Source organism: Arsenicicoccus cauae (assembly GCF_009707125.1).
GTDB classification, from domain to species: domain Bacteria; phylum Actinomycetota; class Actinomycetes; order Actinomycetales; family Dermatophilaceae; genus Arsenicicoccus; species Arsenicicoccus cauae.
The window spans coordinates 57,458-115,128 of record NZ_WLVL01000023.1 but is presented as its reverse complement, the minus strand read 5'-3'; the positions used below and the strand labels follow the sequence as shown (position 1 = coordinate 115,128).

The 57,671-nt window shown below is 71.8% G+C and carries 48 protein-coding genes and 2 pseudogenes (2 of these 50 running past the window's edge); 19 read left to right on the top strand and 31 right to left on the bottom strand.

Going from position 1 to position 57,671, the window contains the following annotated elements; all coding sequences use genetic code 11:
* The 3 genes in view from hrpA to GGG17_RS06870 are tightly spaced (at most 38 nt apart) and all read right to left on the bottom strand, a layout consistent with a single transcriptional unit that may run on beyond the window.
* Positions 1–3,863 carry the 5' portion of an ATP-dependent RNA helicase HrpA gene (gene hrpA, locus GGG17_RS06880; protein ID WP_311966484.1) on the bottom strand. It extends 130 nt beyond the left edge of the window, so 3,863 of the gene's 3,993 nt are visible here — the first part of the coding sequence; it begins with the start codon at positions 3,861–3,863; its stop codon lies beyond the left edge, outside the window.
* A gap of 38 nt (positions 3,864–3,901) precedes the next feature.
* A complete protein-coding gene (locus GGG17_RS06875) occupies positions 3,902–5,917 on the bottom strand; it encodes a DUF6541 family protein (RefSeq protein WP_154593015.1) in 2,016 nt (671 codons plus the stop codon).
* Positions 5,918–5,922: 5 nt separating this feature from the next.
* Entirely contained in the window at positions 5,923–6,618 is a 696-nt protein-coding gene (locus tag GGG17_RS06870) for a hemerythrin domain-containing protein (protein WP_154593014.1), read from the bottom strand.
* A gap of 111 nt (positions 6,619–6,729) precedes the next feature.
* Between GGG17_RS06870 and GGG17_RS06865 the strand changes: the two genes are divergently transcribed.
* The 4 genes from GGG17_RS06865 to GGG17_RS06850 all read left to right on the top strand — a co-directional run bounded on the left by GGG17_RS06865 (position 6,730) and on the right by GGG17_RS06850 (position 12,171).
* Positions 6,730–7,419 (top strand): helix-turn-helix transcriptional regulator, encoded by a 690-nt coding sequence (locus GGG17_RS06865; RefSeq protein ID WP_230082784.1) that lies wholly within the window; start codon positions 6,730–6,732, stop codon positions 7,417–7,419.
* A 67-nt stretch (positions 7,420–7,486) separates the two neighbouring features.
* On the top strand, positions 7,487–8,353 hold the full coding sequence (locus GGG17_RS06860; protein WP_154593012.1) for an alpha/beta fold hydrolase: 867 nt from the start codon (positions 7,487–7,489) through the stop codon (positions 8,351–8,353).
* A 52-nt stretch (positions 8,354–8,405) separates the two neighbouring features.
* Entirely contained in the window at positions 8,406–10,283 is a 1,878-nt protein-coding gene (locus GGG17_RS06855; protein WP_154593011.1) for an AMP-dependent synthetase/ligase, read from the top strand.
* Positions 10,284–10,377: 94 nt separating this feature from the next.
* Positions 10,378–12,171, top strand: coding sequence for an AMP-dependent synthetase/ligase (locus GGG17_RS06850; RefSeq protein ID WP_154593010.1), 1,794 nt, complete (start codon positions 10,378–10,380; stop codon positions 12,169–12,171).
* Here GGG17_RS06850 and GGG17_RS06845 read toward each other — a convergent pair.
* The 10 genes from GGG17_RS06845 to GGG17_RS06800 form a co-directional block, all read right to left on the bottom strand.
* Positions 12,157–12,948, bottom strand: a complete 792-nt coding sequence (locus tag GGG17_RS06845; protein WP_230082766.1) for an aminoacyl-tRNA hydrolase — start codon at positions 12,946–12,948, stop codon at positions 12,157–12,159. The two genes, GGG17_RS06850 and GGG17_RS06845, sit on opposite strands and share 15 nt — an antisense overlap.
* A 31-nt stretch (positions 12,949–12,979) precedes the next feature.
* Positions 12,980–13,762: a hypothetical protein gene (locus GGG17_RS06840; RefSeq protein WP_154593009.1), complete on the bottom strand. Its 783-nt coding sequence runs from the start codon at positions 13,760–13,762 to the stop codon at positions 12,980–12,982.
* 261 nt (positions 13,763–14,023) lie between these two features.
* Positions 14,024–14,500 (bottom strand): hypothetical protein, encoded by a 477-nt coding sequence (locus GGG17_RS06835; RefSeq protein ID WP_154593008.1) that lies wholly within the window; start codon positions 14,498–14,500, stop codon positions 14,024–14,026.
* A gap of 413 nt (positions 14,501–14,913) precedes the next feature.
* Entirely contained in the window at positions 14,914–15,756 is an 843-nt protein-coding gene (locus tag GGG17_RS17125; RefSeq protein WP_154593007.1) for an ATP-binding cassette domain-containing protein, read from the bottom strand.
* The gene (locus GGG17_RS17120) at positions 15,753–16,757 is read right to left on the bottom strand and encodes an ABC transporter ATP-binding protein (protein WP_154593006.1); all 1,005 of its coding nucleotides are present in this window, start codon (positions 16,755–16,757) and stop codon (positions 15,753–15,755) included. The genes GGG17_RS17125 and GGG17_RS17120 overlap by 4 nt, the downstream gene beginning before the upstream one ends.
* On the bottom strand, positions 16,754–17,590 hold the full coding sequence (locus GGG17_RS06820) for an ABC transporter permease (RefSeq protein WP_154593005.1): 837 nt from the start codon (positions 17,588–17,590) through the stop codon (positions 16,754–16,756). The genes GGG17_RS17120 and GGG17_RS06820 overlap by 4 nt, the downstream gene beginning before the upstream one ends.
* Positions 17,587–18,537, bottom strand: coding sequence for an ABC transporter permease (locus GGG17_RS06815; RefSeq protein WP_154593004.1), 951 nt, complete (start codon positions 18,535–18,537; stop codon positions 17,587–17,589). The genes GGG17_RS06820 and GGG17_RS06815 overlap by 4 nt, the downstream gene beginning before the upstream one ends.
* A gap of 25 nt (positions 18,538–18,562) precedes the next feature.
* The gene (locus GGG17_RS06810; protein ID WP_154593003.1) at positions 18,563–20,098 is read right to left on the bottom strand and encodes an ABC transporter substrate-binding protein; all 1,536 of its coding nucleotides are present in this window, start codon (positions 20,096–20,098) and stop codon (positions 18,563–18,565) included.
* Between the two features lie 97 nt (positions 20,099–20,195).
* On the bottom strand, positions 20,196–21,392 hold the full coding sequence (gene serA, locus GGG17_RS06805) for a phosphoglycerate dehydrogenase (RefSeq protein WP_154593002.1): 1,197 nt from the start codon (positions 21,390–21,392) through the stop codon (positions 20,196–20,198).
* Positions 21,393–21,484: 92 nt separating this feature from the next.
* Positions 21,485–22,618, bottom strand: coding sequence for an ROK family transcriptional regulator (locus GGG17_RS06800; protein ID WP_154593001.1), 1,134 nt, complete (start codon positions 22,616–22,618; stop codon positions 21,485–21,487).
* A 122-nt stretch (positions 22,619–22,740) separates the two neighbouring features.
* Here GGG17_RS06800 and GGG17_RS06795 point away from each other — a divergent pair, with 122 nt between their 5' ends.
* Entirely contained in the window at positions 22,741–24,024 is a 1,284-nt protein-coding gene (locus GGG17_RS06795) for a DUF1479 domain-containing protein (RefSeq protein ID WP_154593000.1), read from the top strand.
* Positions 24,025–24,034: 10 nt separating this feature from the next.
* Here GGG17_RS06795 and GGG17_RS06790 read toward each other — a convergent pair whose 3' ends face one another.
* Positions 24,035–25,138 (bottom strand): GNAT family N-acetyltransferase, encoded by a 1,104-nt coding sequence (locus GGG17_RS06790; RefSeq protein WP_154592999.1) that lies wholly within the window; start codon positions 25,136–25,138, stop codon positions 24,035–24,037.
* Between the two features lie 325 nt (positions 25,139–25,463).
* Between GGG17_RS06790 and GGG17_RS17330 the strand changes: the two genes are divergently transcribed.
* From GGG17_RS17330 to GGG17_RS06775, 3 genes are read left to right on the top strand one after another with little or no spacing between them, the layout of a single operon-like run.
* A complete protein-coding gene (locus GGG17_RS17330; protein ID WP_154592998.1) occupies positions 25,464–25,811 on the top strand; it encodes a cytochrome P450 in 348 nt (115 codons plus the stop codon).
* A gap of 5 nt (positions 25,812–25,816) precedes the next feature.
* On the top strand, positions 25,817–27,388 hold the full coding sequence (locus GGG17_RS06780; protein ID WP_154592997.1) for a GMC oxidoreductase: 1,572 nt from the start codon (positions 25,817–25,819) through the stop codon (positions 27,386–27,388).
* Positions 27,385–28,299, top strand: a complete 915-nt coding sequence (locus tag GGG17_RS06775; RefSeq protein ID WP_154592996.1) for an SDR family NAD(P)-dependent oxidoreductase — start codon at positions 27,385–27,387, stop codon at positions 28,297–28,299. Before GGG17_RS06780 ends, GGG17_RS06775 begins: the two co-directional genes overlap by 4 nt.
* Before the next feature lie 1,388 nt (positions 28,300–29,687).
* Here the strand turns inward: GGG17_RS06775 and GGG17_RS06770 are convergent.
* Positions 29,688–30,335 (bottom strand): hypothetical protein, encoded by a 648-nt coding sequence (locus GGG17_RS06770; RefSeq protein ID WP_154592995.1) that lies wholly within the window; start codon positions 30,333–30,335, stop codon positions 29,688–29,690.
* A gap of 248 nt (positions 30,336–30,583) precedes the next feature.
* On the bottom strand, positions 30,584–31,537 hold the full coding sequence (locus GGG17_RS06765; RefSeq protein WP_154592994.1) for an oxygenase MpaB family protein: 954 nt from the start codon (positions 31,535–31,537) through the stop codon (positions 30,584–30,586).
* Here GGG17_RS06765 and GGG17_RS15965 point away from each other — a divergent pair.
* A complete protein-coding gene (locus GGG17_RS15965; protein WP_195849148.1) occupies positions 31,536–31,745 on the top strand; it encodes a hypothetical protein in 210 nt (69 codons plus the stop codon). The genes GGG17_RS06765 and GGG17_RS15965 overlap by 2 nt on opposite strands.
* Before the next feature lie 7 nt (positions 31,746–31,752).
* On the opposite strand, the gene metA is transcribed toward GGG17_RS15965, so the two are convergent.
* Together metA and GGG17_RS06755 are read right to left on the bottom strand one after the other, a co-directional pair.
* Positions 31,753–32,703, bottom strand: coding sequence for a homoserine O-acetyltransferase MetA (gene metA / locus GGG17_RS06760; protein ID WP_154592993.1), 951 nt, complete (start codon positions 32,701–32,703; stop codon positions 31,753–31,755).
* Positions 32,704–32,861: 158 nt separating this feature from the next.
* Complete coding sequence (locus tag GGG17_RS06755) at positions 32,862–34,556, bottom strand: GMC oxidoreductase (RefSeq protein WP_195849154.1); 1,695 nt, start codon at positions 34,554–34,556, stop codon at positions 32,862–32,864.
* Positions 34,557–34,824: 268 nt separating this feature from the next.
* On the opposite strand from GGG17_RS06755, the gene GGG17_RS06750 reads away from it, so the two are divergent.
* Positions 34,825–36,093, top strand: coding sequence for a glycoside hydrolase family 32 protein (locus GGG17_RS06750; protein ID WP_154592991.1), 1,269 nt, complete (start codon positions 34,825–34,827; stop codon positions 36,091–36,093).
* Positions 36,094–36,186: 93 nt separating this feature from the next.
* Here the strand turns inward: GGG17_RS06750 and GGG17_RS06745 are convergent, their stop codons facing one another.
* The 6 genes from GGG17_RS06745 to GGG17_RS06720 all read right to left on the bottom strand — a co-directional run bounded on the left by GGG17_RS06745 (position 36,187) and on the right by GGG17_RS06720 (position 42,791).
* Entirely contained in the window at positions 36,187–37,455 is a 1,269-nt protein-coding gene (locus GGG17_RS06745) for an alcohol dehydrogenase catalytic domain-containing protein (protein ID WP_154592990.1), read from the bottom strand.
* 303 nt (positions 37,456–37,758) lie between these two features.
* Positions 37,759–38,892 (bottom strand): ROK family transcriptional regulator, encoded by a 1,134-nt coding sequence (locus tag GGG17_RS06740; protein WP_195849147.1) that lies wholly within the window; start codon positions 38,890–38,892, stop codon positions 37,759–37,761.
* A 114-nt stretch (positions 38,893–39,006) separates the two neighbouring features.
* On the bottom strand, positions 39,007–39,810 hold the full coding sequence (locus tag GGG17_RS06735) for an iron ABC transporter ATP-binding protein (RefSeq protein ID WP_154592988.1): 804 nt from the start codon (positions 39,808–39,810) through the stop codon (positions 39,007–39,009).
* Positions 39,807–40,826 (bottom strand): iron chelate uptake ABC transporter family permease subunit, encoded by a 1,020-nt coding sequence (locus GGG17_RS06730; RefSeq protein WP_288799460.1) that lies wholly within the window; start codon positions 40,824–40,826, stop codon positions 39,807–39,809. The genes GGG17_RS06735 and GGG17_RS06730 overlap by 4 nt, the downstream gene beginning before the upstream one ends.
* Positions 40,816–41,823 carry an ABC transporter permease gene (locus GGG17_RS06725; RefSeq protein ID WP_311966483.1) on the bottom strand — a complete coding sequence of 336 codons (1,008 nt, stop codon included), beginning with the start codon at positions 41,821–41,823 and terminating at the stop codon, positions 40,816–40,818. Before GGG17_RS06725 ends, GGG17_RS06730 begins: the two co-directional genes overlap by 11 nt.
* Entirely contained in the window at positions 41,820–42,791 is a 972-nt protein-coding gene (locus tag GGG17_RS06720; RefSeq protein WP_154592987.1) for a siderophore ABC transporter substrate-binding protein, read from the bottom strand. The genes GGG17_RS06725 and GGG17_RS06720 overlap by 4 nt, the downstream gene beginning before the upstream one ends.
* A 518-nt stretch (positions 42,792–43,309) precedes the next feature.
* On the opposite strand from GGG17_RS06720, the gene GGG17_RS06715 reads away from it, so the two are divergent.
* The 4 genes and pseudogenes from GGG17_RS06715 to GGG17_RS06700 all read left to right on the top strand — a co-directional run bounded on the left by GGG17_RS06715 (position 43,310) and on the right by GGG17_RS06700 (position 45,721).
* The gene (locus tag GGG17_RS06715; protein WP_195849146.1) at positions 43,310–43,921 is read left to right on the top strand and encodes a DUF4352 domain-containing protein; all 612 of its coding nucleotides are present in this window, start codon (positions 43,310–43,312) and stop codon (positions 43,919–43,921) included.
* Positions 43,922–44,079: 158 nt separating this feature from the next.
* A pseudogene (locus GGG17_RS06710) lies at positions 44,080–44,729 on the top strand (transposase).
* A 253-nt stretch (positions 44,730–44,982) separates the two neighbouring features.
* Positions 44,983–45,237 carry a hypothetical protein gene (locus GGG17_RS06705; RefSeq protein ID WP_154592984.1) on the top strand — a complete coding sequence of 85 codons (255 nt, stop codon included), beginning with the start codon at positions 44,983–44,985 and terminating at the stop codon, positions 45,235–45,237.
* Positions 45,238–45,241: 4 nt separating this feature from the next.
* Complete coding sequence (locus GGG17_RS06700) at positions 45,242–45,721, top strand: hypothetical protein (RefSeq protein ID WP_154592983.1); 480 nt, start codon at positions 45,242–45,244, stop codon at positions 45,719–45,721.
* Between the two features lie 86 nt (positions 45,722–45,807).
* On the opposite strand, the gene GGG17_RS16870 is transcribed toward GGG17_RS06700, so the two are convergent.
* The 4 genes and pseudogenes from GGG17_RS16870 to GGG17_RS06685 all read right to left on the bottom strand — a co-directional run bounded on the left by GGG17_RS16870 (position 45,808) and on the right by GGG17_RS06685 (position 49,808).
* Entirely contained in the window at positions 45,808–45,942 is a 135-nt protein-coding gene (locus GGG17_RS16870; protein WP_283809770.1) for a hypothetical protein, read from the bottom strand.
* A 376-nt stretch (positions 45,943–46,318) separates the two neighbouring features.
* Complete coding sequence (locus GGG17_RS06695; protein WP_230082779.1) at positions 46,319–47,968, bottom strand: NERD domain-containing protein; 1,650 nt, start codon at positions 47,966–47,968, stop codon at positions 46,319–46,321.
* A 257-nt stretch (positions 47,969–48,225) separates the two neighbouring features.
* Positions 48,226–48,808: pseudogene (locus GGG17_RS06690) on the bottom strand (transketolase family protein); the annotation flags it as partial.
* 151 nt (positions 48,809–48,959) lie between these two features.
* On the bottom strand, positions 48,960–49,808 hold the full coding sequence (locus tag GGG17_RS06685) for a siderophore-interacting protein (RefSeq protein ID WP_195849145.1): 849 nt from the start codon (positions 49,806–49,808) through the stop codon (positions 48,960–48,962).
* A 112-nt stretch (positions 49,809–49,920) separates the two neighbouring features.
* Here GGG17_RS06685 and GGG17_RS06680 point away from each other — a divergent pair, with 112 nt between their 5' ends.
* Complete coding sequence (locus GGG17_RS06680) at positions 49,921–50,274, top strand: hypothetical protein (protein ID WP_154592980.1); 354 nt, start codon at positions 49,921–49,923, stop codon at positions 50,272–50,274.
* A gap of 443 nt (positions 50,275–50,717) precedes the next feature.
* Here GGG17_RS06680 and GGG17_RS06675 read toward each other — a convergent pair whose 3' ends face one another.
* Positions 50,718–53,654 (bottom strand): vitamin B12-dependent ribonucleotide reductase, encoded by a 2,937-nt coding sequence (locus GGG17_RS06675; protein ID WP_154592979.1) that lies wholly within the window; start codon positions 53,652–53,654, stop codon positions 50,718–50,720.
* Positions 53,655–53,811: 157 nt separating this feature from the next.
* Entirely contained in the window at positions 53,812–54,315 is a 504-nt protein-coding gene (nrdR, locus tag GGG17_RS06670; RefSeq protein WP_288799863.1) for a transcriptional regulator NrdR, read from the bottom strand.
* Positions 54,316–54,634: 319 nt separating this feature from the next.
* Between nrdR and GGG17_RS06665 the strand changes: the two genes are divergently transcribed.
* The 4 genes from GGG17_RS06665 to GGG17_RS06650 all read left to right on the top strand — a co-directional run bounded on the left by GGG17_RS06665 (position 54,635) and on the right by GGG17_RS06650 (position 57,158).
* The gene (locus tag GGG17_RS06665; protein ID WP_154592977.1) at positions 54,635–54,793 is read left to right on the top strand and encodes a hypothetical protein; all 159 of its coding nucleotides are present in this window, start codon (positions 54,635–54,637) and stop codon (positions 54,791–54,793) included.
* Positions 54,794–54,862: 69 nt separating this feature from the next.
* A complete protein-coding gene (locus tag GGG17_RS06660) occupies positions 54,863–55,504 on the top strand; it encodes a DUF6318 family protein (RefSeq protein ID WP_154592976.1) in 642 nt (213 codons plus the stop codon).
* A 320-nt stretch (positions 55,505–55,824) separates the two neighbouring features.
* The gene (locus GGG17_RS06655) at positions 55,825–56,388 is read left to right on the top strand and encodes a hypothetical protein (protein WP_154592975.1); all 564 of its coding nucleotides are present in this window, start codon (positions 55,825–55,827) and stop codon (positions 56,386–56,388) included.
* A gap of 98 nt (positions 56,389–56,486) precedes the next feature.
* Positions 56,487–57,158: a TetR/AcrR family transcriptional regulator gene (locus tag GGG17_RS06650; RefSeq protein WP_154592974.1), complete on the top strand. Its 672-nt coding sequence runs from the start codon at positions 56,487–56,489 to the stop codon at positions 57,156–57,158.
* 280 nt (positions 57,159–57,438) lie between these two features.
* Here GGG17_RS06650 and GGG17_RS06645 read toward each other — a convergent pair whose 3' ends face one another.
* A protein-coding gene (locus tag GGG17_RS06645) for a LysM peptidoglycan-binding domain-containing protein (RefSeq protein WP_195849144.1) crosses the window boundary here: on the bottom strand, positions 57,439–57,671 show its 3' portion. The gene runs 163 nt beyond the window's last position; only the last 233 of its 396 coding nucleotides appear in the window; its start codon lies beyond the right edge, outside the window; the stop codon is at positions 57,439–57,441.

The window sequence follows — 57,671 nt, the reverse complement described above, 5'->3', positions numbered from 1 at the left end:
GGGGCGTCGACGCGCGCAGGCTTGAGGCTCTTGAGGAAGTCTGCGTGCTCCCGCTCCACGGTCGCCACCACGGCCTGCCGCTCGTCGTCCCGGCGCAGGTCGTCCGGCCCCTTCTGCGCCCGTATGACGATCGCGCGGACGTAGCGCTGCAGGTGCCGCAGGCGCGCCCGACCCGTCTCGGCGACGAACCCAGGATGGATCAGCGCCTCGAGCTGGCGGGTCATGTCGTCCTTCATGGCGCGCGCGGCCGGCGACAGGCGGTCCAGCGCCAGCCGGGCCTCACGGGCCGCCGCCAGGATCGGCTCAACCTGCTCGATGATCTCGATGACGCGGGCGGAGACGAGCTGGCGGACCCGGCGCAGCACCTCGGCGTACTGCTCCTGGTCCCGCACGATCCCCGCGGCACCGGTGGTGAGCGAGGGTGTCTCCGCGACGATCGAGTCGACGGTCGCGGCGAGGCAGTCGTCGAGCAGTGCGGGCACGGACCCGTGGGGGTTGTGGCCGAGGGCGATCTTCTGCTGGTTGGTGAGGACGGCGAGGACGCGCTTCCACGGCGGGGTGATGTCGAGCAGCAGCAGGCGCCGCAGGCCGAGCCGGGACGCCACCTCCGCCTCGTGCTCGGTGGCGAGCACCTGCACCGACACGGAGGTGCCGCGGTCGACGAGGGCGGGATAGCCGTGCAGGGTGCGGCCATTCTTGACGCGCTGCTCGAAGGTGGACGGCAGCTCGCCGAAGTCCCACGTGGTCAGGCCGGTTCGCTCGATCGAGGAAGCGGCGGACGCCATGGTCTGCCGGACCCTCGGGGCGAGCTGGCGCCGCAGCGACTCCAGCTCCTTGGACTCCCCGAGTGACCTGCCCCGGACGTCCTCCACGCGGAAGGTCATGCGCAGGTGGTCCGGCACCTTGGTCCAGTCCCACTCGTCGCCTCGTACGCCGAACCCGGTGCGGCTGCGCAGGGCCGCGGCGAGCTCCTCGACCAGGTCCCGCCCCGACGCCGGATCCGCCTGCGCCAGAGCGGCTCTCGCGTGGTCCGGCGCGGGCACGAAGTTCTTGCGAGTGGCCTTGGGCAAAGACTTGATCAGCGCGGTCGCGAGCTCCTCGCGCATCCCTGGCACGAGCCAGTCGAAGCCCTCGTCGCGCACCTGGTTGAGCACCTCGACGGGGATGTGGCAGGTGACCCCGTCCGCGTCGGCGCCCGGCTCGAACTGGTAGGTCAGGCGCAGCTCCAGCTCGCCCTGCCGCCAGGTCTGGGGGTAGTCAGCGCTCACGGAGGTGTCGGCGCCCTCCGCGACGACGACGTCCTCGGTGAAGGTCAGCAGGTCCGGGGTCTCGTGCCGCGCCGCCTTCCACCACGCGTCGAAGTGCCGCCCGGACACGACTGACTCGGGGATGCGGGCGTCGTAGAAGTCGAACAGCTCGTCGTCGTCGACCAGGATGTCGCGGCGGCGGGCCCGCTCCTCGAGCTCGGCGACCTCCTTGAGCAGGCGCCGGTTGTCGTGGAAGAAGTGGTGCCGCGTGTCCCAGTCGCCCTCGACGAGGGCATGCCGGATGAACAGCTCGCGCGCGAGCACGGGGTCGACGCGGCCGAGGCTGGCCTTGCGGCCCGCGACGAGGGGTATGCCGTAGAGGGTGACCCGCTCGAGGGCGACCGCGCCGGATCGCTTGCGCTCCCAGTGGGGTTCGGCATACGTCCGCTTGACCAGATGGGATCCGAGGCGCTCCGCCCAGGCCGGGTCGATGCGCGCGTTGGTGCGTGCCCACAGGCGTGTCGTCTCCACGAGCTCGGCGGCCATCACCCAGTCGGGCTGCTGGCGATGCAGCACGGAGCCGGGCTGGATGGCGAAGCGCGCACCGCGGGCCCCGGTGTACTCCCGGCGCTCCGGGTCGCGAAGCCCGATGTGTGACAACAGCCCTGACAGCATCGCCTGGTGGATCGCGTCCGGCGTGCCGGGGCTCTTGTTGGGCTCGAGGTGCAGCGCCTTGCAGGCCTGCCGGAGCTGCAGGTGCAGGTCCTGCCACTCGCGGATCCGCAGGTAGTGCAGGTACTCCTGCTTGCACATGCGCCGAAAGGCGCTGCCGCTCAGGGCCTTCTGCTGGTCGCGGAGGTAGCCCCACAGGTTGAGCCAGGTGATGAAGTCGCTGTGCTCGTCCTTGAACCTCGCGTGCTGCTGGTCCGCCTGGGCCTGCTTGTCGACCGGACGCTCGCGCGGGTCCTGGATCGACAGCGCGGCCGTGATGACGAGCACCTCTGCAAGACAGCCGTTCTCGTTGGCCTCGAGGATCATGCGTGCGAGGCGGGGGTCGACGGGCAGGGCGGCGATGGACCGGCCGTATGCCGTCAGCCCCCTGCCTCGCCCGGCGTCGCGCCCCGCCGAGTCGGCGTCGATCGCACCGATCTCGAGGAGCAGGTTGAGACCGTCCGTCACCTGGCGCGAGTCCGGCGGGTCGACGAATGGGAACCGCGCGACGTCGCCGAGCCCCAGGGAGATCATCTGCAGGATGACCGATGCGAGGTTGGTGCGCTGGATCTCGGGATCGGTGAACTCCGGTCTGGCGTCGAAGTCCTCCTCGGAGTAGAGCCGGATGCAGACGCCGTCGGCGACGCGGCCGCACCGGCCGGCACGCTGCGCGGCCGAGGCCTGCGAGACGGGCTCGATGGGCAGCCGCTGCACCTTGGTGCGCTGGCTGTAGCGCGAGATGCGGGCGACGCCGGTGTCGACGACGTAGCGGATGCCGGGGACGGTCAGGGACGTCTCGGCGACGTTGGTCGCCAGGACGACCCGACGACCGGCGTGACGCGAGAACACCCGGTGCTGCTCGGCGCTCGACAACCGGGCGTACAGCGGCAGGATCTCCGTCCCCGGCAGCCTCAGCCCCTCGAGCGCGTCTGCGGCGTCCCGGATCTCACGCTCGCCGGAGCAAAAGACGAGGACGTCCTGGTCGGACCCGTCACCGGACCCGGCCTCGGTCCACAGCTCCTCGACGGCGTCGACGATCCCGGTGACCTGGTCGACGGTCTCGAGCAGATCCCCTGCGGGAGTGAGGCGTTCGAGGGGGCGATAGCGCACCTCGACCGGGTAGGTGCGTCCGGACACCTCGATGATCGGGGCGGGTTCGCCTGCGGCGGAGGCGAAGTGCTCCGCGAACCGCTCCGGGTCGATCGTGGCCGAGGTGATGATGACCTTGAGGTCAGGTCGTCGTGGCAGCAGCTGCTTGAGGTAGCCGAGGATGAAGTCGATGTTGAGCGACCGCTCGTGCGCCTCGTCGATGATGATCGTGTCGTAGCGCCGCAGGTCCCGGTCGCGCTGGAGCTCGGCAAGCAGGATCCCGTCGGTCATGACCTTGACGAGCGTGTCCCGGGTCGAGTGGTCGCCGAAGCGGACCTGGTAGCCGACGGGTCGCTCCTCGTCCGCCGCCCGCTCCCCCGTGATGGGGTGACCCAGCTCCTCGGCGATGCGCTCGGCCACCGAGCGGGCGGCGATGCGGCGGGGCTGCGTGTGGCCGATCAGGCCATGGATCCCGCGACCCAGCTCGAGGCAGATCTTGGGGATCTGGGTGGTCTTGCCGGATCCCGTCTCACCCGCGACGACGACCACCTGGTGGTCTCGGATGGCCGCCGCGATGTCGTCCTTGCGGGCGACGACGGGCAGCTGTTCGGGATAGGTGATCTCGGGGACCAGCGCCCGACGCCGGGCCTCGCGCCCCAGCCGCCGCGCCGTGGCGGCCTCGCGCTCCTCGGCGGTGCGGGCCGGGCGCCGCCCGGAGCCCTGGCGTCCGGACCGCCGGTGCCCGGACCCCTGACGTCCGGGGCCGCGACGTCCGCGAGCGGGCTGCTCGCTGGGGTGGGGGGACTCGTCAGGCACGCTCTCCAGGATAGGCGCCCGCGCAAACCCGCCCCCCTTCAGGAGGGGGAGGGGGCAGGTGGGGCGCAGCCCGTGACCTGGTAGACCGTCACCGACCCGCCACGCCCGATCGGCTGCAGCCCGGGGACCCCCGCGAGGCCGCGGAGCCCGGCATACAGCGGATAGCGAGGGTCGTTGTCCCACACCTTGTCGGTGTCCTCCACGACATAGCCCACGTGCAGGTCACGCACCGCCCGGCACACCTGCGGCGTCATCTCGCGCAGGTGCCGGCGCAGCAGGTCGTGGTCGCCGACGAGCACCCCGCCGAAGTGCGTGAAGACGCTGGGGTGCCCGCTGAGCACCCCCGCCCACTGCCCTCCGCCGAAGGGGTCGCCCGCCACCGACAGCCCGTCCGGCCGCGCCCCCAGCACCCTCCCGTAGAGCGCCGCCTCACGCTGCGACACCACGGTCCGCCACCACGGCTGGTCCCCGTAGTTGTGGCTCACCAAGCGCTCGGACGAGGCCGCCCCCGAGGGGATCCCGGCGGCGATCGCCACCGCGACGACGACGGCCACCACCCCGCGCGCCACGGCGGGGCGGGAGGGGGCCAGGCGCGCGCCCAGCCCCACGAGCGCAGAGACCCCGGTCCCGGCGAGCACGAGGGCCGGCACGGCGAGCGGCGCCACCACGCGGTAGGGCTCGCGGTCCCACAGCGCCGTGAGCAGCGTGCCCCACCCCGACGAGATCGACGCGGCGCAGACGTACAGGCAGGCCGTCAGCACCAGCCCCACCACCAGCCAGCCACGGCGGGTGCGGCTCGCCTGCCCGGCCCCCACCGCGACGAGCAGGGCCAGCACCAGCCAGCCGGGGGTCAGGTGGGTGCCGAGGGTGAGCACCTCGCGCACGGCGTCGCCGGTATCGGTGACGGTGCGGGTCCGGCTCGTCAGCAGCGACCGGACCGTCGGCGTGCGGGCGACGAGCACCACGCCGACCCCGGCGACGAGCAGCGCCAGCCCGGTGGCCCAGGTCACGACCCGTCGGGCGTTCGGGTGGTGCCGGGCGACGTCCTGCAGCTGGCGCCACGCGGCCGGCACCAGCAGCGGCACCCCCAGGACCAGGACGCTGAGCACCGCCGACGGGTGGACCAGGGCCAGCCCGAGGCCGGCACCGGTCGCGACGACGGACCAGCCCGCCCGCCGGGTGAGCCTCACGTCGCGCCGGCAGATCACCACCAGCAGCGCCAGCAGTCCTGGGGCCAGTGCCAGGCCGGCGGCGTTGGACCACAGCACCCCGAAGTGCAGCAGGAGGGTCGGGAACACCAGCGTCACGGGCAGCATGGCCGCGACCGCCCACCGCGCCACGGGGTCGGGCCCGAGGATCTCCCGCACGAGCAGCAGCATCCCCACCGGCCACACCACGGCGGCGAGCACGAGCATGACGACGTTGAGCACCACCACGGGGTGCACGCCGGTGAGCTGGGCGACCAGCGCGGCGTGCGCGTGCAGCCCGGGGGGATAGAAGGTCGTGCTCGACGCGGGCGCCGAGGTCGCGCCGACGGAGTACCACCCGGCGTCACCGACGGCCAGGACCCGCGCCAGGGCGTTGACGTGGAAGCCCGCGTCGTGCGACTGCTGGAGGGCCGCCGGCGACGCGATCCCGCGCACGAGGACCCACCACGACCCGGCCACGGCGACGAGGACCGGGCCCACCGTCGCCAGGGCCGGGGTCCCGGCGGACCAAGGCGTCGAGAGCGGCCCGAGCCGCCCGCCCGCCGACGCCGCCTCCGGTCCTCGTGGCTCCCGACCGCCGAGACGGCGCACCACCAGGAGCGTCAGCCCGCCCAGCACCACGGTGGTGAGCAGCAGCGGTATGGCGCCCCACCGCACCCCCGTCCACGTGGTCCACGCGACGGCGGCCCCCACGACACCGGCCGATACCACCGGGGCCGCGCCGAGGATCATCCGCGGTGCGGCGCGGGCAGCGAGCAGCACGAGGGCGCCGGGGAGGACGTGGAGGACCAGGGAGACCGCTGCCACGGGCAGGGCGGCCCACCACGTCGTCCCCGCCGGCAGCACGACCCTCAGTCGACCCGGGTGACGGTGACGGCGGCCCGGTCGGCGGCCCGCTCCTCGTCGGTGCGCGCGTCGTCCGCAGCGCCGCAGCCGCCGCCGCTGCCGCACCCACCGCAGCCGCCGCCGCTGCCGCACCCGCCCGTGGGCTGGGCGTGCGATGCCTCCACGTCGGCGGCGACGTTCGCGGCGTACTGCTGGGCGAGGGCGTCGGCGGCGCGGCGGGTCTCGGCATACGCCTCGGCGGCGCCGTCCTGGGCCTCGAGCAGGCCCGCGAGCAGCTGGTCCTCCTTGGCGAGGTGCGCGCGGAGCAGGACGCGCAGGGCCTGCGCGTCGCCCGCGAGCTGGGCGGCGTCCTGGGCCGCGTTGACGGCGTCGACCAGGCCCGCGATGACGCGGTGGTCCGCCACGAGCCCCTGCACGAGCAGGGACGCCTCGGCGACCTGGGCGGCGCGGGGGTAGAGCACCTGCTCCTTGGCCACGGCGGAGGGCACGAGCTCGAACTGGCACCAGGTGGCGAGGTCGGCGTGCGCCTGCCCGAACGCGGTGGCGTCGGCTGCCCCGATCGCCCCGATCAGGGCCTCGACCGTCTGCTCGACGATCTGCGCGAGGGCGAGGTTGTCCGCCCGCAGTCCCTGCTCAGCGGTGCCTGAGCCCCCGCTGGTCGTGGTCGGTGCCGTGTCGGCGACGTCGGCGACGCTCGTCATCGCGTCAGCTCCTCACCGGGCCTTGCGGCCCGTCGTGGCCAGGGCGCCGGCTGCGGTCGCCCCGGGGGTCTTGGTGGTTCGGTCGGGGTCCCTAGACTAGTCGGCGTGTCCATGACATCTCCGCAGCGGCCGGCTCCCGGCCCGCTGCCCGGCCCCGAGGGCACCGAGCCCCAGGTGCTGACGTCGGCACGCCAGGCGGTCCTGCGGGTCCTGCGCGAGCACGCCGCCCCCATGACGGTCGACGAGGCCTCGCACGCGTGCGGCCTGCACAACAACACCGTCCGGGCACACCTGGACGCCCTGGTGGAGGCCGGGTTCGCGCGGCGCTTCCGGGCCCCGATCACGGGCCGCGGACGACCGGCCTGGCGCTACGAGGCGACGCTGGCCGGCTCCGAGGCCGGGGCGGAGTATGCCGCGCTCGCGGTCGCCCTGGCCGACCAGGTCGCCGAGCTGCCGGACGCCCGTGCCGTCGCGCACGCCGCGGGTGTCGCGTGGGGCGGCTCCCTCGCCCGCGACCGGCCCGCCCCCGCGCAGGCGTCGCCGCGCGAGCAGCTGCGGGAGGACTTCGACCGCATGGGCTTCGCGCCCGACGAGGCGTCCGCCGGGCACCAGGACCTGATCCTGCGGCAGTGCCCCATGCTCGACGCCGCCCGACGCGTCCCGCACGTCGTGTGCACCGTCCACGAGGGGCTCGCCGCCGCCCTCGTCGAGGCGGCCGGCGCAGACCCCGGCTCCGTGCGGGTGGAACCCTTCTCGGTCCCGGGAGGGTGCCTGGTGCGGATCGAGGGCGCCGGGTCCTGACACCGGGGGCCCCGAGCGCCGAGACCTGGTCGGCCGACCACCCGGTCCAGCGGTATCGTTCGACCACGTGAACGACGCCTACCGCTCCCCCGCCGCACGGGACACCGTGCGCGAGTGGTGCACCGCAGCGCTCGCCGGCTGGAGCGTGGCGCACGAGTCCCGGACCCTGAAGGTGCCGGTCCACGACACACAGGTCCACACGCACGTCGTGGCGGTGGGCGAGGGGCTGCCCCGTCTGGTGTGGCTCCCAGGGACGGCGATGAGCGCGTCGTCCAGCCTCGACCAGGTCCGCGCACTGGCGGAGCACGGGACCGTCTGGGCGCTGGACCTCCCGGGCCAGCCCGGGCTCTCCGACCCCGCTCGCCCACGACGTGACACCACCGCCTGGTACTCCGCCTGGCTCGAGGCGGCCCTGCACCTGATCACCGCCGAGTGGTCCGACGCCCGCGAGCTGACCCTGGTGGGCAGCGGGCTCGGCGCGGCCGTCTGCCTGAGCGCCGACTCTCCCGTGGTGACCGGACGATTCCTCGTCGGCCCGGGAGGGCTCCTCCCCCCGCGCACCTCCGCGGGCCAGGTCCGCGACCGGACGCGCTGGTCCCTGCGCTCGACGCCGGCGACCGCCCGGGCCGTGCTGGGCCACCTGGTCGAGCCCGGCGGCGCCATCCCGGAGGACCTCGTCGAGTGGCTGACGCTCGTGGGCCGCACCTGCAAGACCATCAACCACCCCCGTCCTGTGCCCCAGCACTACCTCGACCGGATCGACGGCGCGCCCCTGACGGTGGTGGTCGGCGAGGAGGACACCCTCGTCCCGCCGCCCGCGCTGTCGGCCATCGTCGCCCGCCGCACGAGCGCCACCGTGGTGGTCGTCGACGGCTGCGGACACCTGCTCCCCCCGGAGCGCTGGGAGCAGGTCCTGCGAGTGCTCCCCGCGTGACGCCACCGGCCCCTACGCTGGTGCCGATGCGTCCAGGACGAGGGAGCCCGCCGTGACCGAGCACCTCGCTGCCCTGGTCCTCGCCCGCGCGGACGCCCACCCCGACGCCGTGGCCCTGCGGGGACGGACCGACGAGGGGTGGGCGCAGCTGACCTACGCCGACCTCGCCGCCCAGGTGCGCCACGTCTCCCACGGCCTCATCGCCACCGGCCTGCACCCGGGCGACGCAGTGGCGATCATCGCCGACAACCGCCCGGAGTGGCTGGTGACCGAGCTCGCGGTCGTCGCGGCGGCCGGCGTCGTGGTGCGCCTCGGCCCCGCGACGCCGGTCGAGGAGCTCGCCGTGGTCCTGCGCGAGACGGAGGCGCGGGCCGCGTTCGTGGCTGGCGACGTCCTCGTGGACAGCATGCGGCGGCTGTCCGGGCGGCTGCCGTCGCTGCGCGTCGTCGTGTGCTTCGACGAGAACCCTTCCGTGGTCCCCCTCCTCGACGACTTCGTGGGCCTGTCCTTCGGCAACGCCGTGGACGACCTCGGTGCCGAGGTGGGCACCCACGGCACCTTCTCCTTCGACCGTGTGCTGGCGGCGCCGTTCGACATCGCCACGGCCGCCGAGGCCGCTCGCCGCCGCGACGCCTGGTCCCCCGACGACATCGCGTTCATCGACTACACCGTGGGGGGCGCGGGCGAGCTGCGCGGCGTCGTGCACACCCACCGCTCGGCGCTGACCACGGTCAAGGCGATCGCCGAGGCCTTGCAGGTGACCGAGCCCCTCCACGAGGTGACCACCTTGCCCCTGCACCACTCCGTGCAGCACGGCAGCAGCCTGATCGCCCTGCTGTCCGGCGGCTCGGTGTCCTGCGTGGGCGACCCCGACGACGTGCGCGACGCCATCCGTGAGCTGCGGCCGACGATGCTCATGACCTCGTTCCCGGTGCTGCGTCGGCTCGTCGACGAGGCGCTCGAGCGGGCGGGCGACGAGCTGCCCCTCGGAGCCACGCTCGTGCCCTGGTGCCGTCGCGTGTCGGTCGCCGACTCGGCGCGTCGGGCGGAGCAACGGGGGGCCGGGTCGGTGCTGGACGAGCTGCGCTTGCGCACCGCCCGCCTCCTCGTGGGCACGCGGGTCGCGCGCGAGCTCGGCGGACCCAAGGCCCTCTTCCTGGTCGCCGGTGTGGGGGCACCACCGGAGGTGATGAGCCTGCTCGAGACGGCGGGGCTCCCGGCATACCGGTGCTGGGGACCGCTCGAGTCGGGGGTCCTGGCCACGGTCAACGCCCCCCATGCCGCCAAGGACGGGTCGGTGGGCAGGCCGCTGTCGTGCCTGTCGCTGCGCATCGACGACGACGGTCAGGTGCTGCTCGCCGGGCCCGGCCTGATGCGGGGCTACTTCGGGCTGCCGGCGGAGACGGCCCGGGTGCTGCGCGACGGCTGGCTCCACACCGGTCAGATCGGCCGGGTCGACGACGACGGCTACCTGCACCTCACCAGCCGGCTCGACGACCGCATCGTCACCGAGTCGCTGCGCTACGTGTCACCACAGGTCGTCGAGGAGCGGCTGCGCTCGATGCCGATCATCGCGGACGTCGTCGTCGTGGGTGACGGCCGGCCCTGCCTGACCGCCATCGTCGAGGCGGACGTCGACCTGGCTCGCCAGGTGCGGCTGGCGGGCGGGGACCACTCCCTCGCGGACGACGAGGCGCTCGCCACCGACCCCCTCGTCGTCCGCGCCGTCGGTGACGCCATCCGGCTGGCCAACGCCTCCCTGTCCCCCGACCAGTGCATCCAGGGGTTCCGGCTGACCGCCTCCCCGCTGGGGCGTCTCGGCGGACCCGCCGCGGCCGGGTTCATGCGCCGTCAGCGGGTGGAGCGGGAGTGCGCCGCCGCGATCGAGGAGATGTACTCCTCCCTCGCCATCGCGCCCTCGCGACGCTAGCCCTCGCGACGCTCACCAGCGCCGCCGGCCGGGTCCACGGCGGGTGGCGTGGGTTATGGTGAACCCGACCACCCTCGACGGAGCTGGAGCCCCGATGCCCGTGCCTGCAAGCGACCCCGCGGGAGCCGGTGCCGCCGTCGTCCCTCCGCCCCGGTTCTCGGAGGACCACCTGGCCCGGGTCTACGCCCGGGTCGTGCGCGAGCACGCCGACCGGCCCGCGATGCGAGTCCTGGGCGACGGCGCGGTCACGCTGTCGTATGCCGAGGTGGGTCGCCGCGTCGAGGCCGTCGCCAGGGCCCTGGTGGCGTGCGGCGTGGAGCCCGGCGACCGGGTCGCGATCCTCGCCCCCAACTGCCCGGAGTGGTCCCTTGTCGACCTCGGGGCCCTGGCCGCCGGCGCCGTCCCCGTGCCGGTCTACCCGACCTCCACCCCCGACCAGGTCGCCTACGTCCTCGAGCACAGCGGGGCGACGGCGGCCTTCGTGGGTGACGCCGAGCTGCTGGGCCGGCTCGGGGACACGACGGGCTCCGGGCTGCGCCTGGTCGTCGCCTTCGACGACGCCCCCGGAGCGGAGCCCTGGTCACGGGTCATCGCGGCGCAGGACCGCGAGCACGACCACGACCTGTCGGCCGAGGTGGCCCGCCGCACGCAGGCCGGGCACGGCGACGACATCGCGACCATCATCTACACGTCGGGCACCACCGGCCGCCCCAAGGGGGTCGCGCTGTCGCACGCGACGATGCTGCACCAGCTGCACGCGGTGGACGCCTTCTTCGACATCGGCCCCCACGACTCCAGCCTCGCGTTCCTGCCGCTCTCGCACGCCCTCGAGCGCGCCTGGACCTATGCCGTCCTGTCCCACGGCGCCCTCAACACCTACGTCCGCGACCCCAAGACCGTCGCCGACCAGCTGCGGGAGGCGCGGCCGTCCGCGCTGGTGGCGGTGCCCAAGCTCTACGAGACGGTCTACTCCGTCGCGCACGCCATGGCCGACAAGAGCCCCGTGCGCCGCCGCGTCTTCGACTGGGCCTTCGGCGTGGGCCGCCGCGTGGGCGAGCTGCGCCTCGCGGGCCGGCCGATCCCGACGCACCTACAGGCCCGGCTGCGGCTCGCGGACCGGCTCGTCCTGCACAACGTGCGCGACGCCATCGGCGGCCGGAAGTCCGTCCTCGCCGTCGGCGGCGCCCCGCTCCGACCGGAGGTCGCGGAATTCTTCTGGGCCGCGGGGGTGCTCGTGTGCGAGGGCTACGGCATGACCGAGACCGGCCCGCTCATGACCTTCAACTGTCCTGGCGCCGTCCGCTTCGGCACCGTGGGACGGGTCATCCTGGGCGGTGAGCTGCGGCGCGGCGAGGAGGGCGAGCTGCTCTATCGCGGGCCCAACCTGATGGCGGGCTACTGGCGCGACGAGGAGGCCACGCGCGAGGTCATCGAGGACGGGTGGCTGCACACCGGTGACGTCGGCGAGATCGACGACGACGGCTTCGTCCGGATCACCGACCGGCTCAAGGACCTCATCGTCACGCAGCAGGGCAAGAACATCGCCCCCGCCCCGATCGAGTCCCGCATCGCCGAGCACCCGGGCGTCGAGCACGCCGTCGTGATCGGCGACCGACGCGTCTGCCTCGTGGCGCTGGTCCAGCCCGGTCCCGACGCCGGGGACGACGTCCTCGCGGACGTGCGTCGTCACGTCCAGGCCCTCAACGCGGACCTGCCCCACCAGGAGCAGGTCCGCGGCGTGGAGCTGCTGGCCGAGCCGCTGACCATGGACGCCGGGCTGCTGACCCCGACCCTCAAGGTCCGTCGGCGTGCCGTCGAGGAGAGGTTCGCCGAGCAGATCGACCGGATGTATGACGAGATCCGGCGTGCGCGGTCAGCGGGCCGCTGACCACCAGGCCCGCACCGTCTCGGTGGGACCGTCGAGCTCGGTGAAGCCCGCGTCGACCACGGTCACGGGGGCGTCGGCGCACGCTCGCCAGCCGGCCTCGTCGGGCCTGGCGACCTGCACGCGGTAGCCGTCCTCGGCCCAGGCCGGCAGCGACGGGTCGCCCTGTGTCCGCATCGTCTCCCAGGCGAGCTGGGCGCCGTGGCCGCACTGGGCGGCCGCCTTGCCGCTGGTCATCTCGGCGAGCGGCGACAGGGCCACCGTCACGACGGCCGCTGGACGGGCGTCCCGCTGGGCGGGCGTCGTGGGGGGAAAGGTCGTCCCGCTCACCTGCAGGGCGTCCAGCTCCGGCGGCAGGGGCCGGGTCGGCATGGGGACGTAGGCCCGCACCGCCGCCGCACCGTCCGTCACCGTCACGCCCGGCACCACCTGCGCGCGCTCCCACCGCACCCCGCGGGCGCGACGCACGAGCTTGCGGATGCGGCCGTCCCGCCAGCGCCGGACGGGCGCGGACCACTCACCGCGCTCGGCCCGGGAATCGGCCAGAAGCGTGACGACGGCGCGGGCGGTGGTGGCCGCCACGAGGTCCTCGTCCGGGAGCGCCGCCTTGTCGTGGCGCACGACCACCTGCATGGCCCATGGCACGTCGGTCTCGGCGTCGTGGGCGATACCGCGGGCGTCGGCATCATCAGCATCGGCATCAGCATCGATGTCGACGTCGATGTCGGCGTCGATGTCGATGTCGGGGCGAGCGACGGGCTGGTGGTCGGGCGCGGCCATGAGGTCCTCTCGGGAGACGGTACCTCTCAGGCTAGTGCGCTCGCGGCCCGGTCCCCTGGCGCGCGCGGCGCCCCGGCTCGTGCTGGGCCCCCCGGCCCGGTGCAGTCGGGCGCGCCGCAGGTCTGGCCCGTCGCACCCCGGGCGGGGCGTCCTCGGCGCGGGGGCCTGGTCCGGCGCCTGCGCGGGAGCGCCGTGGCGGGGTCGATCGGACCTCGTGCCCCTCGGCTCGGCCCTGGGGCCCGTATGTCGCGCCGCGCCCTCGCCCCGAGGACGTCGTCGCACCGGGGCCGGTCGTGGTCCGTGGGAGACGCAGGCCGACGACACCCCTCGGGGGACCGGCGAGCGGGGCCCTCAGGACCGGCGGTGCGGCGACGCGGGGCGGCGCGGCCGACGAGGCTGCGGCCGACAAGGCTGTGGCCGGCGCCGGCCGGGTCTGGTCCCCCGTCGGGGTCGTGCGTGCGGTGACCCGCACCCCGGCCGAGGCGGACGGCGCCATCGTGTCGGCCGTCCGCGCGACGCGGGGGGTGGCGGAACCGGCGGCGGAGCGAGCCGCCACCGTGCCGGGTGCGGAGGTCGTGCGTGGCGTCCGCGTGGCGCCGCGCACCTGGAGGTGGGCGGCGGGTGCCGGTCCCGCGGCAGGCACGAGACCGCGCAGGTCGACGCCGGGTCGGGACGCGAGGCCGGCGACCGCCGCGGTCAGGACGACGGCGGTCAGCAGCACCACACCGCCCACGACGACGGACCGGACCGTGCTGCCCTGCTCAGGATCGACCTCGGCCTCGGCATACACCGCACTGCGGTGCAGCGGGGCCATCGGGTCGACGACGGGGCCGTCGAAGCGAGCCAGGGGTCTGCGGGGCCCTCGGCCCACCACGGCTGCTCGATCATGACTTCCTCTCGAAAGAGGCGCGACGCGGGGCTGGCGTCGGGACACATCATCGTCCCCGTCATTCACCGAGCGTGCGCACCCATGGCCTCGTCGTCATCCGTTCACCCGGACGACCCCCCACCACGGCGGACAATACCGGACAGTAGGGGCAATCGCCAGAGGTGGTTGAACGAAGACCGACCGCCCTCAGGCGACCCGGCGACGCGGTCGCAGCACCGCGCGCACCGCGGCGCCCACCACGCGGTCATCGTCGTCGAGCCCACCCGGCAGGTGATCCGGCACGGCGTCGTCCGCCTCGGCCAGGTAGGCCATGGCGGTCGCGAGGACGATGCGCTCCTCGTCGCCGAGGTGCTGCCACCCGGCCATCAGGGCCATGAGGTCGTTGGCCAGCTCACGCAACCGGTCGGCGGAGCCGGGCATGAGCACCACGTGCCGCTCCAGCCGGTGCGACAGGTCGAGCATCGCTACGTCGTCCGCGGGGCGCACGAGCGGCTCGAGGTCCTCCCACAGGTCGGCCAGCTCGTCGCGGAAGCTCTGGAGCGCCGAGGTGGCCGTGAGGGTGGTGTCGAGCCGTGATCCTGCGCGACCGTCCCCCGTCGTGCCGAGCTCGGTCGTGGGGCGGGCCGTCGTGCCCGCGTCGTGGGTGCCGTCGGTGGTCCTCACGCCCTCGACCCTAGGCCGGACGCCTGGGGATCCGCTGGAGATCCGCCGCATTCCCCTCGGGCCTGATCGATCAACCGCAGTGCAGGTGCTCCTGCACCAGGGCGGCCAGGGCGCCGGCGTCGCCGAGGAGTCGTGCGGACAGGTCTTCGTCCTGGTAGGCCGCAGCATGGCCGCCTGGGCGTCGATCAGGCCGGGAGGGAACACGCCCCCTCCTCGTCGGCCTCCCGATCGGCGAGCAGCGCCTCCGCCGAGCGCGCGGACGAGGGGGTGGGGCATCAGGGAACGGTCGATGTCGTGCATGCCGGCTCCTGGGAGGCGGCCGCCGGGTGGGGCGGCCGAGGTGGTGTGGCGCGTCGTCGTGCGACACCCCCATCGTGCCCACCGGCCCCGGCGCCACCTCCCCCGGGGTGGACCTAATCCGGCCTGCCGGCGGCGAGGTCCGCGGCCGTCACGCCGGCGAGCGCGCGCCGCACCGACGGGACCGCCGCGACGAGGCGCCGGGTGTAGGCGTGCTGCGGGTCGTCGTAGACCTGCGCCGTCGGCCCGCTCTCGACCAGCTGCCCCTCGTGCATCACGGCGACGCGGTCGCACACGTGCCGCACCACGGTCAGGTCGTGCGAGACGAAGACCAGGGTCAGCGCCAGCTCGCGGACCAGATCGTCGATGACGCCCAGCACCTGCGCCCGCACGGACACGTCCAGGGCCGAGACGGGCTCGTCGGCGAGGAGTATGCCGGGCGACGGCGCCAGCGCCCGCGCGATCGCGATGCGCTGCCGCTGCCCCCCGGAGAACTGGTGGGGGTAGCGCCGCGCGGCGTCGGGCGTCAGGCCCACGGACGACAGCAGCTCGGCGACCCGCGCGTCGACGTCGAGGGTGCGCCCGAGCCCGAGGGCATGCAGCGGCTCGGCGACGATGGTGCCGACCCGGTGGCGCGGGTCCAGCGAGCTCATCGGGTCCTGGAAGACGACCTGCAGGCGGTGGCGCAGCCAGGCCAGCTCACGGTCGGAGGCACGGGTGACGTCGCGGCCGTCGACGGCCACGGTGCCGCCGGTCGCGCGGTCGAGCCCGGCGACGATGCGCAGCAGGGTGGACTTGCCGGAGCCGGACTCCCCCACGATGCCGAGCTTCTCCCCCGGCGCGACCTCGAGGCTCACCCCGCGCAGCGCCCGGACGACCGGGGCGGGCTCGAGCAGGCGGCGACGCGGGCGGGGGTAGTCCCGCGTGAGCTCGCGCACCGCGATGGCCGGGGGCGTCATACGACCGTCTCCGACCGCGCGGGGTGGTGGCAGGCGAAACCGCGCGCCGCCAGGCCCTCGGGGTCGCTCGGCCCGCCGCCCTCCACGGTCCAGGGCGGCGTCGTGCGGCACTCGTCCGTGGCCTTCCAGCAGCGCGTGCGGAACACGCAGCCGTCCGGGAGCTCCCCCGCGGGCGGCACGGAGCCCGCGATGGTGCGAAGGCGCCCGGTCGCAGGGTCGACCGCGAGGTCGCAGGCCGCGAGCAGTCCCTGGGTGTAGCGGTGGCGAGGGCGCCGGAACACCTCCTCGACGGGGCCGGCCTCGACGATGCGCCCGGCGTACATCACGGCGACGGACTCGCACACGGTCGCCACGACGGCGAGGTCGTGGGTGATGAAGAGCAGGGCGGCGTCCCGGGACTCGACGCCCCGCACGACCAGGTCGAGCACCTGTGCCTGCACCGTCACGTCGAGCGCGGTCGTGGGCTCGTCGCAGATGAGCAGCGCCGGGTCGTTGGCTAGGGCGATGGCGAGCACGACCCGCTGGCGCTGGCCGCCGGACAGCTGGTGCGGATAGGCCCGGGCGAGGTTCGCGGGGTCGGGCAGGCGCACGGCGTCGAGCAGCTCGACGGCTCGGGCCCGGGCCGCCGACCGGGACGGCTGGGTCCCGTGGATGGTCATGGCCTCGGCCACCTGGTCGCCGACGCGCATCGTGGGGTTGAGCGCGGTGAGGGGCTCCTGGAAGACCATGGCGACGTCACGGCCCCGCACCCGCGACAGCTCCTCCTCGGAGGCGCCGACGACGTCGTGCGGCACCCCGGCCAGCCGGATCGACCCGCTGGCGTGCAGCGACCTCGGCAGCAGCCCCATGATGGCCAGGGAGGTGATCGACTTGCCGGAGCCCGACTCGCCGATCAGCCCGACCCGCTCGCCCGGCGCGATCGTGAGCGACACGTCGTCGAGCAGCCGGGTGCCGCCCGCGTCGATGGCCAGCCCCGTGATCGCGAGCACGTGACCGCTCATCGTCGGTCTTCCATCGTCGGATCGAGCAGGTCGCGCAAACCATCGCCCAGGAGGTTGAAGCCGAGGACGGCCGCCGCGATCGCGAGGCCCGGGATCCACGCGAGCCGCGGGGTCTGCCAGAGGGTGGCCTGGCTGTCGTAGAGCATGCGGCCCCAGCTCGGCACGTCCGGCGGTGTCCCGACCCCGAGGTAGGACAGGCCCGCCTCGGCGAGGATCGCCATCCCGAAGGCCACCGAGGACTGCACGACCACCAGGTTGGCGACGCCGGGCAGCACGTGGTGCCAGGCGATCCCGCGGGGCGTGCGGCCGGCGGAACGGGCAGCGAGGACATACTCGCGCTGCATGATCGACAGCACGCCCGACCGCGTCACCCTCGCGAAGGTCGGGATGGAGGCGATGCCGATCGCGACCATCGCCACCGTGGTCGAGCCGCCCCGCACGGCCGCGAGCATGATCGCCAGCAGCAGGGCGGGGAACGCCAGCAGCAGGTCGTTGGCGCGCATCACGAGGCGCCCGACGAGCCCGCCGCGCATCCCGGCGAGGACGCCGAGCGGCACCCCGACGACGGCGGCCAGCCCGACCGCGACGATGCCGACCAGCAGGGTCGTGCGGGCGCCCACCATGAGGCGGGACAGCTCGTCCTGGCCCAGCCGGTCGGTGCCGAGCGGGTAGCCGGGCATGGGTCCGCGCAGGGCCACGGACCCGTCGGTGAGCCCCGGCGGGTGCGGGGTCCAGACGAAGCTGACCAGGGCGGTGAGCACGACGAGCCCCACCAGGACGGCGCCGACGACGAGGGATGCGTCTGCCCGTCGGCCGCGGGCCCGGGCGCTCATCGGGTGCCCGTCCGCAGGCGCGGGTCGAGCACGAGGTAGAGCAGGTCCACGAGCAGGTTGATCAGCAGCACCGCCACGACCAGGACCATGACGACGTCCTGGACGACGACGAGGTCACGGGTGCCGACGCTGTCCAGCAGCAACGAGCCCAGCCCCGGTATGACGAACACCCGCTCGACGACGACCGCCCCGATGAGCGTCGTCGCCAGCTGCAGCCCGAGGACGGTCATGACGGGCACCGACGCGTTGCGCAGGCCGTGCCGCACGAGCGCCGGCCCGGGACGCAGGCCCTTGGCCCGGGCGGTCCGCAGGTAGTCCTCGTGCAGCACGTCGAGGATCGCGGACCGCACGTAGCGGGCGAGCACGGCCGCCTGCACGATGCCGAGCGACAGCGCGGGCAGGATCAGCTGCCGGACGAACATCACGGGGTCCCGCGCGGGCGGCGTCCACCCGTTGGCCGGGAGCCAGCGCAGCTGCACGGAGACGTGGCTGATGAGGAGCACGCCGACGAGGAACGCCGGCACGGCCACCCCGACCTGGGACAGCGCGGCGAGCACGACACCGGCCGGCCGTCGGTGGTGCAGCGCCGTGAGGGTGCCGAGCGGTAGGGCGACCACCACCGCCACCACCATCGCGGCGAGCACGAGGAGCATGGACACCTGGAGGCGGTCGGCGACCTGCGGGGCGATGTCGGCGCGGGAGACGTAGGACCGGCCGAGGTCGCCGGTCACGAGTCCGCGCAACCACTCGGCATACTGCACGACCAGCGGTCGGTCGAGCCCGAGCTCGTGCCGCAGCGCGGTCACGGCCTCCTCGGTCGCGTTGGTGCCGAGAGCCACCCTGGCGGGGTCGCCCGGCAACAGCACCATGAAGCCGAAGACGAGGACGCTGCTGACGAGCAGGGACACGAGGAAGGTCCCGACGCGGCGCAGCAGTCCGAGGAGCATGGGGCGTGGGGTCGGCGGGCCGGCGTCAGGACCGCGACAGGTGCGCGAGATCGAGGGTCTCGCCCACGGCGTTGGTCGGCAGGCCCTGGATGTCCTTGTCGGCGACGACGAGGTTGGGCATGAGGAAGAGCACGTCCGAGGCCGCGTCCTCGGCGGTGAGGCGGGCGACCTCCTTCATGTGCTCGACCTGTTGGGCCTCGGTGCCCGCGTCGGCGGCGGCGAGCTCGGCCTGGACCGCCTTGTTGTCGTACCTCGTGTAGTAGTCCGGGTTGCCGAACATCCGGCCGATGTCTCGGGGCTCGACGTGCGCGACGATCGTCAGGTCGTAGTCCGCGCCCTTGAACACGTCGGACAGCCAGGTCGGGAAGTCCATCTGGTCGATGGTCACCTTGAGCCCGGCCTGCTCGAGGTCGGACTTGACCACCTGGCCGCAGGTCGTGGCGTAGGGCGCCGCCGGCAGGCGCAGGCGCAGCGTCCGGCCGGCCGCGCCGGCGTCCTTGAGCGCCTGGGTGGCCTTGGCGCGGTCGAACGGCGCGACGCCCGTGAGGTCTTGGTACCACGGGTCGGTGGGCGGGACCATCGCGCCGAGGAGCGTGCCGTGCCCGGCCCAGCAGGTCTGCAGCAGCGACCTGTGGTCGATGGCCTGACGGATCGCCTGGCGGACGGCCCTGTCCTTGAGGAGCGGGCGAGAGGTGTTCATCGTGAGCATGACCTCGCCGTTGGTCGTGCCCTCGATCACGCGGTAGCGGTCGTTGGTGGTGAACTGCTGCAGCGACTCGGGCGACTGGACCGTGCCGATCACGTCGATGGTGCCGGACAGCAGGGCGTTGTTGAGCGCCGCCGCGTCCTTGATGTAGCGCAGAGTCACCTGCCCGAAGTACGGCTTGGCGCCGTGGTAGGCGTCGTTGCGGCGCAGCACGATGGCGTCGCCGCGGCGCCACTCACCGAGGGTGTAGGGACCGGTGCCGACGGGTGTGGTGGCGAGCTCGGCGACACCGGTGCGGCTGAAGACGGCGCCGACGCGCGTGGTCATCGCGTAGAGCCAGGAGTTGCTGGGGCGCGAGAGCGTGACCTGGACCTTGGTGGGCGAGAGCGCCGTGGCCGAGCTCACCACGTCCATGGACCGCTTCACCGCGACGGCCCAGTCGGTCTTGACCCGGTTGATGGAGAAGACGACGTCGTCGGCGGTCAGCGGTGCGCCGTTGCTGAACCTCGCGCCCTGCACCAGATCGAAGGTGTAGGTCCGGCGGTCGGGGCTGATGGTCCAGCTCGTGGCGAGGGAGGGCTGGATGGCGCCCTTCTCGTCGACCTTGACCAGGCCCTCGTAGACGTTGCCGAGCAGCGCCTGGGCGATGGCGGCGCCGTCGGACCGGGTGAAGTCCATGCTCGTGGGCTCGAGCACCAGACCGATGGCGACGCTCTGGCCGGACGCGCCCCCACCGCTGCCCGTGGCGCTCCCGCTCGACCCGGTCGAGGAGGAGCCGGCGTTGCACGCCGTCAGCGCGAGGACGCTCGCGGTGGCGACGGCGGCGAGCGCGCGTCGGCGGAACTGCTGGGTCATGCGCGTCTCCTGCTCACGGGTGGTGCTGCCGGCCCCGCCTGCGTCGGCGCCGTGGGTGCGCCAAGTCTGACACGGCGTGCCGGGCCGTCCGGCGAGGTCAGTCGATGACGCGCAGCCGGATGGTCTCGGGCAGGTCGTGCAGCTCCGCCAGGGCGTCCTCGTTGAGGGGCGAGTCGACGTCGGTCACGACATACCCCACGTGGCCCTGGGTGCCGAGGAGCTGGCCCCCGATGTTGACGCCGTGCGAGGCAAGGATGTGGTTGACCTTGGCGAGGACCCCGGGGGTGTTGGTGTGGAAGTGGGTGAGCCGGTGGTCGCCGGGGACGTGCTGCAGCGTCAGCGCCGGCAGGTTGACCGACAGGGTGGTCGTGCCATAGCTGACGTAGTCGCGCAGCTTGCCGGCGACGAACCGGCCGATGTCCTCCTGCGCCTCCTCGGTCGAGCCGCCGACGTGCGGGGTGAGCACCGTGTTGGGCAGGCCCTGGAGCGGGGAGGTGAACGGGTCCCCCGACTTCTTGGGCTCGACCGGGAACACGTCGACCGCGGCGCCCGCGATGTGCCCCGACTGCAGGCCGTCGCGCAGCGCCTCGTAGTCCACGAGGAAGCCGCGCGAGAGGTTGAGGAACAGCGAGCGCGGTCGCATCCGCTCGAACTGCTCGCGCCCGAAGAAGCCGGCGTTGCCGTCGCGCCCGTCGACGTGCAGGGTCACGGCCTCGGCGATGTCGAGCAGCTCCTCCAGGCTGCCGCAGCGGCGCGCGTTGCCCAGCGCGAGCCGGTCCTGGATGTCGTAGAAGTAGACCTCCATGCCGAGCATCTCGGCCACCACGGACAGCTGCGAGCCGATGTTGCCGTAGCCCACGATGCCGAGCCGACGACCCCGGATCTCGTGCGAGCCCTTGGCGTCCTTGCGCCACACGCCGTCGTGCAGCGCCCGGTCCTTCTCGGTGAGGCGCCGCGCCATGACGATGATCTCGGCGAGCGCGAGCTCGACCACGGACCGGGTGTTGGAGTACGGCGCGTTGAACGCCGGGATGCCGCGCTCGGCGGCGGGGGCGAGCGCGATCTGGTTGGTCCCGATGCAGAAGGCCCCGATGGCCAGCAGGTCCTCGGCGGCCTCGACGACCGCGGGGGTCACCTCGGTCTTGGACCGTATGCCGAGAAGCTGCACGCCGCGCAGCGCCTCGACCAGCTCGGCCTCGTCCAGGGCTCCGGGACGGTGGTCGACCTCGATGCCCGCCTCGGTCAGCAGGGTCGTCGCGAGGGGGTGGACGTTCTCGAGCAGCAGGGCCTTCATGGCGCCATGGTGACAGTGCCCCGGCCCCGGGCGTGGGAGGCGTCCGGCATACGACTGCCGGGCTCGCGACCGGCCGGCAGGTCGGGACGCCGTCAGGGCACGCGGGACAGCAGGGCCGCGCGGGCCAGCTCCACGGACCGCTGCCGGGCGCCGTCGAGCGGCGCCTGCGTCCCCGTCACGCTGGTCACCACCTCGACGGGCAGCACCGCCGCCTCCGCCAGGTGGGTCCTCAGCGCGTCGACGAGCCGCGGCTCGCACCCCCACGGGCCGCTCAGCACGACGCGGCCGGGATCCACGAGGGCGATCGCCGAGCACAGCACGTCCCCGACGGCTCCCACGACGCGAGCGGCCGTGCCCTGCGCGGCACCTCGCCGCATCAGCGCTGCGACGGCGGCGACGTCGACGACCGTGCCACCGTCGACGGTGAGCCCCTCCTCGACCAGCACGTCGAGCATGCGGGGGGACGACCGGCGACCGGTCCGACCCGCCGCCGTCACCGCGTACGCCGCCTCGCCCGCCAGCCCGCGCGCCCCCCGCACCAGCCGACCGTCGGCGACCAGCGCCGCCCCGATGCCGGCCCCCAGGTACAGCTGCAGGAAGGTGTCCGTCTGCCCCTGGTGCAGCTCGGCCACCGCGGCCCAGTGGACGTCGTTGTCGATCTCGGCGGCCCCGCCGACGACGTCGCGCAGGCACGCCTCCCCCCGCACGAACGGCGACCCCGGCACATGCACGAGGCGCCCGCTGCGGTGCTCGACCGGGTCGGCGACCGAGACAGTCGTTGCAGCCACGGACGAGGCCCCCCGGGTGCCGTCGGAGGCGGTGAGGGCGGACAGCGCGCCAGCCAGCTCGCCCAGCAGCTCGTCGGCGGTGACCGTGAGGCCGACCGGCCGCTCGACCCGCCGCACGAGGCCGCCACGCACGTCCCGCGACTCCCCGACGACGAGGTGCGGACCGGCGTGCAGGGCGACGGCGAGGCCCGCCCCGGCGGCGAGCTCGTAGTAGATGCCGGACCTCCCCCGCGTGCCTTCCTGCCGGCCCGCCTCGGCCACGACGCCGAGCTCGCCGAGGCGGCGCACCGCCTCGGACACCGTCGGCTTGGACACGCCGGTGGCCTGGGCGATCTCGGCCCGGGTCTGCCGCCCGGCGTCGACCAGCGACTCGAGCACGATCCGGTCGGTGGCGCCCCGGACGAGGCCGAGGCCCGTGGGGGCGGTGGCTGACGTCATACGGCCCTCGTCTCTCCCGTGTCCGGGGGCGGCCCGGAACGGTTAGTTAGGAACCCTTGCAAAATAGCAGACGCCCTGCCACCCTTTCAGTAAGGAGCCACAACGAAGTCGTAGGAGCAGCCATGACGGTCAACGACCTGCCCGCCCTCCCCCACTGGGAGACCACGCCGGCGGACCTGCCCGCCGCCATCCGCGAGATCAAGGCCGCGCTGCGCGCCCGCATCGCCGCGAGCGGCCGCACCGTCGAGGAGGTCTTCGCCGTCGTCGAGGCGAAGGTCCGCGAGGAGGTGGAGGCGATCCGCGCCGACCGGGAGGCCGGCCGCCCCGTCTGGCCCGAGATCGACTACGCCGACATCGAGTCCGGCACGGTCTCGGCCGAGCAGCTCGCCCTGCTGCGCCGCCGCGGCTGCGCCGTCGTCCGCGGGCACTTCCCGCGCGAGCAGGCCGAGGCCTGGGACCGCGAGGTCGTCGACTACGTGGACCGCAACCGGTTCTTCGAGGACTACCGCGGGCCGGGGGACGACTTCTTCGGCACGGTGGGGTCCAAGCCCGAGATCTACCCCGTCTACTGGTCGCACCCGCAGATGGAGGCCCGCCAGCACCCGCGGATGGCGCGCGTCCAGGCCTTCCTCAACGGGCTGTGGACGCACGAGTCGGAGGGGCGCAGCTGGTTCGACCCGGACCGCGACTCGCTCTATCCCGACCGCATCCGTCGTCGTCCGCCGGGCGCGTCCAGCAAGGGCCTCGGCTCCCACCTCGACCCCGGCACCCTCGACCTGTGGATGAGCGAGGGCTACCAGCGCCACTTCCGGCACCTGTTCGACGGGCGCCCGGAGGAGTACGACCCCTGGGACGCCGCCTACCGCACCGAGGCCGCGCAGTACCCCGGCTCGACGATGTGCTCGGCCTTCCGCACCTTCCAGGGATGGACCGCGCTGTCCGAGATGCGCCACGACCAGGGCGTGCTCTACACCGTCCCGATCCCGCACGCCATGGCCTACCTCATGCTGCGGCCGCTGCTGGCGGACGTGCCCGAGGACTCCATGTGCGGCGTCACGGTCAACCAGGTCTTTCCCGCCGACGAGCAGTGGCACCCGCTGCTCCTCGAGGCCACCGCCGGGATCCCGGACGTGGCGCCCGGCGACTCCGTGTGGTGGCACTGCGACATGATCCACGGCGTCGAGCCCGTCCAGGACCAGCAGGGGTGGGGCAACGTGATGTACATCCCCGCCGCGCCCTGGTGCGCCAAGAACGAGGCGTACGCCGACCACGTCCGCAAGGCCTTCCGCGCCGGCGAGTCCCCCTACGACTTCCCGGAGGAGCACTACGAGGCGAGCTGGCCGGACCGCTTCCGCGAGGACGAGCTCAACGACGCCGGGCGCCGCGGCATGGGTCTGGTCGACTGACTGCGGCGGCTCACACCTCGACGTCCCGGTGCCAGGAGCAGGTGCGGTAGGCCGTCTCCCAGCCGAGCGAGCGATAGAGCGCGTCGGCGCCCGTCGGGGAGTCGTCGTCGACCTCGAGTCCGACCCGGTTGCGGTCCTGCAGCGCGGCGTCGCCGATCGCCGTGTGCAGCAGCGCCTTGGCGACGCCGCGTCCCCGGGCGCGGCGGTGCACGCCGATGTAGTCGACATAGCTGCCCAGCACCCCGTCGCGGTCCGGGGCGAGGACCGTGCCGACGAGGGCGCCGCCGGCGAGCCAGCCGCCGCCCCCGGCGTCGTCCCCTGCAGCTTCCCCGGCGCCGCCGCGCACCTCCGCCAGCCACCACGAGTCCCAGCGGTGCCCCGGGTCCTCCTGCAGCCGCTGCACGAACTCCGGGAAGCTCTCGCGATAGCTGTTGAAGTGGTCGGCGAACGACTCCTCGAGCATCTCGTGGATGATCTGGATGTCCTCGGCGAGGGGAAGTCCGTTGGTGTGCAACCGGACCCGCCGCACCCGGACCCCCTCCCGCGGGGCGGGGAGGGTGGCCGGGTGGTCGCCCTCGGGGTCGACCGGCCGGCTCATCTGCAGCCACGTGCGCGTGGGCCGGAAGCCGGCGCCTCGCAGCCACCCCGCCTGACGCTCGTCACCGGCATACGAGCCCGTGTCGATCTGGGTGGAGCCCAGGCGTCGCAGGTGGGCGACGGCGCGAGCCGCGTCCTCCACCCAGCCGAGCAGGGCACGCGCCACGGCGTCCTCGGTCCCCGCGCCGAGCTGCTCGTCGAGGTCGGGCTCGACGGTGACGTGCGCGAGGACCCGCCCGGCGGCGCGGTCGTGCACCGCGGACCACCCGCGGACCATCCCCACGGGGTCGACGACCACGGCCTGGCGCCGGGTCCAGGACGCGACGCCGGTGATCTCGAGCAGCACCGTGCGGACGTCCGGAGTCGCACCGGGCACCGACCGGTCCGTCACGGCGCAGCGGAGCCAGGCGAGCCGATGGACGTCCCGCTCGTCCGGGACCCGGAGCGCCCACCCGGGGGGCAGCCCCTCGACGGGCAGGGTCGCGCGGCGCAGGGACGGCGGTGTCGTCTCGGGCATGCGTCCCATCATCGCAGCCGGTGCCCCAGCCGCACGCGGCGTGGGCGCCCGCCCCGGTGACCCGGTGACGAGCGCCCACGACGTGCAGGAGCAGGTGGCGGTCAGTGCTTCTTGGTGACCGCGCTCAGGGCGTCGACGATGCCGTCGCCGTAGAAGCTGGACACCCGGACGGCAGCCGGGACACTTCGACGAGATGCAGGGACAGGGGCAGCAAGATGTCAATCTCAGAAACTCGTGACGCCGTAAAGCGTGGAGAAGAGGCCTTGATGGCTTCATTCAACCGCTTCCAGAAGCCGCCCAAGGATCCAATGAACAATGGGCAGCATTGGTTCTACGCCGCGCCCTGACCGATGTTAATCTGCACGGCGTCGATATCCCGGCGGGGTCGCTCGTCCACGTCCTACTCGCCTCCGCGAACCGCGACCCGCGCCAGTACCCCGACCCCGACACCTTCGACATCTCACGACCCACCATCGAACGCCACATGGCCTTCGGGGGCGGGCCCCACTTCTGCCCAGGAACCGCCCTATCCCGCCTACTGGCAGACCTCAGTTTCCGCAGTTGGTACCCCCACGTGCACCGGCTCTCCCTCGACCCCGCCGACCCCCCGACTCTGCGCCTGACGCAGGGTTCCTTCGGCTTCGCCCGCCTTCCCTTCATCATCGGAGACTGAAGATCATGCACACCACAGGTACCCCCAGCCGACGAGCTGTCCTGACAGCCGCGGCCGCCACCGCCGCAACAACAGCCACAGCCGCTGCGTCTACTACGCGTCCGGCATACGCCGCCTCCGACGCGACAGCCGTCGTCATTATCGGAAGTGGCTACGCCGGAGCAGTCGCCGCGCTGCGACTTGCCCAAGCCGGTATTCGCTCCATCGTCCTAGAACGAGGGCGTCGCTGGCAGACCGACGGCGTCACCCCCGTCTTCGCCACCCCCGACCGGCTGGACGGGCGAGCCTTCTGGCTGTCCAACACCTCACCAGTAGTCCCGGGGTTCGTCCCGCTCTCCACCGGCGTACTGGAGGCCAACATCGGCGCGGGAATTACCGCTCTCGCAGGCTCTGGTGTCGGAGGCGGTTCCCTGGTCAACAATGCCGTCATGATGGTGCCTCGCCGAGACCATTTCACTAGTTCCTTCGGAGCTACCCTCGGTTACGACGAGATGGCTACCCGGTGGTACCCGCGCGCACGCGACCTGATCGGCGCCACCCCTATCCCCGACGATGTCCTGCAGTCGCCTCAGTACGCCAACGCACGACAGGCCCGAACCGAGCTCGAGCGTGCTGGCATCGATACAGTTCTCGCCGACATCGCCGTTGACTGGGAACGCGTCCGAGGCGAGATGGCCGGCCGATACATCCCTTCCCTCATCAAGGGTGACTGCATCCTCGGCGTCAACAGCGGCGCAAAGCGATCCGTAGACCGCACCATCCTCGCCGCGGCGGAGAAGACAGGCCTGGTGGAGGTCCGCCCTCTCAGCAGGGTCAAGGCGCTGGCCAGTGCGGGGGCCAGTGGGTGGACCGTCACTGTCGAAAAGCTCTCCCTCGCCGGTGCAGTCACCCAGACCTACGCACTCGGCTCCCCCAAGGTGATCCTTGCAGCCGGATCGCTCGGTTCTAGTCGGCTCCTCATGGCCGCGCGCGCTGCACGCACAGCCCCCATCCCCAGCACCGTGGGTACCCAGTGGGGAACTAACGGCGACACCATCGTCCTGCTCGGAGGCACCGTAAACCCGCAGCCGGCAGTCGGCGGTCCAGCACACGTCGTCGGGCGCCGCTGGGACGGCCTGACCCCGCCCGTCAGCATGCTGAATTTCCCCGTCGGCGTCCCGATTGTCGACGCCATCGCCCGAGAGTCACTGTGCACCAGCATCGTCCCCCCCAAGGGATACCTGGCTGGCTTCGCTGGCGTCTACGCGCCCGTCTGGCCCGAACTGCCCGGCGCCCCCACCCCCGTCGCGGCCTCCGTCAACGCGCTCACCACCAAGATCACCGACGCCAACCCTGGACGGACCGCCCTCATCTCCAGCAGCCTGCTCACCTCCCATGCCCTAGGCGGAGCACTCCTGGGTAAGTCGACTGACCAGTACGGACAGGTCCTCGGCTGCTCCGGACTCTACGTCATGGATGCTTCGCTCATCCCCGGTTCCACCGGCGCAGTACCCCCGGCCCTGACCGTGACAGCTCTTGCCGACCGCTGCATCACTAAAGCCCTCACCGACGGCCATTTCGAAGGATTCCCGCGATGAAGGTCCTACTCACCGGCGCAACGTCGGGACTCGGGTGGAATACCGCCCACGTCCTCGCATCCGCCGGCCACGACGTCACTGTTCTGGCCCGGAACATGGACAAGGCTGACGCACTCAAACAGTCGATCGCCGCGGCCTCCCACCCTGCTGGCCAAGTCCGTGCGATCCAGTGCGATCTGGCAGACCTCGCATCAGTAGCGCATGCCGCGCGCACGCTGGCTAAGGAGGCGGACACCTTCGACAGCATTGTCATGAACGCCGGACTGCAGGTCGTCAGGGGCATCGAGCACTCCGTGGATGGGCTCGAGCTCACCATGGCCACCAACGTCCTCGGCCACTTCCTACTCTACCGACAGTTGCGGGACAAACTGCCCACCGGCGCCCGCGTCATCACGCTAGGGTCTGAGACCCATCGAGGAGGACCACGCGCTTGGGGCTTCCCTGCGGCCCAGTGGAACGACCCAGCACTGTTGTTCTTTCCCCCGAGCGATGCATCCACGAGTTCGCAGGCGGGGCGCGTGCGCTACTCGACGAGCAAGTTGTGCTCGATTTACATGGCCTACGAGATCGACCGCCGCGACAAGTCCCATGGGATCCGATCCTTCGCCTTCGATCCCGGTCTCATGCCCGCCACGGGACTGGCGCGCGATTACCCGCCGCTTGTGCGCTCGATATACACCGGAATCGCCGGCGCAATCGCCAAGTTCCCAGAAGCGAATACCGTCGAAGAGTCGTCCCGCAACCTTTCCTGGCTCGCCACCGATCCGGCCGCCCTCCAATTCGGAGGTACCTACGTGACCCGCAGGTCCCCTCGCCCCAGCTCGCCACTGTCCTACGATGTTGCCAATGCGCAGCTGCTATGGGACTACTGCACCCAACTGACTGACCCTTACATGGATCCGCGCCTCTGAAAAAAGGAGCACTACCACGGCATTGATGTACACAGCAAGGGATGGCGCCGTTGCACTGGCAGTCGAATGCTCCGGCTGTCAGGGCGATCGGTGCCACCCGACCTCGGGCGCTCCTCGCTCCCACCCGCAAGAGTCCTCCGCCTGCGATGGGTGGTCGTCCGCGCGGCGGGCAGAGTACCTACGAGGCCGCTCCACGGCTCGGCGAGCCCTGGAGTGTGCCACGCAGGACACCCTGCCTACGCACTCTGCGAGCATGGCTAATAGTCATCATGACCAGCCGTGGGTCGACAGAGGAGAATTCGGCCAACCCGTTCTACGCGAGGCAGGCCCGTGGGCCGTCAGCCTTGCTCACGCCGGACCCTGCGTAGCAGCGCTGGTGCACGACTGCGCGACTCCCCTCGGCCTCGATGTCGAGATGATTTCTGAAAGAACCCTCAGCATTGCCTCTCGCACGTTCCAAACCCCTGCCCACGCGATCGGGCTGCACGATTTAACACCGATTCGCACCTGGACAGCCGCGGAAGCCCTCAGCAAGGCTATCCGTACAGGCTTCACCATTAATACGGAATTATTTGAATCGTCGATCGTCAGCAGGGACGGCGACGTCGCCCACCACAGCTACGCACATTTCCCCCAATACGCAGCATTGACCTGGCGGGAGGGATCCGTTGTGTTCGCGATCGCAGCCCCTCGCCGCCTCGTTACGTCAGGTCAATTCAGCCCCCTCACCTGGCCATCACCAACAGCCTGCCCTAGTAGCCACACCTGCCGTGCGACCCTCATGAATTAACGCAGGCTGATGAGGCCGATCGAGCGCATCTCACCGGTCATTTCCTGTCGGTTTTGCCAAACGCGGTCGGGGCAGGGACCGGGGCGAAGAACCCGTGCGCGGGAATCCGCGCACGGGTTCTCTCCCGCCGACCTCGCTCTCGACGGCGCTGCTCTCCAGGTGGAAGGTGGCGCCGTCGGCGTACCCTGGCCCTCCCCAATCGTCCCCTCTCACGGAGACACCTCGTGCCCGATGCTGCATCATCGCTGTCGGCGCCGGCTCAGGCGCTCGACGTCGTCCACGCGGCCTGGATCGGCTACGGGTCACCGGCACCACCCGGCCTCGCCGAGGAAGGCTCCTGCGCGTGTTGCGGGCGCTTCGGGAAGGTCCAGCCGGTCCGTACCGCGTTGACGAAGAAGTTCGCGTCCTTCGACGGGTGGATCCGCCAGGACGGCGGCGTGTGCCCCGCATGCCTGTGGTCGTACACCACCGTCTCGCTCCGCCTGCGCCCGCAGCTCGTCACCCGCGGCCTCGTGGCCGTCGAGGAGCTCACATTGCCACGGCTGCGGGAGATCCTCGGCGATCCTGTGGGCCCGGAGGCGGCCATCTCGGTGCCCCTTCACCCCGAGCGCAACAAGCACGTGCTGCCCCTGGCCCAGTGGGGTCGACTGGTAGCAGACGACGCAGTCGTGGCGTGGACGGCGGCCGATGCCGGCCTTCTCCACGTCCTGGGCGAGCTGCGCGATCTGGGGGTGTCGATCACGACCACCCGGACCCCGCGGCCCATGGCGATGCGGTGGGCCTCTGCGGTGCGGATCATCCGCATGTTCCACTGCAGGGGTGCGAGCGGCTCGCCGTTGGTGTCGACGCTCGGGGCCGGGGCCTTCTTGCCACGGGCCTGGGCGCGCTCGGCCTTCAACCGCTCGATGTCGGACGCGGACGCCTTGGCCGGCTTGCGGCTGAAGCCCACCACGCGGTCGGCGGCGGCGGTCTCGACCGCGTCCGCGCCGCGCACGTCGCCGGTGAAGCGGGACGTGGTGGTGGTGACGGTGTAGAGACCGATGGCGGAGTCGACGGCGGTGACGCTGCCGCCGGCGCGGGTGATGGCGTCACGGACGGCACCGTCCGCGGCGCCGGACCGGGCGAGCACCAGGACCGAGCGAGCGGGTCCGTCCTGGTCTGCGGAGGCGGGGGTCGCCGCGGCCAAGCCGGCGAGGACCGTCGAGGCACCGAGAGCGGCGGCCAGGACACGTCGTTGTGTGATCACGATGAGCTCCTGCAGGGATGGGATGGGGTGGGGATGGGGCGGGGATGGGGTGGGGCCCGTCCGAAAAGGGCGGGATCGCCCGACCCTGCCCGTCACCCGCCCGCGGGGCAAGCGCCAGAGGGGTGGACCTGCGCCACGCGGGATTTCGCGCCTGGGGGACACCTCACCGTGCACCCGAGGTCCACCCTGGCGACCACCCGCGCGCCACCCCGGCGAGGCCCCTCAGCAGCACGGAGGGGCCGACACGCTCAACGGCGCTGGTCACCCTCCCCGCCCGCGGCGAGCGCCGCGCGCGAGCGTGACTCGTTGGCCACCGCCGGGTCGGACATCACCCACCGGGTGGTCGCCGTGGAGGCGCGCCCGAGCGGGAGCCCCACCACCCGGTCGAGCACCCCGGTCACGGGGTCGGGCAGGACGGACAGCCCCAGCATCTGCCGCGCCCAGGGCGGCAGGGTCGCGATCGCGCCCACCGCGAGGGTCCAGTAGCCGAGCCGGGCGGCCGGGTCGATCGGTGGCGTCAGCAGCAGGAACCGCGCGGCCTCCGTCGCGGCAGCCGTCGTCACCAGCTCGCCGCGGTAGGACTCGACGGCCTGCAGCAGCTCGGCGTAGGTCTGCGGCAGGTCCGCGAGCGGCACCCCGAGCCGCGAGGACACGTGCGCCGACTGAGCGACGTACTCGTCAAGCCGGGCCGGGGTCAGTCGGCTCGCGCCGAAGGCCTGGTAGGTGGCGAGGAAGCTCTCGGCCTCGGCGACGTGCACCCACCGCAGCAGGTGCGGGTCGTTCGCGGCATACGGGCGGCCGCCCGGGGTGCTCCCGACCACCCGTCCGTGCAGGTGCCGGATCGCCTCGATGGTCGCCTCCGCGTGCCGCACCGTGCCGTAGGTCGTGATGGCGATGTAGTGGCTGGTGCGCTGCAGCCTGCCCCACGGGTCGCCCTTGTAGCCGCTGTGGTCCGCCACGCCGGCCATCGCCAGCGGGTGCAGGGACTGCAGCAGCAGGGCTCGCAGGCCGCCGCTGAACATGCTGGTGTCGGCGTGGACCTGCCAGATGGCGTCGTCCGGCCCGAACCACCGCTCCCCCACCGCGCCCCAGATCTGGTCGGCCCGGCGGTCGGCGTCCGTGCCGGCGATACGCTCGCGCAGCCCCAGCGCCACCCGGGTCCGCAGCCGTGCCGTGTGGTCCTGCACCCTCCCCAGTCGCATGCTCCTAGCCTCGCAGGCTCTCGGCGGGTTGACGACCCGCGACACCTGCCGTCGTCGACCACGAGGCGCTGCTGCTGGGTGGCCGGTCAGCGAGCGCCCGGGCGCGGCGGCCGCGGCGAGCGCGGTGACCCACGTGCACGCCGGCGCTCCGGCATACCCGCTGGTCCACGCGGACGCCGATCGGCTGGGCGCCAGCCCGCTGCGATGACGCCCGCTCAGATGACGTACGAGTCCGCCCGCCTGGCCGCGCGCTGCATCTCGGCCAGGTCGTACGGCGTGCGCTGGTAGACGTAGTAGTTGAGCCAGTTGGCGTAGAGCAGGAACGCGTGGCTGCGCCAGGTGACTCGCGGTGGCTGCGTCGGGTCGTCGTCCGGGAAGTAGCCCACCGGCACCTCGATCGGCAGGCCCTTGGACGCGTCGCGGTGGTACTCCAGCGCGAGCGTGTCCGCCTCGTACTCCGGGTGGCCGGTGACGAAGAGCTGCCGCCCGTCGCGGGACTGCGCGAGGTAGAGGCCGGCGGTCTCGGAGGTGGCGAGCACCTGCAGCTGGGGATGCGCCTGCACCTCCTCCAGGGGCGTGCCCGTATGCCGGGAGTGCGGCGCGGTGAAGGTCTCGTCGTAGCCGCTGACGATGCGGGCGCGAGGGTCGAGCACCCGGTGCTCGAAGACGCCGAACATCTTGTCCGGCAGCTCGACCTTGCCGATGTCGTAGTGCCGGTAGAGCCCGGCCTGCGCGCCCCAGCACACGTGCATGGTCGAGTAGACGTGGTCGGCGCTCCAGTCGAGGATCGCGCACAGCTCGTCCCAGTAGTCCACCGCCTCGAAGGGCAGCTTCTCGACCGGCGCCCCCGTGATCACCAGGCCGTCGAAGCGCTCGTCCCGGATCTGCTCGAAGGTGCGGTAGAAGGTGTCCAGGTGCTCGGTGGAGGTGTTGCGGGACTCGTGCGAGCACATCCGCACGAGGGTGATCTCGACCTGCAGCGGGGAGTTGGCGAGCAGCCGCAGCAGCTGGGTCTCGGTGACGATCTTGGTCGGCATGAGGTTGACGATGGCGATGCGCAGCGGGCGGATGTCCTGGTGCCCGGCGCGCTCGCTCGACATGACGAAGACGTTCTCGGACTCGAGCGTGCGGCGCGCCGGCAGGGCGCGAGGGACGTTGACCGGCAACGGGATCGACCTCCTCGATCGGGCTGGACCTCGACCGAGGCCCGCGTGACCGCGTCGACGGTGGCCGCGCGGCCGGGTCTGCCCTCGAGAGGCACCGGCGCGGAACCGGGTGCCGAGCGACCTCCTCGAGGTGATCGGTCGCTGCTCTGGACCCGCTGTCAGCCTGCCACAGACCCGGCGTCGGAGCCCAGGCCCTCCCATGAGGCGAGACGTCGGTAGGGCTCCCCCTGCGCCGGCCGCCGGTCCTGCTCCCCGCGCCGCGGCCACAGCGCGCACGCCCGCTCGGCCTGGGCGGTGATCGTCAGCGACGGGTTGACGCCGAGGTTGGCGCTGACGGCGGCGCCGTCCAGCACCGAGATGCCGGGGTATCCCCACACCCGCTGGTAGGGGTCGACGACGCCGGTCGCCGGGTCGTCCGAGATGACCGCGCCGCCGAGGTAGTGCGCCGTCATCGGCATGTCGACGACCTCCCCGACGCTGCCGCGCGCGTCCGCCGGCACGCCGGTGAGCGCCTGGAGGTGACGGGCCATGGTGCGCAACGCCGTGTGCCCCACGGGGATCCACGTGGGGTTGGGCTCGCCGTGGCCCTGCCGGCTGGTCATGGAGTGGCCTCCGAGCAGGCCCCGGCGATAGCTGGTCGTCAGCGAGTTGTCGCAACTCTGCATGACCAGGCCGATGACGGTGCGCTCGCTCCAGCGCCGCAGCCACAGCGACCGGGCCGCGCCGAGCGGGTCACGGGCCACCTCGCCGAGGTAGCGCACGACCCTCGGCACCCGGCCGCCCCCGGGCACGAGCAGCGCGGTCAGCCCACCCATGAGGTTGGACCCGACGCCGTAGCGGCAGTTCTCGACGTGCGTGTCCTGGTCCGGGTGGAAGGACGAGGTGATGGCGACGCCCCGGGTCAGGTCCACGCCGGGCGGGACGCGACGGGTGCCGGCCCCGCCGATCATCTCGGAGTTGGTGCGCGTGAGCCGACCGAGGGCCGGTGACAGCCGCGGCAGGTCGCCGGTGTGCCGCAGCCGGTGGAGCAGGCGGCTCGTCCCGAAGGCGCCGGCCGCCAGCACGACATACGTCGCCGTCGTCTCGCGACGGTCGCGGCCCACCCAGGCGCCGGTGCGCTCGTGCTCGACCCGGTAGCCGCGCTCGGGGCGGGACGGGTCGATGGGCCGGACCCGCGTCACGGTCCGGCGCTCGCGCACGAGCGTGCCGAGCCGCTCGGCGAGCGCAAGGTAGTTCTTGACCAGGGTGTTCTTGGCGCCGACGCGACACCCGACCATGCAGTTGCCGCACTCGGTGCAGCCCGTGCGCGCCGGCCCCTCCCCGCCGAAGTAGGGGTCGGGGACCGTCTCGCCCGGCCGTCCGAAGTAGATCCCGACCGGCGTCCTGCGGTAGCTGTCCTGCACGCCCAGCTCGCGCGCGACGTCGAGCATCAGCCGCTCCACGGGCCCGTCGCAGGGGTTGGTGACGACCCCGAGCATCCGCGTGGCCTCGTCGTAGTGCGGCGCGAGCTCGCTCTCCCAGTCGGTGATGTGCGCCCACTGCCGGTCGGCGTAGAACGGGCCGTGCGGGCGGTAGAGCGTGCACGCGTAGTTGAGCGATCCCCCGCCGACGCCCGCGCCCGCGAGGACGAGCACGTCGGGCAGCCGGTGGATGCGCTGCACCCCGAAGCACCCGAGCCGCGGCGCCCACAGGAACCTCCGCACGTCCCAGCTGGTCTTGGCGAAGTCCTCGTCGGCGAACCTGCGGCCGGCCTCGAGCACCTCGACGCGGTAACCCTTCTCGGCGAGCCGGAGGGCCGCCACCGAGCCCCCGAAGCCGGACCCCACCACCAGCACGTCGACGTCCGTCCGCAGCTCGTGCGTCCGCAGCTCGTCCGTCCGCAGCTCATCCGTCCGCAGCTCGTCGGTCGGCAGCTCGTCGGTCACCTGCTCCACGCGGCACCTCTCCCTGGGGTCGCACCCCCGGCCGTATGGCGCGCCCGCCCCGTCGCGGGGTCGCCGTCCGCCGCGTCGCTGCGACGTGTGGAGCAGGCTACGCGTCGGTAGCAGAGCCACGCAGCCCGGAGCTCGTTGGACGAGACGCCCGCAGGCCCGTCGCGGCCGGCTCGGGCATCCTTGACCCATGTCGCAGGTGCCGCCCGTCGTCCCGACCCACCACGTCCGACCGCGCCGCGGCTGGCTCAACGACCCCAACGGGATGACCCGCCACGGCGACCGGTGGCACGTGTTCTACCAGCACAACCCAGAGGCCGCCGTGCACGACCTCATCCACTGGGGTCACGCGTCCAGCCCGGACCTCGTCCGCTGGACCGAGCACCCGGTGGCCTTCGGGCCGACCCCGGACGGCCCGGACCGCTTCGGCTGCTGGTCGGGGGTGTTCGTGCCCGGGCTGGACCGGCCCGCGGTGGCGTACTCAGGGGTGGTCGACGAGACCTTCGCGAGCACGGTCTGCCTGCGGTGGGCCCTCGACGACGAGCTGGACCGGTGGTCCGAGCCGGTCGTCGTGGCGACCACGCCCTCGGCGGACCGGGTGTCGGTCATGCGGGACCCCTTCGTCTTCACCCACGGTGGGCGTCGGTGGGCGCTGCTGGGGGCGGGCCTCGATGACAGCACCCCCGCCGTCCTGCTCTACTCGTGCGACGACATCCTCGCCTGGGGCTACGTCGGGCTCTGGCTCACCCACGCGGATCCCGTCGCGGCACAGCACGCTCCGGCCGACATCTGGGAGTGCCCACAGCTCGTGTACACCCCTGGCGGCACGGCGCTGGTGCTGAGCCTGCAGCACGAGACGATCCTCGACCGGGCGGTGTGGTTGGTGGGCGACCTCGCCACCGATGGGGATGGTCGTCCGACCTTCGTCGCCCGCACCGGCGGTCCGCTGGACGCGGGCGACGTGCTCTATGCGCCGCAGGTCCTGCAGGACGAGCCCGAGCCCCTGCTGCTGGGGTGGGTGCGCCAGGACGGCATCCCCGCGGACCCGGCGGACCTGGAGGAGCAGGTCGCCGACCTCGTCGCGGGCTGCCTGACCTTCCCGCGCCGCCTGAGCGTCGAGGGGGACGAGCTCCGGAGCCGGCTGGATCCGGCGGTGGGGACACTGATGGACCCAGGCGCTGATCGACCCCTCGCTGCCGGCGACGCTGCCGTGGTAGAGCTCTCCGGCCTCGTGCGCGTGCCCGGCGGCCCCGGCACCTGGCGGCTCACGGGTCTGACGGCCGAGCTCGGCGGGCCGGTCGGGGACGGCGTTGACGTGTGGATCGACGGCGAGGTGGTCGAGGTCTACCCCCGCGACGGCAGCGCACCGAGCACGTGGCATGACGTGGGCACCCGCACCTGGACCGTCGAGACCGACGTCGCCGCCCGGATCCACGCACTCACCCCTGAGCCGCGCTGAGGGCCCCGCCCGTCGAGGCGGTGGGCGATCGTCATACGGCCGCGGCCCCCTCCCGGGCCGGGGAGGGGGCCGCACGACCAGCCGGTCAGGCGATCACTCGACGCTCGAGGTCGTCTTGTGCGCGAGGAGGTACTTCTCGGCCTCCTCGTTCCAAATGTTGTTGTTGCGGCCGCAGATCTCCGCGAGGCCGGCGAAGAACTCGTCGTCCTTGCCCAGCTCGGCGAAGTCGTCGATCGCGGTGAGCGGCATCCGGACCCAGGGGTAGATGAGCTTCTTGCCGCCGGGGATGTTGGGGTAGTCGAGGACCGTCTCGGGCACGGAGTCCAGGCCGCCGATGTGGGTGACCATGAACGACGGGTTCAGCTCGCCGCGGGCGGACATCTCGAGGGACTCGATCATGTCGCCGGTGGAGCCACCCGAGGTGCCGACGATGTGCGTGGACTCGTAGTGCACGTTGTAGAAGTTGAAGTCGGCGACGAACTTCTTGTCCGTCGGGCCGGCGAAGAAGTTGAGGCAGCCGTCGAAGCCGAGGATCTGGTCGCCCAGCTCGACGAGGGCCTTGACGGGGGCGTAGACGAAGACGTCGTCGTAGCCCTTGCCCTCCGGGGTGAGCTCGCGCAGCATCTGCACGGGGTCGCCACCGGTGGTGTTGACGTAGCGCAGGTCGACGCCCTTGGCCTTGGCGTCCTCGACGGTGATCAGGCTGGCGACGCGGTCGAGGCGGGCCTGGTCGATGTCGACGACGACCAGCAGCGACGGGGTGTAGGGGCCGTTGATGGCGTACTCGATCGCGCCGATGCCCATCGGGCCCGCGCAGCCGAGCAGGGCCATCTTGCCGCCCTTGACCGGGCCCATGAAGTGCTCGTAGACGAACGGCTTCGTGTGGTACTGGGCGTGGAACCCGCCGATGATGCACGACATCGGCTCGGCGAGACCGGCATTCGCGAAGTAGGTGCCGTCGTAGCTGAGGACGCAGCCCTTGTCGATCGCGATCTTGGGGATGATCGTGTAGTGGGTGTCGCCACCGAAGTAGGGGTAGGAGTAGCCGCTGGAGTAGCCGTTCTCCAGACCCATGGCGGGCTGGATGGCGATGAGCTGACCCACCGTGTAGTCGTCCGCGTAGTCAGCGCCGACCTCGACGATCTCGCCGGCGAACTCGTGGCCGGCCATGACGGGGACCTCGGAGATGTTCGGCGGGACGCGCTTGTGGTCCTCGCCGAGGATGGTGGCCTTGTACGTCGACATGCAGATGCTGTCCGACATGACCTTCATGAGGATCTCGTCGCGCCCGATGGGGGGAAGCTCGACGTCGGTGACCTTGATCTTGCCCTTGCCGTGGATGACGGCCGCTTCAGTGCGCATGCCTTCACCGTATGCCGTCGCCCGTCTTTTGTCTATAGGTTGACTAAAGTGGCGCGCTGGGGGCAGGCCTCCGCCCTGGCAGCCTGGGGTGGCTGTCCGGGTGGGCGGGCGTGTCGGGTCAGGCGGTGAGGGCGTGCCCGTGTGGTGGGTCGCTGTCTGGTGGGTTGCCGTCGGGTGGTGGTGCGGGGTCGGGGCTGGTCTCGGGGCTGGTGTCGGGGTCGGGGCTGGCGCTCGCGGGTGGGGCGGGGTGCCAGCCGGTCCATGTGTGGATCACGTCCCAGTGGACGCGGGAGGGAACAAGGCTCAGGACGAGACGAGCCGCGAGATGCGCGCCGGCTCGAAGTAGGCGTCCGCCGCCAGCCGCACGGCCCCGGCCAGCCCGGACCGACCGCCGAGGAGCGTCGTGCGCAGGCTGAGGGTCTGGAGGGCGTACTCCCCCGCACCCTCGTCGAGCGCCCGGCGCAGCGGCGCCATGAGCACGCCGCCGGCACCGGAGAGCGCGCCACCGACCACGACGGTCGTGGGGTTGAGCAGGCGCACCACCTCCGCGAGGGACCGGCCGAGGGCCTCCCCCACCTCGCCGACCAGCTGGCAGGCCAGCGGGTGGCCGTCCTCGACGAGCGACACCAGGTCGAAGCTCGTCGTGGCCGCAACCCCATGGGATGCCAGGCGCTCTCGCACGACATACCCGCTGGCGACGTCCTCGAGGCGGCGCAGACGGCCGTCAGGCCCGGGCAGCGTCAGCACGCCCACTCCCCCACGTTCGCCGCGATAGACCCGCCCGTCGAGCACGAACGCGCAGCTGATCCCCATGCCGACCCGCAGCACCACGGTGTGGTCGCCCGCCCCCAGCGCCGCGTGCTCGGCGACCGCCATCGTGTTGACATCCCGGTCGACGACCTGCACGTCGCCGCGGACCGTGAGGAGGTCGGTGAATCGCACCCCTTCCCAAGCGCTCTCGCGCAGCGGCGCCCCGATGACCCCGCTACGGAGGTCGACCGGTCCCGGCACGCCGACCCCGACGGCCCGCACATCGGCGGGCGACCGCCCGATCCCGGCCAGCAGCGCGGTGATGCGTGCGTCGACCCAAGCGGCCACGCCGCCCGGCCCGGTGGGGAGCCCGATGTCGGCCCCGTCCTCGGCCAGGAACCCGCCGGCCATGTCGGTGATCCCGACGCGGGTGTAGGAGCCGCCCACGTCGATGCCGACGAGCAGGCCGAGGTCGTCGTCGACGGCGAAGGTCTCGGCGGGCCGACCCCCCTCGCTGGCCCCGAGGCCCCGGCTCACGACGAAGCCGGCGGCGAGCAGCTCGTCCAGCCGTTTGCCGACGGTCATGCGCGCCCAGCCGAGGCCGTCCACCAGCCCGCGCCGGGTCGTCGGACCGTGCTCGCGCAGGTGCGCCAGCACCTCACCGGCACCGGTCTCGGTCGCAGCCATGGGGTCCACCTCCTCGCGGGCGATGTCCCGCCGCCATCGCGTCGGACCAGGTCGGCCAGACCTTTTGAGCATAGCTGCACCAAAAGCCGACGCGCCCCAGGTCAGCGCCCCAGGTCAGCGCCGCAGGTAGTGTCCGACCGGTCGCCCCTGCACGCGCTCCACGGTGATCGGGACGGCGAAGATCTCCTCGAGCAGGCCCTCGCGCATCACCTCGTCCGGGCTGCCGGCGGCGACCACGCGGCCGTCGCGCATCGCCACGATCCGGTCCGCGAAGGCGGCGGCCGCGTTGAGGTCGTGCACGACCACCACGACGGTCTTGCCCAGCTCGTCCACGGCGCGGCGCAGCAGGCGCAGGATCCCGAGGGCGTGCCGCATGTCTAGGTTGTTGAGCGGCTCGTCCAGCAGGACGTAGTCGGTGTCCTGGGCGACGACCATGGCGATCAGGACGCGCTGGCGCTGACCACCCGAGAGCTCGTCGACGAACCGGTCGGCCAGGTCCTCCAGGTCGAGGTAGTGCAGGGCACGGTCCACGTGCTCGACGTCGACCGGGCGCAGCCGTCCCCCGCAGTGGGGGAAGCGGCCGAAGCCCACCAGGTCACGCACCCGCAGGCGCACCGCGAGGTGGTGCTCCTGGCGCAGGATCGCGAGCCGTCGCGCCAGCACCGAGGACTCGCAGCGCGTGACGTCGAGGTCATCGACGTGCACCTCGCCCTCGTCGGCGGGCAGGAGGCGGGCCACGATCGACAGCAGCGTCGACTTGCCGGCGCCGTTGGGACCGACCAGGCAGGTCAGCCCCCCACGCGGCAGGTCGAGGGTGACCCGGTCGACGACGGTTGTCCCGTCATACGACTTGGTCACCTCCCGTATGGCGATGCCCGAGCTGGTCGCGGCGTGCGGGAGGACGGCGGTGGAGGTCATGCGCGGGCCCTTCGCAGGAGGAGGACGAGGAAGGCGACGCCGCCGAGGAGCTCGACGACCAAGGACAGGGAGCCCTCGAGGCCGAGGAGCTGCTCGAAGACGAGCTGTCCGCCGACGAGGGTGGCGACGGCCGCGCCGCAGGCGGCCGGGAGGACGTAGCGGTGCCGGTGCGTGCCCATGGTCTGGTAGGCGAGATGGGCCACCAGCAGCCCGAAGAAGCTGGTCGGCCCCACGAGTGCGGTCGCCGACGCGACGAGCAGCGCCACCACGGCGAGGACGACGAGCTGGCTGCGGCGGTGGTCGATGCCCAGGGACGTCGCGAGCTCGCGCCCGAGGGCGATGACGTCGAGCCGTTCGGCCTGGCGCAGGGTCCACAGCAGGGCGAGCGCCACGATCACCGCGCTCGTCGCGACGAGCCGGGGGTCGGCGCCATGGAAGTCGGCGAAGAAGCGGTCCTGCAGGACGATGAACTCGGTCGGGTCCATGGCGCGCTGCATCAGGGTGGACAGCGCGCGAAAGAACCCGCCGGCCACGACGCCGACCAGCACCACGAGGTGCAGGCTGCGGCCGAGGCCGACGACGAGCCAGCGGTAGAGGCCGACGGCCAGCAGGGTCATGGCCGTCGCCTCGGCGCCGAAGCGCAGCACCGGGTCGATGGTCACGCTGCCGGTCACCCCGAGCGCCACCATGGCCGCGGTCTGCACGAGCAGGTAGAGCGCGTCGAAGCCCATGATCGACGGCGTCAGGATCCGGTTGGCGGTGACCGTGTGAAAGAGCACGGTCGCGATGGCCACGGCCGCGCCCACGACGGTCATGGTGGCGAGGGTGATCAGGCGTCGCGGCAGGATGAAGCCGATGGCCCCCTCGAGGCCCACGAGCAGGTATGCCGTCGCGGCTGCCGCCGCGAGCAGCCACCACGCGGCGACCCGCAGCGTCGGGGAGGGGGCACGGCGGACGAGAGGTCGACGGGATGCCGCAGGCGTGGCGGGGGCGGCGGTCGTCAGGTCAGCGGACACCGCGAACTCCCTTGACCAGCATGGCGAGGAAGGCTCCCGCCCCGACGACGCCGAGGATCGTGCCGATGGGCAGCTCGTGCGGCGCGACCAGGGAGCGGGCGAGCAGGTCGCACAGGAGCACGAGACCGGCTCCGCCGAGCGCGACCCAGGGCACGCTGCTGCGGGCGTTGCCGCCCATGGCGAGCACCACGAGGTTGGGGACGACCAGGCCGATGAAGCCGAGCATGCCCACCGTCACGACCACGGTCGCCGTCACGACGGCGACGATGCTCATGCCGATCGCCATCGTGCGGCGGTAGTCCAGGCCGAGGTTGGTGGCGACGTCCTCCCCCAGCCCCGCGACGGTGAAGCGGTCCGCCACGACGACCGACACGACGGTGAGGGCGCCCGCGATCCACAGCAGCTCGTAGCGGCCCTGGATCGTGGCCGAGAAGTCGCCGGTCATCCAGGCGCCGAGGCTCTGCAGGAGGTCGTAGCGGTAGGCGACGAAGGTGGCCACCGCCCCCACGATCCCGGACAGGACCAGGCCGATCAGCGGCACGACGAGCACGTCCCGGATCGTGACGGACCGGACGAGGCGCAGGAACACGGCGGTGCCGGCGAGCGCGCAGGCGGCGGCGATCGCCATACGGGCCGCGACCGGCGCGTCCGGCCAGCCGATCGCGACCCCCAGCAGGCCGAGGCCGGCGAACTCCATCGTCCCGGTGGTCGACGGCTCGACGAAGGGGTTGCGGGTGAGCAGCTGCATGATCAGCCCGCTCACCGCGAGGCCGGCGCCGGCCAGCACCAGGGCGACGGTGCGTGGGACGCGGCTGACCCCGATGAGGTCGAGGGCGTCGGCGCGGCGGTCGGCGTCCAGCAGCGCGGCGGGCGTCACGTCGGCGACCCCCACGAAGAGCGACCAGACCGCGAGGACCAGCACGACGGCGGCCCCGCCGAGCAGCAGCGCTGCCTGGCGGGGTCGGCGTCGCGCGACGACGGGGGCTGACGCCGTCACAGCCCCGCGGCCACCTCGTCGACCATGGTCGACAGGTTGTCGAGGCCGGCCCCGACGACATACCACCGCTGGCCGTCGAGGTAGGTGATCTGCTTCGTGGCGCCGGCCGGCGTGGCGTCGACGAGCGGGTTGGCGAGGATCTCCTTGGCGGCCTTGCCGTTCTGGCCGATGGCGGCGTCGCGGTCGACGACGAACAGGCGGTCCGGCTTGGCGTCGCGGACGAACTCGAAGCTCACGGCCTGGCCGTGGCGGTCCTCGCTGATCGTGGCGGCGGTGGGCTTGACGCCGAGCGTCTGGTGGACGAGACCGAAGCGGGACTGCGGGCCGAACGCCGAGACCTTGCCCCCGCTGGTCATGAGGATCAGGCCGGTGCCGGCGTTGGCCGCCTTGGCCTTGGCGGCCGTGACCTTGGCGTCCAGCGCGGCATGCTTGGCCGTCACCTGCTCCTGCTTGCCAAAGATCTCACCGAGCTGCGCGTTGACCTTCTTGGCCGAGCCCATCAGGTCCTTGGACCCCACCGTCAGGTCGATGGTGGGGGCGATCTTCGACAGCTCCTTGTACTTCGCAGCCCCTCGGGCGCCGACGATGATCAGGTCCGGCCCGGCGGCGGCGAGCTTCTCGACGTCGGGCTCCTTCATGCTGCCGAGGTCGGTGTACCTCGCGTCCTGGTAACCCGACAGGAAGCTCGGCATGCCCTGCTTGGTCACGGCCGTGACCGAGTCGACGCCCAGGGACTGGAGGCTGTCGAGCACGCCCAGGTCGAGGACGGCGACCTTCTTGGGGTGGGCAGGCACCTGCGTGGTGCCCTGCGCGTGCGTGACGCTCACGGTCGTGGCGCTGCCGGACGAGCTGCCCGAGCCGGACGAGCCGGAGCCCGAGGAGGCGGTGGCCGAGCCGCACGCGGCCGTCGACAGGGCGACCGTGGCGAGGATCGCGGCGCGGGCGGGGGTGAGCAGGCGGGACGACATTGTGCTCCGATCGACAGAACCGATGAGAAGGATAGCCAAACCTTAGTAAGGTGACCCTATCCTCCACAACCCCCCCCGCCGGGGGTAGGGGCATCGACCGGCCTTCGTCCCCCAGGTCGATGCCCCTACCCCCGGCGGATCTGAGGTGAACGACGACAAGCCCGCTGTTCGGGTGAATTCAAGCCGACAAGATCCAGGTGATCTGCGTCATTCGCGAGACAGGGATGCCTGGCGATACAGACCCCTCGCTCCACCCACTTGACCCCCCCGCGCCTAGGCCTTGTATCGATCCAACGAATCCCGGGACTATGCCCAACCGCTCCACCAGAACTAGCCATCCCTGACCGGGGCTGGACACCGTCGGGGCCGGGACGTTTGCCACGCAGTTACCCAGCGGTTATGTTCAGTCAGGCTCCCCATCGGTGAGCCTTCCACTTCTTCGTCGAGGACGCCGAATGACTGACCCCGCCCTGACCCCCAACCCGGCCAGCAGCCCCGCACCCCAGAGGAATTGGTTCGTGAGGCACAAGATCCTCACGGGTGCCATGGCCGTCGTCCTGCTCGGCGCATTCGGGTCAGCGATGGGGGGCGGCAAGGAGCCTGCGTCGTCGAGCATGACGACCCCCTCCTCCGCAGCGGTCGCGGCCAAGGCAGCGGCCAACCCGGCCAAGACATCCGCTGCCCCGGCTGTGACTCAGACGCAGGAGGCCCCGGCTGCAGAGGCGCCGACCGCCGGCATCGGAACGCCGGCCAACGATGGCAAGTTCGAGTTCACGGTGAAGTCCGTCAAGTGTGGGATCGCCTCGGTGGGCCCGGACTTCATGGCCGAGAAGGCCCAGGGAGAGTTCTGCCGCGTGACCCTCCGCGTCAGGAACAAGGACAAGGCTCCTCAGATGATGTTCGCGGACTCCCAAAAGGCCTTCGCCGGAGAGTCCGAGTACAGCGCCAACTCCATGGCCTCCGTCACTGATGCATCCGCGAACAACACCCAGAGTGTTTGGATGGAGAACATCAACCCCGGCAACGCAGTGCAGGGAAACCTCTTCTTCGACGTGCCGAAGGGAACGAAGTTGACCAAGCTCGTCCTTCACGACTCAGCCTTCTCAGGAGGCGTCGACATCAAGCTCTGACAAGAAGGGTGCCTGATTGAGGTTTTCCCACCAGGTTCGGCGGGTTGTAGACGCTGTGGGTCTGTGACCTGCGGCGACGGCGTGTCGGACGAGAGAAGGCGGGGCCCGGTGGCCAGGCTCGGTTTCACCTCTGTCCCTTCGCCCGAACCGAGCCCCGCGTGCTGTCCTATCGTGCCACCCTGCCCGTCCTGTTATTCGTCGTGCGTCGCGTGTCGACGTGGCTGTGGGCCCACCGCCGGGTCCGTGACGCGCGCCCGCGGCAGCGGGCCGCGACGTGCTGGACCCAAGCCGTGCTGGTCCCGCGATGGCTGATCAAGGCGACCCGTATGCACCGCCTCGCCGCAGACCACGGCCTGTCCCTGGCCACCGCGTACCGATACCTGCACGAGGCCATCGACGTCGTCGCCGACCGCGCCCCGACCCTTGAGGACGTCCTGGCCGACCAGCTGGACACCGCCGCACCGTTCGTCTGCCTGGACGGCACCCTCATCCACACCACCCGCTGCTGCTCCCGCTCCACCAGCACCAAGGGCTATGACGCCTGGTACTCGGGCAAGCACCACGCCCACGGCGGAAACATCCAGGTCCTCACCGACCACACCGGCTTCCCGATCTGGACCTCGCCGGTCGAACCCGGCAACCCGTCCTACACCCGGATGCAGCGCGCGCTCCGCGCGCCCGCCGAACGCGCCAACGCCATCCTCAAGTAGTACCGGAACCTACGCCAATCACCCTCGACCCCGCCCACATCGGCGCGCTCTACGCCGCCACACTCGTCATCGCCACCATGACCCGAGGCCGCTGGTGAGAAAACCTCAGTGTCACAGACACCAGGGCAGCCGACTGGCCATATCCGCTCGTCGGTTCCAGCAACCGGTCGGAGCGCCGGCGGATAATCAGCGTCAGGTGGACGTCAATGACGATCTCCGGTCCGGCTGTGGTTCTCAGCCTCCGGGCGGACTTGGCGCTCCCGTCAGGACTCCAAGGACACGGTTCGCAGCCCTGGGCCTGGGTATGTGCGGCCACGGACAGCGAGTGACCGATCCGTGGAGGAGAGCACGATGGCCAGCAGCGAGCCGACCCGCACCGACCGGAGCCTGGACTTCCTGCGACGTGGCTACGGCTTCTCGGAGGCGTGGTGGCGCGAGCTGCGCCACGTCGATCCCCGCTCCGTCGCGCGGATCCCGCTGCGCCTCATGGGCGGCCGGGCCCTGCTCGTCCGCGGCGACGAGGGCGTTCGCCTGTTCTACGACACCACGCGGGTCAAGCGGGACGGCGCGATGCCGTTGCCCATCCGCGTCCTGGCGGGGCACTGACGTCATGGCTGAGCTCGTCATCACCCTGCGGCTGCCCCTCGACCGGGCGGAGGTATGGCGCCGCCTGTGGTCGGCCCCTCGTCATACGGCCGTGATCCCCCTCACCGTGGTGACGTCGTCCGCTCGCCGTGGACGACTGGACGTCGCGGGCGCCCGGGTCCGAGCGCGAACTGCGGTCGGGCCGTGGGGGTTCGACGACGACATGGAGACCGTCGCGGTGTCCACGCCGGAGGGCGACGGGCCCTGGCGCTGCCGGATCGTCAAGCGTGGCAAGGTCGTTCGTGGCGCGATCGACGCGACGGCGTGCGCCCTGGAGCTGCCCGGTGGGCGAGCTGCGACCGAGCTGCGATGGCGGCAACGGATCAGCGTGGCAGGTCTGCCGCGAGCGCTCGACCCCGTGACGGCGGCCGTCGCCTGGGTGGCCTATCGCGCGACGATCAGGCGGATCGTGGACGCTCAGGCGGTGCGCGGGCTTCGCAGGTAGCGCCACAGCAGCAGCCCGAACGCCGGCAACCCGCCGAGGAGCATCAGGATCGGCCCGCGGGTCGACGGGCAACGGCGAGTCCACGCTCACGCAACGCCAGTGGTGTGGGCGTGCTCACGAGTGTGGCCGTGGTCCTGCTCATCCCGCAGCAGGTCCACGAGGCTGAGCTGGCCCGTGGGCTCGCGCCGTCCGACCGAGTCGTAGAGCAGGTCCGGATCCACCTGCCCGAATCATGCAGGCACCATGGGCTTCTCGCCCATGGACTCATGGATCACCCTCTCCAGCAGCGCGACTCGGTCAGGATCAACGCGATCCACCTTGTCGAGCACCAGGAGCGAGGCCACCTTGAGGTGATCGCTCGCGACGGGGGGCCCAACCCCTGGCAGGGCTCTCGCAGGTCGACGAGCCGCTCCAGCAGGCGCCCGTGATAGGCCTTGTGCTTGCGCCCGGCCCACTGGTCCAGCTCGAGCAGCAGGTCCGCCGTCAGTTGGCCGTCGCCCGTGCGGCGACCCTATGCGCCTCCGCGGACGCCTGCCGACTCCGGCGGCGTGGTCGGTGCCTGGGGTGCTTGCAGTGCCTGCAGCGCCTGCGTTCAGGTCAGGGCGCGAGCAGGCGGTCGAGGACCGGGTCTCCAGCCGTGCGACGGATGACCTCGGGGTCCCCGACGACCACCAGCTCGTCGGTGGCACGGGACAGCCCGACGTAGAGCTTTTCCTTGGCGCGGTCGCGGGGCTCGTGCTCGTTGACGCACAGCACCACGACGCGACGCTCCAGACCCTTGCAGCCCAGGACATGGCCGTAGAAGACGTCGTCGTCCTCCCAGAACGACCGCCAGTAGGCCTGGGGGTCCACCTCGTCGAAGCGCTCCAGCTGCACCGGGTGCCGTGAGCCGGTCGTGATGAGGGCGACGTCCTGCTGGCGCCAGCCCCGGTCGAGGAGCTCCTCCACCACGTCGTCGGCGCGTCCGATCGCCTCGTCGGCGGCGCAGGCGACGAGCCGGACCGCGGGCCCGTCCCCGCCCATGGGCCGCATCCGCATCGGCGTGAGGGGCGCGAAGACGTCGGCGATCTGGCGGGTGTTGCGCAGGTTGTGGTCGAGCACCAGCGGCACGAGCGGCACCGGCGGGCGCCCGAATCGGGCGAACACCCGCTGGTTCTCGTCGGTGTAGACGTAGAGACCGCCGGAGTCCTCGTCGCGCAGGGCGTTCATCAGCGGCCGCCACCACCCGTCTGCGAAGTCCTGCGCCTCGTCGACGATGACGGCGTCGAACCTCTCCTCGTCCGGCAGTGCGGCGGCCAGCTCCGCCATACGGTCAGGCAGGCGACGCTCCCAGAAGTCGCTGTCCTGGCGGGTGCCGCCCTCGGCGCCCCAGGACCGCCCGAGCTCCTCGAAGGTGCCGACGAACGCGGGAGTCTTCTTGCGGCTCAAGCCTTTCAGCTCACGGCGGAAGTACTCGGCCAGACCGATGGAGTAGCACAGCAGCGCGACCCGCTGGGGTGGCCGGTCCTCACGTCCGCGGGTCAGGTCCTTGGCCTGGGCCAGCGCCAGGACGGTCTTGCCGCTGCCCGCTCCTCCGCTCACCTCGACCCGGCTGAGCAGCCGCGTCACGCCGAGCAGCGTGGCCTGCTCGACCGTGAGCCGGTCTGCGCGAGAGGCGCGTTCGTCCGCGTCGGCGGTGACGTCCTCGACGGGGAGCCTTCTCCCGCGCAGGATCTCGACGATCAGGTCGATCTCGGCGGACGAGGGCGCACGGTGCCCGGAGTCACGAGCAGGTATGGCGCGCAACCGATCTGCCAGGCCGCCCAGATCCTGACGGCCGTGGATGAGCCACCGCGGGCAGTCCGGAGTCGCGAAGTCGTCGTCGATCGACGTGTAGGGCATGACCACGGTGTGGCTCCACCGGATCCGGGTGCGCGACGAGTCGCGCCACCGTGGGTCGTGCTCGACGAAGTCCCTGATGGCGTAACGGGTCTGACGAGCCTGATCGACGGGGTGGATCCGTCGACGGCCGTGACCCGAGGTCGTCCACCACCGGCCCTGGCCGTCGAGCGAGCAGCTGCCTCCCTTGACCTCGACCACCACGACACCTTCGTCGGGCAGCAGCAGCACGAGGTCCGCCTCGTGGTCCTTGGTGTCGTCCGTGAGCCGCAGCCCGGACAGGACCACCGCGTCGTCGGGCAGGTCTCGGACCAGCCGCTCCCACACCTCCCGCTCGCTCGCGGTGTCGTGCTGCGGATCCTGCGGCATCGCCCGAGCCGTCATCGCTCCCCCTCGCGCCCGTCCCTTGGGGGCAGGGTAGGCACGGGTGGTGTCGCGGCGTGGGGAAACGGCAGGATCAGACGCCGTTGACCCGTCGCAGGGCTGTCTTGTCCACAGCATGTCGCGTTCCGGCTCGCGAGCAGCTGACCCACATCCGGCCCCAGACGCTCGCCTCCAGGACTCCCACTGCGTCGAGGCGGCGATCGCCGCGTCGAGCAGGCACTCCAGCTCGTCGTCGGTCGAGGACCCGGGCGCACGACCTTCGCCCGGCCCAGCTCGAAGGTGTAGTCGTACTGGTCGAGGATCCGCGACACCTGCCCGCGCAGCAGCCGGGTGTAGCTCGGCCCGGGCCGGGGCCAGCTGGGGCACCGCCTGCTCGATGTCGACGGCGTCGCACGGGTCGACGATGGTCAGGCCCGGCATCCCGCGCAGGATGGCGACGTCCTCGGTCGCCTGGTGCGAGGGGCCGTAGCCGGTGGTGAGCCCGGGCAGCGCGCACACCAGGTTGACGTCGAGGTTGGGCTCGGCCATGTCCAGGCAGATGAAGTCACAGGCCCGTCGCGTCGCGAACACGGAGTAGGTCGAGGCGAACGGCACCAGGCCGACCCCCGCCATACCGGCGGCGGCCATCATCATGACCTGCTCGGCCATCTCCATCTCGAAGGACCGGGTGGGGTTCTCCTTGGCGAAGACGTGCCTGTCGGTGCACTTGCCGAGGTCGGCGGTCAGCCCGACGATCCGCTCGTCCTGCGCCGCCAGCGCGTTCAGCGCATGGCCGAGCGGCGCCGAGGTGGTGGGGACGCCGGGGTCGGCGATCGAGGCGATCATCGCGGCCGAGCGCAGCGGCTTGGCCTTCTCGGTGACCTGCTGGGACTCGACCGCGGGCCGCTCCTCGGCGAGGTGAGCGTTCTCGGCTGGTCACCTATCGCGCCCCCAACCCCGCCCACTGGTCAGATCTCGTCGCGTGGGGGTGGGCCGGTCAGAGCCGGGCCTGACCGACCTTCCAGAAGCCGCTGGCCATGACGCGGCGCCGCGGCACGTCACGCTCCCTGACCAGATGACGGCGCACCGCGGCGACGGTGGCCGCCTCGGCGCACGCCCAGGCATAGTCGACGTCGGCAATCCCGCACGCGCGCAGCGCCGGCAGCATCGCGGACCCCGGCTCGCCCTCTCCGCGGTAGACGACGTGCACACCGGCCTCCCGGACCTCGTCGTGCAGGAAGCCCTCGGTCGGCACCTCGACCACGGCAGTGAAGCGGCGGCCGGGATCGTCGGCATACGCGTCGAGGATGGCGAGCTGGCCGGGCAGGCCGGTCTCGTCGGCGAGCAGCAGGTGGTGACCGGTGGGTGGAGCACTGCCGTATGGCGCCGCCTGGATCCGCAGACCGACCTCGTCCCCGACGCAGACCGACCGGATCCACCGCGAGCCCGGGCCGTCGTGACCGGTGCACACGATGTCGACGTCGATCTCGGCGCGCTCGGGGCGGTGGGCGCGGATGGTGTACCACCGCAGGTCCGGCCGCAGCGGCTCGGGCATCGCGGCCAGGGCGGTTCGCGGGTTGAGCATGTTGGCCGGCAGGTGCAGGTTGCCGGCGGGCTGCGGCAGGAACAGCCCGAGGTACTCGTCTGGCCCGGTGAGCGTGAGGTCCGCGAGCCCGCCCGCGGTGATCGTGACGCGGCGGAAGGCCGGTGACAGCTGCTGCAGGGCAGTCACCTGCGCCTCGAGCTGGGGATAGAAGGCGCGCCGTGGCGGCATCGCCGTCGTCGTCGCATAGGCGGCGGCGTAGGCCGCGGCGGTGGTGCGCTCAAGCACGCCGTACTGAACCATGGGCATGACCTCCAGTTAGTTAGGTATACCTAACCACCTCTACCTGGTCGTCGCCACCCTGTGCACACCCCCCCCACCAAGGGCTAGAGTCGCAGCCAGGGAGGGAGTTGCGATGCCACACACGTCCCAGCACGACGCGGCGATCTGGCGCACGGTTTGCATCAACGACCTGGTCGACTCCGGCCGGTTTCACGAGGTGCCACACGTCCCCACGACGTTCCCGGGCGCGCTCTCTCCCGAGGAGAAGGTGATGGCGACCGGCCCTTTCGCCCTGCACGAGTTCATGAGCATCGGGGACGGCACCTACGTCCATGACGCGGGCTTCTTCTTCGCGTCCGGTCGCTATGGCGCCGCCCTCACAGCGGGGGTGGTGATCGGACGCGCAGTGGGCAACCGCTCTCGCCGTCGTGCGGCGGCAGATGCCGCGGTGGTGCCCCGTGGACGATGGGCTCGTCCACGTCTCTGACTTCGGCTTCTACCTCCAGTCTCGGCGAGGCTTGTTGCCGTGGGGGTGGGGTGCCGTGACGTCAGCCCAGCTTGTCGGACCAGGGCGCCTCTGGATGTCGGGCAACTCCACGAATGGGCCCGTGCAGTGGATCGTGGACAGTGACTGGGCCGAGTTGATCCTCACGATGTGGGCCCGCGTCCGACATCCGCGGCACCCTCAGCTCGAGCAGGGCGCGTGGATTCCCGAGGGCTGGGCAGCACGGATCACGGCTGACGGCTATCCCCTACCCCCTGACCACTCGGGTCGCTGGGGTCGACTGGCGCTCGACCTGGGAGAGGCCGACCAGTAGCCCGACCCCGCGGCCGCCCCGGCCCCGGGTCGCCGAGCTGACGCGGTTGAGCCCCGCAGGGGCGAATCCCTGAGGGGCTCAACCGGACTCGTCACGCAGACGCGGGGGTGGCTCAGCTGCAGCCGGAGGTGCTGCCGCAGCCCTCGCACACGTAGCAGGACCCGGCGGGGCGCATCTTGGTGCCGCAGGTCATGCAGATCGGCGCGTCGGAGGCCATGCCTTGGAGCTTCTCCATGAGATCGGCGGAGGAGTGGATCTCCTGGGAGACCTCGCGGGCGTCGGCGGCGCCGGCGCCGGACTTCACCTCGGCCGGGCGGGGCGGGGAGGAGCCGAAGCGCTCCCCAGCCTCACGGGCCTTCTCCTGCGGCGTCTTGGAGGTGGCGACGTCCTGCTGGATCTCCTCGTCGTACTCCTCCTCGCTGTCGTCGCCCACCGGCTCGTAGGACCCGGTCTCGAGCTGGCGGGCGCGCTCCTCGGCGGAGTAGATGCCCATCATCGAGCGGGTGTCGAAGTCCAGGTAATCCAGGGCCAGGCGGCGGAAGACGTAGTCCATGATCGACTGCGACATCCGCACGTCCGGGTCGTCGGTGAGGCCGGCCGGCTCGAAGCGCTGGTTGGTGAACTTGTCGACGTAGGTCTCGAGCGGGACGCCGTACTGCAGGCCCACCGAGATGGCGATGGAGAAGGCGTCCATCACGCCGGCCAGCGTGGATCCCTGCTTGCCGAACTTCAGGAAGAGCTCACCCAGGCCACCGTCGGGGTAGGCGCCGGCCGTCAGGTATCCCTCGGCGCCGCCGACCGTGAAGGAGGTCGTCTGGGACGAGCGACGCTTGGGCAGGCGACGACGGGTGGGCCGGTAGACGACCTTCTCGACGACCTTGGCCTCGCCGGACTCGACGAGCTCGGCGGCCTTCTCCTCGACGCGCTCCTCGACCTTCTTCTTGGCGTCCGAGAGGGGCTGGCCGACCTTGCAGTTGTCGCGGTAGACGGCGAGCGCCTTGAGGCCGAGCTTCCAACCCTGGAGGTAGACGTCCTCGATCTCCTCGACCGTGGCGGACTCGGGGAGGTTGACGGTCTTGGAGATGGCGCCGGAGAGGAACGGCTGGCAGGCCGCCATCATCCGGACGTGACCCATGGGGGAGATGGCGCGGGCGCCCATGGCGCAGTCGAAGACCTCGTAGTGCTCGGTCTTGAGGCCGGGGGCGTCGATGACGTGGCCGTGCTCGGCGATGTACTCGACGATCGCCTCGATCGACTCGTCCTGGTAGCCGAGCTTCTTGAGGGCGCGCGGGATCGTGAGGTTGACGATCTGCATGGAGCCGCCGCCGACGAGCTTCTTGAACTTGACCAGCGAGAAGTCCGGCTCGATGCCGGTGGTGTCGCAGTCCATCATGAAGCCGATGGTGCCCGTGGGGGCGAGGACCGACGCCTGAGCGTTGCGGAAGCCGTTCTTGTCGCCGAGCGTGAGGACGTCGTCCCACGCCTGGGTGGCCAGGGCGTGGATGGAGGAGTCCATCTGGTCCAGGGTCGTGACGGCGGCGTTGGCGTCGCGGTGCTGGGCCATGACGCGCTTGTGGGCGTCGGCGTTGCGGGCGTAGCCGGCATACGGCCCGACCACGGCGGCGAGCTCGGCGGAGCGCTTGTAGGACGCGCCGGTGAGCAGCGAGGTGATGGCGGCAGCGAGGGCTCGGCCACCCTCGGAGTCGTAGCCGTGGCCCGTCGCCATCAGCAGGGCGCCGAGGTTGGCGTAGCCGATGCCGAGCTGGCGGTAGTCGCGGGTGGTCTCGCCGATGGACTCGGTCGGGAAGTCCGCGAAGCAGATGGAGATGTCCATCGCGGTGATGACGAGCTCGGCGACCTTCTGGAAGGTCTCGGCGTCGAAGGTGTCGTCGTCGCGCAGGAACTTCAGCAGGTTGAGCGACGCGAGGTTGCAGGAGGAGTTGTCCAGCGACATGTACTCCGAGCAGGGGTTGGACGCGGTGATCCGGCCGGTCTCGGGGTTGGTGTGCCAGGCGTTGATCGTGTCGTCGTACTGGATGCCCGGGTCGGCGCACTCCCAGGCGGCCTTGGCGACCTTCTTCATCAAGGAGCGGGCGTCGATGCGCTCGATCACCTCGCCGGTCATGCGGGCGCGCAGACCGAAGTCGGTGCCCTCCTCGACGGCCTTCATGAACTCGTCCGTGACGCGGACGGAGTTGTTGGCGTTCTGGTACTGCACCGAGACGATGTCGCGCCCGCCGAGGTCCATGTCGAAGCCGGCGTCGCGCAGCGCGCGGATCTTGTCCTCCTCGCGCGCCTTGGTCTCGACGAACTCCTCGATGTCGGGGTGGTCGATGTCGAGCACGACCATCTTGGCCGCGCGGCGGGTGGCGCCGCCGGACTTGATGGTGCCGGCGGAGGCGTCGGCGCCGCGCATGAAGGAGACGGGCCCGGACGCGGTGCCGCCGGAGGACAGCAGCTCCTTGGAGGAGCGGATGCGCGAGAGGTTGAGGCCGGCGCCGGAGCCGCCCTTGAAGATGAACCCCTCCTCCTTGTACCAGTTGAGGATCGAGTCCATCGAGTCGTCGACGGACAGGATGAAGCAGGCGCTGACCTGCTGGGGGCTGGCCGTGCCGACGTTGAACCACACCGGCGAGTTGAAGCTGAACACCTGGTGCACCAGGGCGTAGGTCAGCTCGTGCTCGAAGATCTCGGCGTCCTCGGGCGTGGCGAAGTAGCCGTTGTCCTTGCCGGCCTTGGCGTACGTCAGCACGACGCGGTCGATGAGCTGCTTGAGCCCCTGCTCGCGCTTGTCGGTGCCGACGGCGCCGCGGAAGTACTTGGTGGTGACGATGGTGGAGGCGTTGACCGACCAGAAGTCGGGGAACTCGACGCCATGCTGCTCGAAGATCGTCTCGCCGGTCTTCCAGTTCGTCTGGACGACGTCGCGCTTCTCCCAGGTCACGTCGTCGTAGGGGTGCACGCCGGGCGTGGTGAAGATGCGCTCGATGGTGAGGCCCTTCTTGGCCGACTTGCGTGCTGCGGAGCGAGCGCCGACGGTCTCGGTCATGGTGCTGTGCCTTCCGTTCCCTGGGATTACTGGCTGTATGTCGTGCCTGGGTGTCCCCGTCAGGTGTCTCGGCGGGGATGTGGAGATGTCGTGATGAGGGGGTCGGTCGTCATACGGGCAGTCTGAGGGCGACCACTGACAGACCCCTGCTGACCTGCTAGGTCGTGCGCGGCGGGCTGGGTGGACCCACCGCGGCGGGCTCCTCCCCGGTGGGCGGGTGCTCTGCCCGGAGGAGGGTGATCGCCGCCTCGAAGTCCTCGAGGGAGTCGAAGGCCTGGTAGACACTGGCGAAGCGCAGGTAGGCGACCTCGTCGAGCTCGCGCAACGGGCCGAGGATGGCCAGGCCCACCTCGTGGGCATCGATCTCCGCGTGGCCCTGCGAGCGGATCGTCTCCTCCACCCGCTGGGCCAGCCTGGCCAGGTCGTCCTCGCTCACCGGCCGACCCTGGCAGGCCTTGCTCACGCCGTCCTGGATCTTGGCGCGGCTGAAGGGCTCGCTGGCACCGGACCGCTTGATCACGGTCAGGCTCGCGGACTCCACCGTGGTGAAGCGGCGCTGGCACGCCGGGCACTGACGACGGCGACGGATGGCCGAGCCGTCGTCGGTCGTGCGGCTGTCGATGACGCGGCTGTCGGTGTTGCGGCAGAACGGGCAGTGCACGGCTAGGCTCCTCCCCTGGTCGACGGACGCCTGTGGATGCGGCTGTGGATGACGTGTTGACAACCTGTGGCTAACCGACCCCGTCCTGGGGACTAGATGTGGACGACTTACATCGGTGTAACCACTAGATGTAGTGATCCTATGCCCGCTCTGCCCCAACGATCAAACACGTCACCCAGCTGACGTGTCGCCCCAGGTCACACGGCGTGTTCAACCCATCGTGTCGCCGTCATCACTGTGCGTGACGGCAGGTCGAACGCCGTGCGGCCCCACCGCGCACCCACGATCTGGTGGTGGCTCAGAGGTCTAGGCTCGACCCATGGATCGTCGCGCCCTCACCCCACTCGTCGTCGGCCTCCTGTGCTTCGCGATCGCCCTGATGATCCGCAGCGGCGGCCTGGTGCGCGGCCTGCTGATGTTCGTGGCGGCGGGGTTCATGGTCTATGCGGTGTCGGTCATGACCCGCGACCGCCGCTGATCGCGGGTTATCCACAGACGCCTGTATGACGGAAGCAGGCGACCTCGCCGCACGTCTAGGCTCGACGCCATGCGTGGACACGGACGTCTCCTGACCGCCGCCGCTCTGACCGCCGCGGGGCTGCTGACCGGCTGCTCGGGCGCCACCACGAGCGCCAGGACCACCGCCACCCACGAGCTGCCGCCGACGGCGTCGGGCACGACCGCGGGGTCGGCGACGACGCCCCCGACGTCGGCGACACCGACCACGGCGCCAGCGGCGCCGTCCTCCCCGGCGACGACCACCGCCGCGACCCCCGCCATCCCCGCTGCGGCACGCGCCCACACCCCCGAGGGCGCCGAAGCCTTCACCCGCTACTTCATCGACCAGGTCAACGTGGCGTGGACGACACCGAAGACCGGCCTGATCTCCGCCCTTAGCCTCCCCACCTGCAAGTCCTGCGCCAAACTCGAAAAGGACGCCCAACGGTTGGCAGACGCCGATGCACGAGTGGCGTCCCCAATGCTTGAAGTCACGGAAACAGTGCCGGCCGAGGATAAGCAGACTGGCGCAACGGTGGTCGTCGCTACAGTGCAAGAAACCCCCACCCCAACAGTTCAGGATGGGGCAACAACGCAGTCCACACGCAAGACGACAGTCACAAGGCGGGCGTTTGAGCTAAGCGCGCAGGCCAATGGATGGCGAGTGTCGGAAATCAAGGACTATCAGTGAAGTTCTTGGCCCTAGCGACGGTCACTGCGCTGACGGCAACCGGTCAGCCCCCGCCTAGCCCGGATTGGGGAGGCGATACGACCGGTTCGGGCATTCGCATTTCCGGCACGATCACGATAACCCGCGGGAATAACCCCCATCGCGGTCGCCCTTCCCCCAAACGAGTTGTCGCGCCCCCCACAATAGGGGTTTCTGAGCGTAACGGCCTGCAGGCGAAGACGACTAGCGCCCGGCGGCCTGGAGTTGAACCTCCGTCGTTCTCTTACGTGCCGCAGCGGCCGTTGCTGTCTCGGGACGGGCCGGGCGTATGGGAGACGGCGGTGCCGGGGTTCATCCCGGACCCGGCCGCTCCCGTGGGCCCCGTGCAGGCCGCGCCGGCGGCGCCGGGAGCGCCCGCCCAAGCGGCCCCGCCGCAGCCGGTGCTGACCGAGGCGATGATCGTGCAGGCCTTTCACACCACGCCGTTCGCCAAGCCCGTGGCCGAGGTACAACCGGTGGGTGGGCGCACCCTGGTGACCCTGCCCACCTACGTCCAGATCGCCTGGGACCCGGCAGGGTTCGAGCCTGGCGAGATCAGCACCGTGGGCCTGCTCGGGCACGCGGTGCGCATCCGCCCGGTGGGGCGTAGCTACGTCTACGACTTCGGGGACGGGGGCGCGGTGGGGCCGACGTCGAGCATGGGTGGCCCCTACCCCACCGGCGACGTCACCTACCCTTACCCCAAACCAGGTCGCTTCGCGATCAACGTGACGGCGACGTACTCCGGGGAGTACAGCGTCGACGGCGGGCCGTGGACCGCCATCGCCGACACCGTGCAGATCCCCGGGCCCGACCAGCCCATCGACGTCCGCACCAGCCGCAACGAGCTGATCGACCAGGGCTGACGCTCACCGTGCGGCGGCGTCGGTGCCGCTCACCGCACGGACGCGACCGGACATCGCAGAGCCTTCGGCCATGTCCGGCCAGCGAGTAGGGTCGGCCCATGAGCACGGACGCGACGCGGGTCCGTCGTGGCCCCGGACGCCCCCGCGGCAGTGACGGCGCCGCCACACGCGCCCGCATCGTCGCGGCGAGCCTCGAGCTGTTTGCGAGGCAGGGCTTCCGCGCCACCGCGCTCGCTCAGATCGCCAAGGGGGCGGACCTGTCCCCCACCGCTCTCACCCATCACTTCCCCCACAAGGAAGCCCTGCTGACCGAGGTCCTCGCTCTGCGCGACCAGCGCGACCGTGACGACCTGATCGCTCTCGAGCCCTGTGCGCCGGAGGGGTGGCGGGCCCTCGAACGGCTAGGTCGCCTCGTCCTGCTCAACAGCACACGGCCGCAGCTCGTGCGCCTCTACGTGACGGTCTCCAGCGAGGCGCTTGACGCAGACCACCCGGCTCACGACTGGGCCCAGCGCCACTACGCAGAGGCGCGCCAGGCCATCGTCGACGACCTCGCCTTCGGGGTGCGCGCGGGCACGGTAGCGCCGGAGACGCCGACCGAGCAGGTCGCCAGCTCCTCCCTCGCCATGATGGACGGGCTACAGACGCAGTGGTTGCTCTCGGGCGGGACGCTCGACATGGCAAGCGCCTTCGCGACCTACGTGCAGACACTGCGCCAGGCCTACGGTCGTCCGCCGGACAGCTCGCCGGACGCCACAGGCTCCTCCTGACGGGCCGCCCACCGGGGCACGATCGGCCTGACTGGACAGAGTTGCGCCGTGGCGTCACCACCCCCTGATGGTGAGCGCCACGACGCAGGTCGTGGGCCCCGCTCGCCTGCTGCGACAGGCGACCGTGTCCGCTCGACGGCGAGATGCGCCGAGGGTCTTGCAGCGGGCACGTGCAACGTGCCCGGATGCCCAGTGGCGCGACATCGGTCGGGGCCGTTCGTGAGGATCAACGCTCGAGCGGACGGAAAGGATCCCGCGGAACGATGCGAGGTCGGCCGGATCAGCGAGCCGGGACGACCAGCGTCTGGCCGGTCATGATCTGGTCGTTCTGCAGGTGATTGGCTGCCACGAGACGCAGGACGGCGTCGTCGGTGCGGACGCCCGGCATCTCGCGAGCAGCGATCTCGGACAGGGTGTCGCCGCTCGCGACCGTCACGACGTGGGCGGGCACGCCAGTCGGGGCCGCCGAGGCCAGCGAGGACCAGGCGGAGAACGCCGCGACGGCGACGAGCA

Bases quoted from the DNA above. Each gene is read 5' to 3' on its own strand.
- GGG17_RS06870 (WP_154593014.1), bottom strand. From the start codon at position 6,618: ATGACGAGCGTCGCCGACGTCGCCGACACGGCACCGACCACGACCAGC.
- GGG17_RS06865 (WP_230082784.1), top strand. From the start codon at position 6,730: ATGACATCTCCGCAGCGGCCGGCTCCCGGCCCGCTGCCCGGCCCCGAG.
- GGG17_RS06850 (WP_154593010.1), top strand. From the start codon at position 10,378: ATGCCCGTGCCTGCAAGCGACCCCGCGGGAGCCGGTGCCGCCGTCGTC.
- GGG17_RS06845 (WP_230082766.1), bottom strand. From the start codon at position 12,948: ATGGCCGCGCCCGACCACCAGCCCGTCGCTCGCCCCGACATCGACATC.
- GGG17_RS06840 (WP_154593009.1), bottom strand. From the start codon at position 13,762: ATGGCCCCGCTGCACCGCAGTGCGGTGTATGCCGAGGCCGAGGTCGAT.
- GGG17_RS17125 (WP_154593007.1), bottom strand. From the start codon at position 15,756: ATGACGCCCCCGGCCATCGCGGTGCGCGAGCTCACGCGGGACTACCCC.
- GGG17_RS17120 (WP_154593006.1), bottom strand. From the start codon at position 16,757: ATGAGCGGTCACGTGCTCGCGATCACGGGGCTGGCCATCGACGCGGGC.
- GGG17_RS06820 (WP_154593005.1), bottom strand. From the start codon at position 17,590: ATGAGCGCCCGGGCCCGCGGCCGACGGGCAGACGCATCCCTCGTCGTC.
- GGG17_RS06815 (WP_154593004.1), bottom strand. From the start codon at position 18,537: ATGCTCCTCGGACTGCTGCGCCGCGTCGGGACCTTCCTCGTGTCCCTG.
- GGG17_RS06810 (WP_154593003.1), bottom strand. From the start codon at position 20,098: ATGACCCAGCAGTTCCGCCGACGCGCGCTCGCCGCCGTCGCCACCGCG.
- serA (WP_154593002.1), bottom strand. From the start codon at position 21,392: ATGAAGGCCCTGCTGCTCGAGAACGTCCACCCCCTCGCGACGACCCTG.
- GGG17_RS06800 (WP_154593001.1), bottom strand. From the start codon at position 22,618: ATGACGTCAGCCACCGCCCCCACGGGCCTCGGCCTCGTCCGGGGCGCC.
- GGG17_RS06795 (WP_154593000.1), top strand. From the start codon at position 22,741: ATGACGGTCAACGACCTGCCCGCCCTCCCCCACTGGGAGACCACGCCG.
- GGG17_RS06790 (WP_154592999.1), bottom strand. From the start codon at position 25,138: ATGCCCGAGACGACACCGCCGTCCCTGCGCCGCGCGACCCTGCCCGTC.
- GGG17_RS06780 (WP_154592997.1), top strand. From the start codon at position 25,817: ATGCACACCACAGGTACCCCCAGCCGACGAGCTGTCCTGACAGCCGCG.
- GGG17_RS06775 (WP_154592996.1), top strand. From the start codon at position 27,385: ATGAAGGTCCTACTCACCGGCGCAACGTCGGGACTCGGGTGGAATACC.
- GGG17_RS15965 (WP_195849148.1), top strand. From the start codon at position 31,536: ATGCTCCTAGCCTCGCAGGCTCTCGGCGGGTTGACGACCCGCGACACC.
- GGG17_RS06765 (WP_154592994.1), bottom strand. From the start codon at position 31,537: ATGCGACTGGGGAGGGTGCAGGACCACACGGCACGGCTGCGGACCCGG.
- GGG17_RS06750 (WP_154592991.1), top strand. From the start codon at position 34,825: ATGTCGCAGGTGCCGCCCGTCGTCCCGACCCACCACGTCCGACCGCGC.
- GGG17_RS06745 (WP_154592990.1), bottom strand. From the start codon at position 37,455: ATGCGCACTGAAGCGGCCGTCATCCACGGCAAGGGCAAGATCAAGGTC.
- GGG17_RS06740 (WP_195849147.1), bottom strand. From the start codon at position 38,892: ATGGCTGCGACCGAGACCGGTGCCGGTGAGGTGCTGGCGCACCTGCGC.
- GGG17_RS06735 (WP_154592988.1), bottom strand. From the start codon at position 39,810: ATGACCTCCACCGCCGTCCTCCCGCACGCCGCGACCAGCTCGGGCATC.
- GGG17_RS06720 (WP_154592987.1), bottom strand. From the start codon at position 42,791: ATGTCGTCCCGCCTGCTCACCCCCGCCCGCGCCGCGATCCTCGCCACG.
- GGG17_RS06705 (WP_154592984.1), top strand. From the start codon at position 44,983: ATGGCCAGCAGCGAGCCGACCCGCACCGACCGGAGCCTGGACTTCCTG.
- GGG17_RS06700 (WP_154592983.1), top strand. From the start codon at position 45,242: ATGGCTGAGCTCGTCATCACCCTGCGGCTGCCCCTCGACCGGGCGGAG.
- GGG17_RS06695 (WP_230082779.1), bottom strand. From the start codon at position 47,968: ATGCCGCAGGATCCGCAGCACGACACCGCGAGCGAGCGGGAGGTGTGG.
- GGG17_RS06685 (WP_195849145.1), bottom strand. From the start codon at position 49,808: ATGGTTCAGTACGGCGTGCTTGAGCGCACCACCGCCGCGGCCTACGCC.
- GGG17_RS06680 (WP_154592980.1), top strand. From the start codon at position 49,921: ATGCCACACACGTCCCAGCACGACGCGGCGATCTGGCGCACGGTTTGC.
- GGG17_RS06675 (WP_154592979.1), bottom strand. From the start codon at position 53,654: ATGACCGAGACCGTCGGCGCTCGCTCCGCAGCACGCAAGTCGGCCAAG.
- GGG17_RS06665 (WP_154592977.1), top strand. From the start codon at position 54,635: ATGGATCGTCGCGCCCTCACCCCACTCGTCGTCGGCCTCCTGTGCTTC.
- GGG17_RS06660 (WP_154592976.1), top strand. From the start codon at position 54,863: ATGCGTGGACACGGACGTCTCCTGACCGCCGCCGCTCTGACCGCCGCG.
- GGG17_RS06650 (WP_154592974.1), top strand. From the start codon at position 56,487: ATGAGCACGGACGCGACGCGGGTCCGTCGTGGCCCCGGACGCCCCCGC.